55 protein-coding genes and 1 other RNA gene (1 of these 56 only partly in view) are annotated in these 55,833 nt (G+C 69.7%); 33 read left to right on the plus strand and 23 right to left on the minus strand.

The annotated features are described in order from the left end of the window. Positions 1–111 precede the first annotated feature (111 nt). The 3 genes from VKV26_14535 to VKV26_14545 form a co-directional block, all read right to left on the minus strand. Positions 112–1,452, minus strand: coding sequence for an HTTM domain-containing protein (locus VKV26_14535; GenBank protein ID HLZ71116.1), 1,341 nt, complete (start codon positions 1,450–1,452; stop codon positions 112–114). Beyond that, the gene (locus tag VKV26_14540; GenBank protein ID HLZ71117.1) at positions 1,449–2,042 is read right to left on the minus strand and encodes a hypothetical protein; all 594 of its coding nucleotides are present in this window, start codon (positions 2,040–2,042) and stop codon (positions 1,449–1,451) included. Before VKV26_14540 ends, VKV26_14535 begins: the two co-directional genes overlap by 4 nt. A 167-nt stretch (positions 2,043–2,209) precedes the next feature. Then, a complete protein-coding gene (locus VKV26_14545) occupies positions 2,210–3,727 on the minus strand; it encodes a UDP-N-acetylmuramoyl-L-alanyl-D-glutamate--2,6-diaminopimelate ligase (protein HLZ71118.1) in 1,518 nt (505 codons plus the stop codon). 336 nt (positions 3,728–4,063) lie between these two features. Between VKV26_14545 and VKV26_14550 the strand changes: the two genes are divergently transcribed. Then, on the plus strand, positions 4,064–4,855 hold the full coding sequence (locus VKV26_14550) for a CAP domain-containing protein (GenBank protein ID HLZ71119.1): 792 nt from the start codon (positions 4,064–4,066) through the stop codon (positions 4,853–4,855). A 61-nt stretch (positions 4,856–4,916) separates the two neighbouring features. Here the strand turns inward: VKV26_14550 and rnpB are convergent. Continuing rightward, positions 4,917–5,324: RNase P RNA component class A (gene rnpB, locus VKV26_14555), an RNA gene on the minus strand. Positions 5,325–5,473: 149 nt separating this feature from the next. Here rnpB and VKV26_14560 point away from each other — a divergent pair. Both VKV26_14560 and rph read left to right on the plus strand, forming a co-directional pair. Then, on the plus strand, positions 5,474–7,735 hold the full coding sequence (locus VKV26_14560) for a ComEC/Rec2 family competence protein (protein ID HLZ71120.1): 2,262 nt from the start codon (positions 5,474–5,476) through the stop codon (positions 7,733–7,735). Positions 7,736–7,803: 68 nt separating this feature from the next. Beyond that, positions 7,804–8,541 carry a ribonuclease PH gene (rph, locus tag VKV26_14565; protein ID HLZ71121.1) on the plus strand — a complete coding sequence of 246 codons (738 nt, stop codon included), beginning with the start codon at positions 7,804–7,806 and terminating at the stop codon, positions 8,539–8,541. On the opposite strand, the gene VKV26_14570 is transcribed toward rph, so the two are convergent. Further along, positions 8,532–8,858, minus strand: coding sequence for an HIT domain-containing protein (locus VKV26_14570; GenBank protein ID HLZ71122.1), 327 nt, complete (start codon positions 8,856–8,858; stop codon positions 8,532–8,534). The two genes, rph and VKV26_14570, sit on opposite strands and share 10 nt — an antisense overlap. A gap of 280 nt (positions 8,859–9,138) precedes the next feature. Here VKV26_14570 and glpK point away from each other — a divergent pair, with 280 nt between their 5' ends. The 4 genes from glpK (at position 9,139) to VKV26_14590 (ending at position 13,840) form a co-directional block, all read left to right on the plus strand. Further along, positions 9,139–10,635, plus strand: coding sequence for a glycerol kinase GlpK (gene glpK, locus VKV26_14575; protein HLZ71123.1), 1,497 nt, complete (start codon positions 9,139–9,141; stop codon positions 10,633–10,635). Next, a complete protein-coding gene (locus VKV26_14580) occupies positions 10,635–12,332 on the plus strand; it encodes a glycerol-3-phosphate dehydrogenase/oxidase (GenBank protein ID HLZ71124.1) in 1,698 nt (565 codons plus the stop codon). Before glpK ends, VKV26_14580 begins: the two co-directional genes overlap by 1 nt. A gap of 138 nt (positions 12,333–12,470) precedes the next feature. Continuing rightward, a complete protein-coding gene (locus VKV26_14585; GenBank protein ID HLZ71125.1) occupies positions 12,471–13,262 on the plus strand; it encodes a polymer-forming cytoskeletal protein in 792 nt (263 codons plus the stop codon). Between the two features lie 116 nt (positions 13,263–13,378). Then, complete coding sequence (locus VKV26_14590) at positions 13,379–13,840, plus strand: polymer-forming cytoskeletal protein (protein HLZ71126.1); 462 nt, start codon at positions 13,379–13,381, stop codon at positions 13,838–13,840. Positions 13,841–13,877: 37 nt separating this feature from the next. Here the strand turns inward: VKV26_14590 and VKV26_14595 are convergent, their stop codons facing one another. Beyond that, entirely contained in the window at positions 13,878–14,261 is a 384-nt protein-coding gene (locus VKV26_14595) for a hypothetical protein (GenBank protein HLZ71127.1), read from the minus strand. 64 nt (positions 14,262–14,325) lie between these two features. Beyond that, the gene (locus VKV26_14600; GenBank protein HLZ71128.1) at positions 14,326–14,835 is read right to left on the minus strand and encodes a flavin reductase family protein; all 510 of its coding nucleotides are present in this window, start codon (positions 14,833–14,835) and stop codon (positions 14,326–14,328) included. A 223-nt stretch (positions 14,836–15,058) separates the two neighbouring features. On the opposite strand from VKV26_14600, the gene VKV26_14605 reads away from it, so the two are divergent. From VKV26_14605 to VKV26_14615, 3 genes are all read left to right on the plus strand, one after another. Continuing rightward, positions 15,059–16,030, plus strand: a complete 972-nt coding sequence (locus VKV26_14605) for a PEP/pyruvate-binding domain-containing protein (GenBank protein HLZ71129.1) — start codon at positions 15,059–15,061, stop codon at positions 16,028–16,030. A 53-nt stretch (positions 16,031–16,083) separates the two neighbouring features. Then, on the plus strand, positions 16,084–16,593 hold the full coding sequence (locus tag VKV26_14610; protein HLZ71130.1) for a methylated-DNA--[protein]-cysteine S-methyltransferase: 510 nt from the start codon (positions 16,084–16,086) through the stop codon (positions 16,591–16,593). A gap of 75 nt (positions 16,594–16,668) precedes the next feature. Continuing rightward, positions 16,669–17,142 (plus strand): Lrp/AsnC family transcriptional regulator, encoded by a 474-nt coding sequence (locus tag VKV26_14615; protein ID HLZ71131.1) that lies wholly within the window; start codon positions 16,669–16,671, stop codon positions 17,140–17,142. Between the two features lie 15 nt (positions 17,143–17,157). Here the strand turns inward: VKV26_14615 and VKV26_14620 are convergent, their stop codons facing one another. Then, positions 17,158–18,168, minus strand: coding sequence for an AIR synthase related protein (locus VKV26_14620; GenBank protein HLZ71132.1), 1,011 nt, complete (start codon positions 18,166–18,168; stop codon positions 17,158–17,160). Positions 18,169–18,275: 107 nt separating this feature from the next. Between VKV26_14620 and VKV26_14625 the strand changes: the two genes are divergently transcribed. After that, the gene (locus VKV26_14625) at positions 18,276–18,803 is read left to right on the plus strand and encodes a hypothetical protein (GenBank protein ID HLZ71133.1); all 528 of its coding nucleotides are present in this window, start codon (positions 18,276–18,278) and stop codon (positions 18,801–18,803) included. Between the two features lie 8 nt (positions 18,804–18,811). On the opposite strand, the gene nagA is transcribed toward VKV26_14625, so the two are convergent. The 4 genes from nagA to VKV26_14645 form a co-directional block, all read right to left on the minus strand. Beyond that, positions 18,812–19,969 carry an N-acetylglucosamine-6-phosphate deacetylase gene (gene nagA / locus VKV26_14630; GenBank protein ID HLZ71134.1) on the minus strand — a complete coding sequence of 386 codons (1,158 nt, stop codon included), beginning with the start codon at positions 19,967–19,969 and terminating at the stop codon, positions 18,812–18,814. 39 nt (positions 19,970–20,008) lie between these two features. Continuing rightward, positions 20,009–21,349 (minus strand): FAD-binding oxidoreductase, encoded by a 1,341-nt coding sequence (locus VKV26_14635; protein ID HLZ71135.1) that lies wholly within the window; start codon positions 21,347–21,349, stop codon positions 20,009–20,011. Positions 21,350–21,358: 9 nt separating this feature from the next. After that, positions 21,359–22,804 (minus strand): FAD-linked oxidase C-terminal domain-containing protein, encoded by a 1,446-nt coding sequence (locus tag VKV26_14640; GenBank protein ID HLZ71136.1) that lies wholly within the window; start codon positions 22,802–22,804, stop codon positions 21,359–21,361. Positions 22,805–22,902: 98 nt separating this feature from the next. After that, the gene (locus VKV26_14645) at positions 22,903–23,259 is read right to left on the minus strand and encodes a GNAT family N-acetyltransferase (protein HLZ71137.1); all 357 of its coding nucleotides are present in this window, start codon (positions 23,257–23,259) and stop codon (positions 22,903–22,905) included. An 83-nt stretch (positions 23,260–23,342) separates the two neighbouring features. On the opposite strand from VKV26_14645, the gene ilvA reads away from it, so the two are divergent. From ilvA to VKV26_14660, 3 genes are all read left to right on the plus strand, one after another. Then, complete coding sequence (ilvA, locus tag VKV26_14650) at positions 23,343–24,587, plus strand: threonine ammonia-lyase (protein HLZ71138.1); 1,245 nt, start codon at positions 23,343–23,345, stop codon at positions 24,585–24,587. Between the two features lie 138 nt (positions 24,588–24,725). Continuing rightward, positions 24,726–25,532 (plus strand): enoyl-CoA hydratase-related protein, encoded by an 807-nt coding sequence (locus tag VKV26_14655; protein ID HLZ71139.1) that lies wholly within the window; start codon positions 24,726–24,728, stop codon positions 25,530–25,532. An 89-nt stretch (positions 25,533–25,621) separates the two neighbouring features. Then, entirely contained in the window at positions 25,622–26,803 is a 1,182-nt protein-coding gene (locus VKV26_14660; GenBank protein ID HLZ71140.1) for an acyl-CoA dehydrogenase family protein, read from the plus strand. A gap of 51 nt (positions 26,804–26,854) precedes the next feature. On the opposite strand, the gene VKV26_14665 is transcribed toward VKV26_14660, so the two are convergent. Further along, positions 26,855–27,568 carry a TetR/AcrR family transcriptional regulator C-terminal domain-containing protein gene (locus tag VKV26_14665; GenBank protein ID HLZ71141.1) on the minus strand — a complete coding sequence of 238 codons (714 nt, stop codon included), beginning with the start codon at positions 27,566–27,568 and terminating at the stop codon, positions 26,855–26,857. Positions 27,569–27,723: 155 nt separating this feature from the next. Between VKV26_14665 and VKV26_14670 the strand changes: the two genes are divergently transcribed. Genes VKV26_14670 through VKV26_14680 form a run of 3 tightly spaced genes read left to right on the plus strand, consistent with a single transcriptional unit; the run spans position 27,724 to position 29,675 of the window. Beyond that, a complete protein-coding gene (locus VKV26_14670; protein ID HLZ71142.1) occupies positions 27,724–27,918 on the plus strand; it encodes a hypothetical protein in 195 nt (64 codons plus the stop codon). A gap of 51 nt (positions 27,919–27,969) precedes the next feature. Next, complete coding sequence (locus VKV26_14675) at positions 27,970–28,899, plus strand: ABC transporter ATP-binding protein (protein HLZ71143.1); 930 nt, start codon at positions 27,970–27,972, stop codon at positions 28,897–28,899. Then, positions 28,896–29,675 carry an ABC transporter permease gene (locus tag VKV26_14680; protein HLZ71144.1) on the plus strand — a complete coding sequence of 260 codons (780 nt, stop codon included), beginning with the start codon at positions 28,896–28,898 and terminating at the stop codon, positions 29,673–29,675. Before VKV26_14675 ends, VKV26_14680 begins: the two co-directional genes overlap by 4 nt. A gap of 6 nt (positions 29,676–29,681) precedes the next feature. Here the strand turns inward: VKV26_14680 and cofC are convergent, their stop codons facing one another. Together cofC and cofD are read right to left on the minus strand one after the other, a co-directional pair. Further along, positions 29,682–30,377: a 2-phospho-L-lactate guanylyltransferase gene (gene cofC / locus VKV26_14685; GenBank protein ID HLZ71145.1), complete on the minus strand. Its 696-nt coding sequence runs from the start codon at positions 30,375–30,377 to the stop codon at positions 29,682–29,684. Continuing rightward, positions 30,377–31,303 carry a 2-phospho-L-lactate transferase gene (gene cofD, locus VKV26_14690; protein HLZ71146.1) on the minus strand — a complete coding sequence of 309 codons (927 nt, stop codon included), beginning with the start codon at positions 31,301–31,303 and terminating at the stop codon, positions 30,377–30,379. The genes cofC and cofD overlap by 1 nt, the downstream gene beginning before the upstream one ends. Positions 31,304–31,530: 227 nt before the next feature. Here cofD and VKV26_14695 point away from each other — a divergent pair, with 227 nt between their 5' ends. From VKV26_14695 to pheT, 6 genes are all read left to right on the plus strand, one after another. Then, entirely contained in the window at positions 31,531–32,298 is a 768-nt protein-coding gene (locus tag VKV26_14695) for a PHP-associated domain-containing protein (GenBank protein ID HLZ71147.1), read from the plus strand. 41 nt (positions 32,299–32,339) lie between these two features. Beyond that, positions 32,340–33,125 carry an enoyl-CoA hydratase-related protein gene (locus VKV26_14700; protein HLZ71148.1) on the plus strand — a complete coding sequence of 262 codons (786 nt, stop codon included), beginning with the start codon at positions 32,340–32,342 and terminating at the stop codon, positions 33,123–33,125. 12 nt (positions 33,126–33,137) lie between these two features. Continuing rightward, positions 33,138–33,752 (plus strand): flavin reductase family protein, encoded by a 615-nt coding sequence (locus VKV26_14705; protein HLZ71149.1) that lies wholly within the window; start codon positions 33,138–33,140, stop codon positions 33,750–33,752. Between the two features lie 64 nt (positions 33,753–33,816). Further along, on the plus strand, positions 33,817–34,257 hold the full coding sequence (locus VKV26_14710; protein HLZ71150.1) for a hypothetical protein: 441 nt from the start codon (positions 33,817–33,819) through the stop codon (positions 34,255–34,257). Between the two features lie 144 nt (positions 34,258–34,401). Next, entirely contained in the window at positions 34,402–35,451 is a 1,050-nt protein-coding gene (gene pheS / locus VKV26_14715; GenBank protein ID HLZ71151.1) for a phenylalanine--tRNA ligase subunit alpha, read from the plus strand. A 107-nt stretch (positions 35,452–35,558) separates the two neighbouring features. Next, positions 35,559–37,964, plus strand: a complete 2,406-nt coding sequence (gene pheT, locus VKV26_14720) for a phenylalanine--tRNA ligase subunit beta (protein HLZ71152.1) — start codon at positions 35,559–35,561, stop codon at positions 37,962–37,964. Between the two features lie 96 nt (positions 37,965–38,060). Here pheT and VKV26_14725 read toward each other — a convergent pair whose 3' ends face one another. The 5 genes from VKV26_14725 to VKV26_14745 all read right to left on the minus strand — a co-directional run bounded on the left by VKV26_14725 (position 38,061) and on the right by VKV26_14745 (position 43,018). Next, positions 38,061–38,993: an SDR family NAD(P)-dependent oxidoreductase gene (locus tag VKV26_14725; GenBank protein ID HLZ71153.1), complete on the minus strand. Its 933-nt coding sequence runs from the start codon at positions 38,991–38,993 to the stop codon at positions 38,061–38,063. Between the two features lie 143 nt (positions 38,994–39,136). Further along, complete coding sequence (locus VKV26_14730; protein HLZ71154.1) at positions 39,137–39,550, minus strand: Zn-ribbon domain-containing OB-fold protein; 414 nt, start codon at positions 39,548–39,550, stop codon at positions 39,137–39,139. Between the two features lie 5 nt (positions 39,551–39,555). Continuing rightward, positions 39,556–40,662, minus strand: coding sequence for a thiolase family protein (locus tag VKV26_14735; GenBank protein ID HLZ71155.1), 1,107 nt, complete (start codon positions 40,660–40,662; stop codon positions 39,556–39,558). Then, positions 40,659–41,828, minus strand: a complete 1,170-nt coding sequence (locus VKV26_14740) for a CoA transferase (protein ID HLZ71156.1) — start codon at positions 41,826–41,828, stop codon at positions 40,659–40,661. Before VKV26_14740 ends, VKV26_14735 begins: the two co-directional genes overlap by 4 nt. Further along, complete coding sequence (locus tag VKV26_14745) at positions 41,825–43,018, minus strand: CoA transferase (GenBank protein ID HLZ71157.1); 1,194 nt, start codon at positions 43,016–43,018, stop codon at positions 41,825–41,827. Before VKV26_14745 ends, VKV26_14740 begins: the two co-directional genes overlap by 4 nt. Before the next feature lie 170 nt (positions 43,019–43,188). Between VKV26_14745 and VKV26_14750 the strand changes: the two genes are divergently transcribed. The 10 genes from VKV26_14750 to VKV26_14795 all read left to right on the plus strand — a co-directional run bounded on the left by VKV26_14750 (position 43,189) and on the right by VKV26_14795 (position 53,661). Further along, positions 43,189–45,726 (plus strand): CoA transferase, encoded by a 2,538-nt coding sequence (locus tag VKV26_14750; GenBank protein HLZ71158.1) that lies wholly within the window; start codon positions 43,189–43,191, stop codon positions 45,724–45,726. 94 nt (positions 45,727–45,820) lie between these two features. Continuing rightward, positions 45,821–47,053, plus strand: coding sequence for an acyl-CoA dehydrogenase family protein (locus VKV26_14755; GenBank protein HLZ71159.1), 1,233 nt, complete (start codon positions 45,821–45,823; stop codon positions 47,051–47,053). A 289-nt stretch (positions 47,054–47,342) separates the two neighbouring features. Then, entirely contained in the window at positions 47,343–48,467 is a 1,125-nt protein-coding gene (locus VKV26_14760; GenBank protein ID HLZ71160.1) for an acyl-CoA dehydrogenase family protein, read from the plus strand. 114 nt (positions 48,468–48,581) lie between these two features. Beyond that, positions 48,582–48,977: a VOC family protein gene (locus VKV26_14765; protein HLZ71161.1), complete on the plus strand. Its 396-nt coding sequence runs from the start codon at positions 48,582–48,584 to the stop codon at positions 48,975–48,977. Between the two features lie 37 nt (positions 48,978–49,014). Beyond that, entirely contained in the window at positions 49,015–49,548 is a 534-nt protein-coding gene (locus tag VKV26_14770) for a nitroreductase family protein (GenBank protein HLZ71162.1), read from the plus strand. 65 nt (positions 49,549–49,613) lie between these two features. After that, the gene (locus VKV26_14775; protein ID HLZ71163.1) at positions 49,614–50,390 is read left to right on the plus strand and encodes a dienelactone hydrolase family protein; all 777 of its coding nucleotides are present in this window, start codon (positions 49,614–49,616) and stop codon (positions 50,388–50,390) included. Between the two features lie 94 nt (positions 50,391–50,484). After that, positions 50,485–50,754: a DUF6295 family protein gene (locus VKV26_14780; protein ID HLZ71164.1), complete on the plus strand. Its 270-nt coding sequence runs from the start codon at positions 50,485–50,487 to the stop codon at positions 50,752–50,754. Positions 50,755–50,786: 32 nt separating this feature from the next. Then, a complete protein-coding gene (locus VKV26_14785) occupies positions 50,787–51,785 on the plus strand; it encodes an MBL fold metallo-hydrolase (protein HLZ71165.1) in 999 nt (332 codons plus the stop codon). Between the two features lie 83 nt (positions 51,786–51,868). Next, the gene (locus VKV26_14790; GenBank protein HLZ71166.1) at positions 51,869–52,357 is read left to right on the plus strand and encodes a MarR family transcriptional regulator; all 489 of its coding nucleotides are present in this window, start codon (positions 51,869–51,871) and stop codon (positions 52,355–52,357) included. Then, the gene (locus VKV26_14795; protein ID HLZ71167.1) at positions 52,354–53,661 is read left to right on the plus strand and encodes an MFS transporter; all 1,308 of its coding nucleotides are present in this window, start codon (positions 52,354–52,356) and stop codon (positions 53,659–53,661) included. The genes VKV26_14790 and VKV26_14795 overlap by 4 nt, the downstream gene beginning before the upstream one ends. A 21-nt stretch (positions 53,662–53,682) precedes the next feature. On the opposite strand, the gene VKV26_14800 is transcribed toward VKV26_14795, so the two are convergent. The 3 genes from VKV26_14800 to VKV26_14810 all read right to left on the minus strand — a co-directional run. Further along, complete coding sequence (locus VKV26_14800) at positions 53,683–53,964, minus strand: hypothetical protein (GenBank protein HLZ71168.1); 282 nt, start codon at positions 53,962–53,964, stop codon at positions 53,683–53,685. Positions 53,965–54,025: 61 nt separating this feature from the next. After that, entirely contained in the window at positions 54,026–55,147 is a 1,122-nt protein-coding gene (locus tag VKV26_14805; GenBank protein ID HLZ71169.1) for an LLM class flavin-dependent oxidoreductase, read from the minus strand. A gap of 94 nt (positions 55,148–55,241) precedes the next feature. After that, positions 55,242–55,833, minus strand: partial view of a type III pantothenate kinase gene (locus tag VKV26_14810; GenBank protein HLZ71170.1) — the 3' portion only. Its footprint extends 176 nt past the window's final position; 592 of the gene's 768 nt are visible here — the last part of the coding sequence; the start codon falls outside the window, past its right edge — the gene reads right to left on this strand; it ends in the stop codon at positions 55,242–55,244.

Here is a 55,833-nt window from a genome sequence, read left to right on the forward strand (position 1 = left end):
CGAACGGGTCCGAAGCCCCTACAACTGTGACTATCCATCCGCATCACCTCCTTTCTGCGCCGCCAGCGTAGCACGCGCCCGATCGGCGCGTCAACGCGCCAACGGCGCCAATTATGGCGAGCCCGCCACGGTTTCATCACCCGCCACCGGCGAGACCGCGGCCCGCTGCATCTCGGCGTCGATCGCCGGCTGCCCCTCATCAGTGCTGCGCCCCTCCCGGCAGCCCAGCCATCCGACGCCCAGCAGCTGGGGCGCGAGTGGGGCAAACGGCGCGAGCAGGCGCAACGCCGGCAACCGCCTCCGCAGCCAGCGCCCCGCCTCATCGCCGCTCAGCCGAGTCTCGCCGGGTCTGAGCACCGCGGCCGGCGCCTCGCTCGGTCTCTCGGGCTCGAACGTAAGCTGGCCAAACAGATCGAAGGACCGCAGCACGCGTGCGCCGCGCCGGACGCGGGGATCGCCCGCATCGATCGCCAGCCGGGCGCGCGGCATCAGTCGGATCGGCCAGCGGCTACACATACGCTGCCACCAGCCTTCCACGTCGGTGAACAGCACATAGCCGATCAGCATCGCCGCGCTGAACTGCGGAATGTTCATGCTGTACTCGATGCCCAGGTGCAAAAGCAGACCGTTCAGCAGCACGAACGGCCGCAACGGCGGGATCCAGACGAGAAACGCCATTGCCGTTTCCACGGCCAGCGTCCAGTAGGTCGCCAGATTCACCAGCAGCAGCGAGTGCGCGAGGAACGGCACAGGAAAGTGGTGGAACTCCTCAAGGCGCGTGGTGTAGTACAGCGCCGTGCCGTTGACCCATGCCTGCCCCTTCAGCTTCAGCAACACCGTCGAGGCGTAGACCAGGGCTATCTGAAGCTGTAAGATGCGCTGTGCCCAGGGCGGCGTCAGCGGCGGCCGCTCCGGGGCACGGCCGCGCGCCAGGGCGCGCAGGCGATCAACGGAGAACGCGGCGCCGCACGGCGCCAGGATCAAATAGAAGCCGCTGACCCGCAGCACCACATCCGCCCCATTGAGCGCCAGGGGATTGGCCCGCCCGATCGAGATCAGGCCGATGAACACGGCCGCCGCGCTCCAACGTGAGTAGAGGCCGATCGCCAGGCAGACGGCCGCGAATCCGAGCGCGACGAAGAACAGGCGCACCGCCAGCGGATCGGTCAGCCAGAACAGCACGCTCGGATGCGGCTCGCGGCCCCACCACAGGTCCCCGAGCCACAACTGGTGGTGGGCCACTGCCGGCGCGAGCATCGCCTTGCTGCCAAAGAAGTCGTCCACGCTAGGGAGGAAGAGCAGCACGAAGATCAGTACGCAGAGGCCGTAGAGCGCCCGGTAGAGACCAATGGTCACGGTCGAGATCGGCTCGAACCAGAAGCAGCACCAGGCGCGCCAGGGCGCCAGTAACGGCGCAATGAACCGGCGGACGTCGACGGGCCAGCGGCTCATTGCAGGTCGCTTCTGCTGATCGGCTGCTGGAAGAACTGGTAGCTGCTCCAGGCGTGTGGCGGGTCGTGACTGATGTCGCCGTTCGCGGGGGGCGGCGGCACCTCCCACCAACTGCGGATCAGCGTCACCAGCACCGGCGGATTCGCCGGATTCCCGACATTCTGCCGCGCCACCCAGCGCGCCAGATCCGGCCAAATCGCGGCGTAGGCGTCGAGGTGCGCGTACTCTTCGTACTTGCGGAAACGCTCCAGGCGGTAGCGCGTCACGAAGTCTAGCTGATCCATGCGGGGGAACGACCAGTCGCGCTTCGAGCCGTCGCTGTAGCGAATTTGCGCGTGGATGTAGAGGTTGAGATTCGCCGGCTCCGGCGCGAACATGCCCCAGCTCTGCCAGATGCCGGCGAAGTTGATGTAGCGATCGCTGACTCCCTGCACGGCACTGCGCGCCTGTGACGCCGGCAGCAGCCACACCAGCACCGCGGCGATGTGCAGCAGGATCAGCACGGACAGCGCGGCCCGGCGCGGCGCGCCGTAATGCGACGCCTGTCGTGGCTCGTCGATCCCAAGCGCTGTCGCGTCGCGTCGTGCCATCGCCGTCGCCTTGCGCCATTCAGGGTACTACGCCAGGTGTCGCACCGACCGCACCTGTGATCAGCGGCGGCAACGCCGGCGCTCAGCACCGCAAGAAACCGTTGGCTCGACGAACCGTGTGTCCGTGGCCGCCGCCAACCGATCGGCGCCTTTGCCCCTCGCCGTGCTCAGGCGCCTCCTGAGCCGGTCAGCAGGCTGCGGGCGACGGACGCCTCGTCCCAGGGTAACGAGCCCTGCGGTGTCTGGATCGAGTGTTCGTGGCCTTTGCCCGTAAGCAGCACGAGGTCGCCGGAGCGGGCCAGCGAGAAGGCCCGCGCGATGGCGGCCCGGCGGTCGATCTGCCGCTCAAACTGACGCCCTTCACATGCGCCCGCGGCGATCATCGCCTCGGCGATCTCACCGACAATCGCTGCCGGATCTTCGCCACGCGGGTCCTCGGAGGTCAGCACCGCGTAATCGGCGGACCGCGCGGCCACGGCGCCCATGCCCGTCCGCCGTTCGCCGCCGCGCTCGCCCGCGCAGCCGAAAACGGCGATCAGCCGGCCATGGGTGAGCGGCCGCAAGGTCTCCAGCACCTTCTGAAACGAGGCGGCCGTGTGCGCGTAGTCAATGATCACGGTGAACGGCTGGCCGGCGTCGAGGCGCTGCATGCGGCCGGGGACGCCGGCGAAGCTCTCCAGCCCACCGGCGATGACCGCGGGAGCGATTCCCAGCCCGATCGCCACCGCCGCGGCCGCCAGCGCGTTTGCAACGTTGAAGCGTCCGGGCAACCCCAGCCGCGTGCGTACGGTCCCCGCGGGGGTCTGAAGCAGCAGCGCGCTGCCGTCGGGTTGCAGGTCAATCTCGCGGGCACGTACGTCCGCCGCGGCGTCGATGCCGTATGTCAGGCGGCTGGCGCGGGTGGCGGCGGCCATGCGCGCTGAGGCCGGGTCGTCGGCGTTCAGCACGGCGAGCTTGGGCACGCCCTTGTCGATCGAAAGATCCAGCATAGCGAAGAGCCGCGCCTTGGCCGCGGCGTACGCGTCGACGGTGCCGTGGAAATCGAGGTGATCCGGGCTGAGGTTGGTGAAGACCGCGACGTCGTACTCGCAGTGGTCGAGCTTGTGCAGCTCCAGGCCGTGGCTGGTCGACTCCAGCACCGCGTGGCTCGCCCCGGCCTGCACCATCCGCCGCAACAGCTGCTGCACTTCCAGCGCCTCCGGTGTGGTCTGGCGTGAATCGTTCTCCTCCCAGGCCGCGCCGATCTTGAAGGCCGCCGTCGAAAAGAGGCCGCTGCGGTGGCCCGCGGCCTCCAGAACCGTGCTTATGAGATAGCTGGTTGTGGTCTTGCCGTCTGTGCCGGTGACGCCGATCGTGACCAACTCGCGCGCCGGGTAGCCGAACCAGGTCGCGGCGAGCGTCGCCAATGCGGCCCGCGGATCGTCCACTCCGATCAGCCGCCGGCCATACGCGGCGGCGACCGGTTCAAGCTGTTCCCGTTTCTCTGTTTCCGCCACCGCGGCCGCGGCGCCACGGCGGAACGCGTCCCCGAGGTACGCGGCCCCATCGACGTGATACCCGGCTATCGCCACGAACAGAGCGCCGCTGGTGACGCGGCGCGAGTCGTAGCAGAGGCCCGTGATCGCCGCGTCCGCCCCGGCGAGCGGCGGCAACCCGAGCGCATGGATCAGCGCGGAAAGCAGCACGTCCGGCCCCGATCCCGTGGACTCTGCGACGGCGCGCCGCGTCCGTCCCCTGCATTGTGCATGCGTCCGCTTCCGGACGACAAACCTGGCGCGCTCCCCGCGCACGGCGCCGGCGGCGCTGCTACCGGGCGCTTATGTCGCCAAATCGCCACATCTGCGCGTTCTCGCGCAAGCTTCATGTGATAGTATCCCCGGCGAGGCGTTATGTTCGAGCGACGTATCGCGCCCGCGGAGCGACCGCGCAGCCGGACCGAAGCGCGATATTCTCCGACAGGCCACGCTACTCGGTTCGCGGGGACGTTCGCCGCGGCTCTCACGCTGGCGCTGGCGCTGCTGGTGGGCGCCGGCTTTACCGCCGTGCGAGCGCCCCACGCGATGGCCGCGGGCGGCTGCGCACTCTCGCGGCCATCGCTGGCGCAGGACTTCGAAGAGGCCGATCTGCTGCGGCGCCTGAACGAGTACCGAACGCGCAACGGCCTCGGCGCGCTGGCGCTCTCCCCCGCATTGATGGCCGCGGCCGCCTGGAAAAGCACGGATCTTGGCGCGAACGCCTACTTCTCCCACGACGATCTGTTCCGCTCCTGGCTGCAACGGCTGCGCGACTGCGGCTACACGGCCAGCGTCAACGTCGCCGAAAACCTCGCCGCCGGCAACGCGGACGCGGCCTCGACCTTCGCGCAGTGGCAGAGTTCGAGCGGTCACAACGTCAACATGCTCAATCCGTCCATGCGCGTTGTCGGCATCGCCCGCGCCTTCTCAGCCAGCTCGCCCTACGGCTGGTACTGGACCGCGGACTTCGCCGCCGTCGCCGACGGTGACGTTGCGGCCGCATCGCCTCCGCCGGCGGCGCCTGCCGGCGGCCACGGCGCCGTGACCGCGGACGGCGCCGCGACGACGAGCAGCTCCGGCGCCGCGCCTGCTCTCAACGCAACCGTCGTCGTGAGCGGGACGGGCGACTGCCTGCGCGTGCACGACGCGCCCACGATCGGCGCGAACGTCGTTGGCTGCCTGCCCGACGGCACCGCGATGATCGTCTCCGCCGGGCCAATCTCGGCCGACGGTTACACCTGGTGGAAGCTTGGCGCGCTCGGCTGGGCGGCCGGCCAATATCTCGCCGCGGGCCAGTAGCAGCGTTCCCGCTGCCGACGAGGCGGTGTGATGGCCGGCAGTGCAGCGGCGGCGGACGCGGCGTTCAGGGCGGCCTGTAAGCCGGGTTCTGTCTGCTCGGCAGCGCCGAGGAGACGGCCATCTCTCTAGGCCGCGCGTCGCCGTGCGGCTCGTCGCCGGCGAACATCCGTAGATGCCAGCCGGCTGCAGCAACGTACCCGGGGACTGGCCGGGCGCCCTGCTCCCGGTCCGCGGACCGGGGTTGCGTCCCCTGTTCGTCTTGCTCCGGATGGGGTTTGCACGGCCGGCGCGTTACCGCGCCGCCGGTGGGCTCTTACCCCGCCATTTCACCCTTACCGGCCGTGGCCGGCGGTATGTTTCTGTTGCGCTGTCCGTCGGGTTGCCCCGCCCGGGTGTTACCCGGCATCCTCGCCCGGAGGAGCCCGGACTTTCCTCCCCGTTTGCACGGAGCGGCCGTCCGGCCGCCCTGAACGCCTACCCAGTGTACCTCGTCGGCCGGCGTCATTCAGTCGTGCCGGCGCTTGACGATTGTTCGCCTTCGTCCTATGACAATCGCATGAAGGATGCGTGGCGAATTCGTTCCGCTGTCGGCCCGGCCGTCGCCGCGGATGCCCGGCCGTGACCCTGCTGAGCGCTGCGCTCGCCTTTCTGGCCGTTGACCTGCTGGCGGTGGCCGGAGGGCCGCCGTGGCTCGCCGTGCTGATTGCAGCGCCTGCCGCCTGGCTGCTGCCGGCACGACAGCGGCGCGGGCGGCTTGGCCATCTGGCGCTGGCCCTTGGGGTCGTCGCCTTCGCCATTTGGTATCTGCCTCCCCGGGTCGCGCCGGCCAGGGTCGGCGCCGTGGCGAGCCTCGCCGGCCGGCAGGTGCGGCTGCTGGTGCGCGCCGAGGGCGACGGTGATCCCCACCCCGCGTACGACGCCGTCACCGCCCAGGTGCTCGCACGAGCTGATGGCGGCGGCTCGCTCGACGGGCGGCTGCGGCTGTTGCTGCCCCCGCAGTCGGACGTGCGCGACGACGACGAGTGGCTCGTCGCCGGTGTGATCGAAGCCGTCCCAGCAGACGGCGGCTACGGCGCCTGGCTGCGCGACAACGGCTTCGACGGCTCCCTGGCGCCGCGGCTGGCGCAGTTGCAGCGGCGAGCAGCTACACCCCCCTGGATCCGTTTCTGGCGCCGGCTGCGGCTGCAATCGCTGCGGGGCTTGCGGGCGTCGTTGCCGCCGCGAGAGGCCGCGCTGGCGGAGACGCTCGTGTTCGGCGGGCGCCACGTGCTGCCCGCTGCGCTTCAGGCCGACCTTGCCGCCACGGGCACGACCCATCTGGCAACGGTGTCGGCCTTTAATTTGGTGCTCCTCTACGGGCTCGTGCTCGCGTCGCTCGCGCCCGTGCTGGGTCGCCGGCCGGCGCTGCTTCTGGCCCTTGCCGTGGCGAGCTGGTACGCACTCTCCGTCGGCATGCGTCCGCCGGTGCTGCGCGGCGAGATCCTGCTGCTCGGCCTGGCGCTCGCCGGGCTCTCCGGGCGGCCGCGCAGCAGCCTGATCGCGCTGGTGGACGCGGCCGTGTTGCTGCTCATCCCGCGGCCCGACCTGCTGCGCGACGCCGCCTACCAACTCACGTTCGCCGCGGCCGCCGCGCTCACCGTGCTGGCGCCCGCGCTGGTCCTCGGCCTGCAGCCTGCCCTGCCGGAGTACGAAGCGCGGAGTGCGCGCCGCGCCGCCGCGGCGGCTCTGGCGAGCGGCTCCGCCATTGCGCTCGCCACGCTGCCGTTGGTCGCCGTCCGCTTCGGCACCGTGTCGCCTTATGCGGCGCTGGCCAACGCCCTGATCAACCCGCTGCTGCCCGCGATGACGCTGCTGGCGCTGATCGCGGGCCTTGCCGTCTCGCTCGCCGGGTGGCTGGCGCCGCTGGCTGCGCCGCTCTGGCTGCTGCTGCTGTTCACCGAGCGGATCGCGCACCTCTTTGCGTCGCTCCCGCTGTCTGGCTCGCACGCGGCATTCTCAAGCGCGCTGTTCTCGGCCGGCTGTGTGCTTGCCGTCCTTGCCCTTTCGGCCTGGCTGCGCCGCGCCGCTGGCGCCGGACGGGGCGGGGTCCGAGGAACCGGGCGGACGCCCGTGCGCAACTTCGTACGCGCCTCGTGGGCGTACGCGGGCGGCGCCGCGGTAGCGGCAGCGCTGGTGCTGCCCGGTCTGACCTTGCCATCCGCCGGCGCGGCCCCCGCGTCCGGCGCAAGCGTGGCCGTGCTTCCGGTCGGCGGCGCGACGGTTCTGCTGGTAACCGGGGAAAACCGCATGCGACTGCTGCTGAGCGACAGCGATGCCCCGGATGCGCTCGCCTACGCGCTCGAGGATGCGCTGCCGGCCGGCGTCACGATCACGGCCGCCATTCCGCTCGATCGGAGGCCGCAAACGGCCCAGGCGCTGCATGCGGTTGCCGGAGACCGTATGCTCTGCCCGACCGCGTCCGAGAGCGCCGTCTGCGCGGGGCGACCGCCTGCGGCCGGTGACGGCCCGTTCGAGATCGCGCTTGGGCCAGACGCCACGCTGAGTGTCGCGGCGGATTCTGCATTTGAACCGATCGTGCTGCTGCGGGTCGCCGGGCAGACGATCCTGCTGGCGGGCGAGCCAGCAGCCGCGACCGGCAGCGAGCGCACTCATGTCGACGTCGCGCTTTTGCCGGGCTGGAGCCGCGGCACGTCGCATCGGTGGCTTGCATCACTCTCGCCGGGTGCGGTGGTGCTGCTGGGAAACTGGCCCGCCGAAGCCGTGCGCTCGCTGCAGGCGTTGCTCCCATCGGCGATGGTACGCCGGGCCGGCGTGGGCGGTTCGCTGTTGCGCTTCGCCCCGGCTTCGTCGCGGACCCACCCGGCGAGCTCGAGCCGCTGAGTCCGTGCCCGCAGCGGGTGATACGATGCTTCGCGGCGAACCAGCGCCCCGAACGAGGAGCATCGTGCATGGCTCGCGTTGATGGCCGGCAGCCGAACGACCTGCGGCCGGTCTCGATCGTCCCCGGATATCTGAAGTTTGCTGAAGGCTCGGTTCTGGTCGAAACCGGGCAGACGCGTGTGCTCGTCGCGGTTTCGATCGAAGACCGTGTGCCGCCGTTCCTGCGTGGCAGCGGCCGTGGCTGGGTTACGGCTGAGTACGCGATGCTGCCCCGCTCCACGCAGACCCGCTCGAACCGCGAGTCCGTGGCGGGCAAGATCGGCGGCCGCACGCACGAGATCCAGCGGCTGATTGGCCGGTCGCTGCGCGCCGTCACCGACATGAAGCTGCTGGGCGAGCGCACCCTGACGGTCGATTGCGACGTGTTGCAGGCCGACGGCGGCACACGCACCGCGGCGATCACCGGCGCCTGGGTCGCGCTCTGGCTGGCCGGCAGCCGGGCGCGCGAGCAGTACCGGCTGGCCGGCAATCCCGTAACCGGCAAGGTGGCGGCCACCAGCGTCGGCATCGTCGGCGGCCTGCCCTTGCTGGATCTGTGCTACGAGGAAGACTCGCGCGCGGATGTCGATTGCAACGTCGTCATGACCGGCGATGGCCACTTTGTCGAGGTGCAGGGCACGGCCGAGGGCGCCACCTTCGGCCGCGGCGCCCTTGACGAGCTGCTGGACCTGGCCGAGGCGGGCATCCGCCGCCTCTTTGAGCTGCAACAGGCGGCGCTGCGCGGCGCCCGCCCGCCTCAGGCGTAATGACCGAGGTAGGTGCCGCCGATCACATGAATGTGGCCGTGCTCCTGGCTCTGCATGGCGTCGAAGCCGAAGTTCGAGAGCAGGCGAAAGCCGCTGGGACAGTGCTGCTCCCCCATCTTCGCCGCGATCGGTCCCACCTTGCCGATCATCGACGACCACAGCTCCGACTGGCTGAGATGCTGCTTCGGCACGGCGAGCAACATCACCGGCACCCAGCGCAACACGTTGCGGAAGACCAGCACGTCGTCGTCTTCGTAGAGGATGTCGGCCGGCTCCTGCCGTTGGATGATGCGGCAGAAGATGCACCAGCGGGCCACGCACGGCTCCTGCTGCCGGCAGCCCTGGGGATGCACGGCGGGCGGCCGCAGCCGCCCCGCCAGATTGTAGAAACGGCCGCACGCGCGGTCAACGCGGTGCCGGTCTGGTGGTCGAACCACACATGCACCGAGCGGCGACGGCCAGATCGGTGGCGCTGCATGCTCTCGGCTCAGGCGTCCGAGTGCCACCCATCGTACGGGCAGCGTTCAGCGGCTGCCGTGCGGCGTGTATGATCGCGACATGGCGCCTCGTGGAAATGCGCGTGCGGCTGGAGGAGCGGTGCCGGGCAGCTACGTGCTTTCGCTCGACCAGGGCACATCCTCCTCGCGCGCCCTGGTTGTCGATTCGCTGGGGTCGGTTGTCGCGGCCGTCGCGCGCGAGTTTCCGCAGATCTACCCGCGGCCCGGCTGGGTTGAGCACGATCCGGAGGCGATCTGGACCTCGCAGATCGAAGCCGCCCACGTCGCCATCGCCAGCGCCGGGATCAGCGTCGCCCAGATTGGGGCGATTGGCATCGCCAACCAGCGCGAGACGACGATCGTCTGGGAGCGAACCAGCGGCCGTCCACTGATGAACGCGATCGTCTGGCAGTGCCGCCGCACCGCCGATGCCTGTGCCGAGCTGCGCGCCGCCGGCGTCGAGCCGTTGCTGCGCGAGCGCACCGGCCTGCTGCTTGACGCTTACTTTTCCGGCACGAAGATCGCCTGGATTCTTGACAACGTTCCCGGCGCCCGGCGCCGCGCCGAGGCGGGCGAGTTGGCCTTCGGCACGGTCGACTCCTGGCTCCTGCACCGGTTAACGGGTGGGCGTGTGCACGCAACCGATCGCACCAACGCCTCGCGCACGCTGCTCTACAACCTGGCCGCCGACCGCTGGGACTCGGAGCTTTGCCGGCTGCTGCGCGTGCCCGAAGCGATGTTGCCGGAGGTGCGGCCATCGGCGGCATGGTTTGGCGAATCCGAGCCCTCGCTCTTCGGCCGCGCCCTGCCCATCGGCGGCATGGCCGGCGATCAGCAGGCCGCCCTCTTTGGGCAGGCGTGCAATGCCGCCGGCGCCACTAAGAACACCTACGGCACGGGCTGCTTCGTCTTGCAGTACACCGGCGGCGCCGTGCCCGCCCTCTCGCCCGGACTGATCGCTACCGCCGCCGCGGGCGCGACGACGGCGCCCGCGTTCGCGCTGGAGGGCAGTATCTTCATCGCCGGCGCGGCCGTGCAGTGGCTGCGCGACGGCCTGGCCCTGATCAAATCGGCCGCGGAGATCGAAGCACTGGCGGCCAGCGTTGCTGACACGGGGGGCGTGCACTTTGTGCCGGCCTTCGTGGGGCTCGGCGCCCCGTATTGGGACTCAAAGGCCCGCGGTCTGATTTCCGGCATCACGCGCGGCACCACGGCGGCCCACCTCGCCCGCGCCACGCTGGAGGCGATCGCCTTCCAAACCCGCGACGTGCTCGAGTTGTTCGAGCAGGGTCAACAGAGGCGGATTCCCGAGCTGCGCGTCGACGGCGGCGCCGCGGAGAACGACCTCCTGCTGCAGATTCAGGCGGATCTGCTCGGCCGACCGGTGGTGCGCCCCGTGGTGCGCGAGACGACGGCGCTCGGCGCGGCGTACCTCGCCGGCATCAGCGCCGGCATCTGGCGCGACGCCAGCGCCACCGCCGCGCTCTGGCGCGTCGACCGGCGCTTCGAGCCGCGAATTTCCGAGCCAGAGCGCGAGCGCCGCTACGCCGAATGGCAGGGCGCGGTCGCCCGCACCCGCGCCGCGGAATCCGCTTGATGCTATCGACTGCCGCCGCTGGACAGCCGGTGTATCCGCTCGGCTCCCGCGCCGGCCTGACCGGCGGCGCCCGCCGCTTCGATCTGGCGGTGATCGGCGGCGGCATCAACGGGGCGGGCATCGCCCGCGCGGCGGCGCTCGCCGGCCTCAGCGTGTGCCTGCTGGAGAAGTACGACTTTGGTTGGGGCACAACCTGGCGCTCGACCAAGCTGATCCACGGCGGCCTGCGCTACCTCGAACACGCCGAGTTCGGTCTCGTCTTCGAATCGCTGCGCGATCAGGCGTTATTGCTGCGCGACTATCCGGAGATGGTGCGGCCGCTGTCGCTGCTGTTGCCGGTCTACCGCGGCGCCAGGCACGGCGCGGCCGCGATCGGCCTCGGCCTCGTGCTCTACGACCTGCTGGCGCGCGGGCGGCAGCTCCCTGGTCACCACCGCTTCAACGCGCGTACTGCCGTCAGCCTGGAACCGGGCCTCCGTGCCGAAGGGCTGCGCGCCGTTTTCCAGTACTCAGACTCGCAGGTCGCCTACCCGGAGCGGCTGTGCATCCAGACCCTGATCGAAGCCGCGTCTGCCGGGGCGATCTGCCTCAACCGCGCGGAGGTGCGCGCGGTGCTGCGTGTCGGCGATCGTGCCGCCGGCGTGCGCGTCCACGACGCGCTGCTTCACCGCGACTTCGAGATCCAGAGCCGCGTCGTCGTCAACGCCGCGGGACCCTGGATTGACCACCTGCTCGGTACGCTCGACCGCCCGCCGCGGCGCCAGCTCGGCGGCACGCGCGGAGCGCACCTGGTTGTGGACTACGACGGCCAGGGACCGACGCACGCCCTCTACGCCGAGGCGCGCTCCGATCGCCGCCCCTTCTTCATCATCCCGTGGCGCGGTCGGCACCTGATCGGTACTACGGACACGCGCTTCGACGGCGCGCCCGAGACGGCCCGCGCCACGCGCGCCGATGTCGAGTATCTCCTGAGCGAGGCCAACGCGCTGCTGCCGCGCACGCCCATCGGCATCGACGCCGTGCAGTACGCCTACGCCGGCGTACGTCCGCTGCCGGCAAGCGACGGCGTCGCCGAAGGAGCGATTACCCGCCGCCATTTGATCCGCGAGCACGGCGAAGCCGGCTATCGCGGCCTCTTCTCGGTCATCGGCGGCAAGCTCAGCACCTACCGCAGCCTCGCGGACGATGTCTTGCGACGCATCGCGCGTTGCGCGCAGCCGCCCGCGCCGCCGGCTCCGACGCACGGTGCGAATTACCGTGCCGGCGGCGACGCAGCAGCGTGGGAAGCGACGCGTTGGCTGCTCGACCTGGTCGGACCGGCGACCGGCGATCACCTGCGCTCGCTGTACGGTCCGCGGCTGCCGCGACTGGCGCGGCTGGTCTCGGCCGAGCCGCGTATGCTGAAGCCGCTCTGCCCGCACGGCCCGGACATCCTCGGCCAGGCCTTGCTCGCCGCGAGGGAGGAAGGAGCTCAAAGTGTCGCCGATGTGCTGTTGCGCCGCGTGGGCGCCGGCTGGAACGCCTGCCTGGGCCGCGATGGTGTGGCGCCCGTCGCGGCGCTTCTCGCGGCGGAGTTGAAGTGGACACCCAGGCGGGCGGACCAGGCTGCCGGCGAGTACATCGCCGAGGCACGCGCGACCTTCCTGACGCCCGGCGGCAATCCACCTGCCCCATCTGCCCCGCCTGAAGCCGGCTAACACCGGACGGTTTGTGCTTTGCTCAGGGTATCTTGCACCGATCTTATGACGCGCGCTGTACGTGGCTCGGTTGACTTTACCGCCGCTCGCGCTACGATCCAAAGAATTGAGCGGTGCGGGCGGCCCCGGAGGGATGTGGTGTTCAGAAAACGTAAGGACGGCGGCGACCAGGGCTACGACCGCATCTCGAGGCTTGTCGAAGAGCGCCAACGCGAACTCGCTGAAGGCTCCAGCGAGGGCGAAGATCTCGAAGAGGACACGATCATCCTGCACGGCTCCGGCACACAGCCTTCGGCGGCGCCCGCCGAGGAAGAGCGGCCGGTCAGTCTTTTCAACGTTCGCGGTGGTACGCGGCCGGAGCCTGGCACGGCTGACTCGGCGCCCGCCGCCTCGGCGGCGCAGCACGCCGAGCCTGCCAGCTCCGCGCCGCTGATCGTCGAATCCGCGGAACGCGATCGCGAACCCGAACCGCCGACCTCGGAGCGCGAGCCGGCGCCGGACGAGGACGCGACCTTTCCGCTCTCTGCTGCCGGCTGGCAGCACGAACGCGCCGGCGCCGAGCTGTCGCCGATGGCCGTGCCCGATGTGCGGCCGTCCGGCGGAGAGGGTACGCTCGTGGCCGCGAACGCGGTCTGGGAGGGCAAGCTGCGCTCCGCCGGAGATGTGCGGGTGGAAGGCATCGTCGAAGGCGAGATCGACACCGCCGCGACGCTCGTCGTCGCGCCTGGGGCGCGGGTGCAGGGCACCATTCACGCGCGAGATGTAATGATCGCCGGCGAGGTCGAGGGCGATGTGATGTGCGAGCAGCGCCTGGAGGTGCTGCCCGGCGGCAGTGCGCGCGGCGAGATCAACAGCGGCACGCTGGTCGTGGACGAAGGCGCCTACATCGACAGCCGCTTCCAGATGCGACGCGAGGCAGAGGTACGCTGATGGGGTGCGGGGGCGTGAGCCGGATTCGCTTCTGGTCGGCGGCGGCGCGGTCGGCGGGCGCCGTCCGAGCGTACCGTTGCGGCTTCCTCGCCGGCCGGAGCGGAAGGAGCTGAATCATGGCCTCTGACCGGGGCGCCGCGTCGCGGCAGACACGCACCACCGGCAGCTTGATCGACCGCGATTCGCAGTTTAACGGCGTCTTTCGCAGCTCGGGCAACGTCACGGTCGTGGGCGAGTTCGAAGGCGAGATGCACTGCGACGGCACGATCACGATCGCTGATGGCTCCCTGGTGAACGGCACGCTCACCGCCGCCACCATTTCAGTGGCCGGACGGCTCTCAGGCGAGGTTCGCTGTCACGGGCGGTTCGAGATCCTTGCCAGCGGCCGAGTGAGCGCCCGCGTGGTTTCCGGCGCAATCATCGTGCGCGAGGGCGCCTTCTACGAAGGCGAGATGCGCATGCAGGACGCCGCCAGCGCCGCCGAGGCAGCGCCGGCGGCCGATGCGCCCGCACCGGCCGCGCACGGGCGCAACGGCCGCCCCACCGCGGCCGCCGAACACGCCGCCGAAAACGCTTGAACTGTCGCCGAGGCGCCCGCAATCCGGCCGGGCAGATTCAGCGCGGCGTCAGTTTCAGTTCGGCCGTTTCGACGCCGATGCTCAACTCTGCCTCGGCCGTCTCCCAGGGTAGCCCGTTCTCCACCTCTGGATTGCGCACAAAACGGCAATGCGCCGTCGTGATCGCGGCGCCCGTCGTCTCGTCAACTACCTCGTGGAAGTCGCCGCCGGCGATGTCCGCGTCCCACGTCGCTCCCGCCAGCTCGAGCGAGAGGTCGCCCTCGCGCAACGCTTCGCCCTGCTCGCGCGGCAGGGTCAGAGTCAACGAAAAGGACCAGGCGCCGGCGCCCGCCTCGTCCGCACCTGCAATCGTGTAGGCTCGCGTGCCGTTGAGGAAGCTCTGCCGCTCGACGACGTCGCCGTCGAACACGTAATCGTTCATCTTCCCGGTCACAGCTCAGGGGCCACGAACTGGCAGGCGCTCGCCACGGGGCCAGACCGCCGCATCAATACTCCAGGTCCCGCACGGCGCGGTAGCCGCGGTTGAAGTAGACCAGCGGCATAGCGCTTTCGTCCGAGCCCGCTGCCCGCACTTCGCCGACGACGATGCTGTGGTCACCGCCGTCGTAGATCTTGTGCACCGTGCAGTCCAGGTACGCAAGGCAGGGCGAGAAGATCGGACTGCCGGTCGGACCGTCGAACGTAGCCACGCCGTCGATCCGTTCCGCCGGCTCCCGGCCAGAGCGCGAGAACGCCTCACCCAGCGCCCGCTGATCGTCGCGTAGGACGTTCACGGCGAAGGCACCCCCCTCGTCCAGCAGCTCGTGCAGCCGGGCGTTACGCGCGATGCAGACGATGATCAGCAGTGGATCGACCGAAAGCGACGAGAACGAACTCGCGGTCATGCAGTAGACCAGGCCTTCGGTGCGCGTGGTGACGACGGTGACGCCGGAGGCCCACAGCCCGAGGGCGCGCTTAAACTGCGCGAGATCGACCGTCTGTACGCTCTCGGTCACCGTGTACCCTCCTGGCGCGGCTCGTCCCCGCAGGCGTGCCCGGGCAGGGCCACGTTGGCGTCAGTATAGGCGACTTACCGGGCCGCGGGAACCGCGAACAGGGCCGAACGCAGGCCGGCGCCGGCACGCGCCGCATCGTGTCCGCCGTTTGCCCCGTCCCCGGCGGTCGGCTACACTGCCAACCGTCCAGGCACCAGGGCGAATCGCGCCGGGAGGGGATTCGTTGGAGTCGGTCATCCACTGGCTGCACGACTGTCCCGATCCGTCGGGCGCCGGCGTAGGCGGTAAGGGCGCGAGCCTGGCGCGGCTCAGCGCCGCCGGCTTTCCCGTGCCTCCCGGCTTCGTGATCGGCGCCGCCGCCTACCGCGCCTGGATCGAGCACAACGCCCTGCAGCCGCGGATCGAAACGCTGGTGGCCACCCCCGACCTGCGCCTGCCCAGGGTCGCGCGCGCGGCCTGCGTGCCGCTGCTCGAAGCGGTCGCGGACGCGACCCTGCCCCCGGAGCTGGTCGAGGCCGCCGGTGCCGCCTACGCCCGTCTGCGCGAGCAACGCGGTGCTGCGCTGGTCGTCGCCGTCCGCTCATCGGCCCTCTCCGAAGACGGCGCCGCCTCGTCCTCCGCGGGCTTGTATGAGACATTTCTGAACCTGCGCGATGAGCAAAGCATGCTCGAGGGCGTAGCGAACTGCTACCGCTCGCTCTGGGCGCAACGGGCCGTGCAGTATCGCGCCTTCAAGCAGATCGACTCGGCGCACGAGGCGATGGGTGTGGTCGTCATGGAGATGGTACCGGCGCGCGTATCCGGCGTGGCCTTTACCGTCAACCCGGTGACCCGCGATGCCGGCGAAATCATGATCAACGCCAGTTGGGGGCTGGGCGAAGCGATCGTCTCCGGCAGAGTCACGCCGGATGCGTACATCGTGCGCAAGCACGACCTGGCGATCACGGGCCGTGAGATCTTCGATAAGGAGATCATGGTGCTCGCAGACCCAGCCGGGCAGTCTGGCACCGTCAGCGTAGCGCCTCCGGCGGCGAAACGCCTGTCCAGCGCCCTCAGCGATGCCGAACTCGAACGGCTCGCACGTCTCTGCCTGCGTGTCGAGCAGCACTATGGAGGCCCTCAGGACGTGGAATGGGCCTTTGACGACCAGCAGCTGTTCTTGCTGCAGTCGCGCCCGGTCACCGGCCTGGGATGAGCCGGCGCGGGCCTGGCGCCGCATACGTCGAGCCTCTGTGCGCGCCGGGCAGCGTGATCTACGTCTCGCGCACCGAGACGCCGTTCGGCCTCCTCTACCTCGCCTCCACGGACCGTCGCCTGATCGCCAGCGCCGGCCCCGACTGGGCCCGCACCTCGGCGCTTGCCTGGGGCGCGCTGCACTGGCCCGCCCAGGCGCTTGAGCCGGCCGGCGCGCTGCATCGACCCTTCCACAGGCAGGTCGCGGCCTACTTCCTCGGCAGGCTGCGCCGCTTCGAGCTCGAGCTGGCGCTCGACGGCGACACGCTGGTCGCCCGCGGCTGGCGCGCCGCGCTGGAGATTCCCTTCGCCTGCACGCTCACCTACGGCGAGCTGGCGCTTGATGCCGGCGCGCCGGGCGCCGCGCGGGCGATGGGCCGCTCAATGTCGCTCTGTCCGCTGCCGCTGTTTGTACCCTGCCACCGCGTGGTCGGCGCGGGCGGCAAGCCGTGCGGCAACCGCGAATCCTGGCAAAAGCGCGAGTCCCTGCTCGCCTTTGAGCGTGGCTGTAGCGCAGCTACCTGATCATGATTCCGCGTTATGCCATACTGTCCGATGCGGATTCGGGCGCACACATCGGCGGTGGGGTGGCAAAGCGGCATGGAACGAACGATCGACGAGCTGGACGAGCGCATCATCGAGGAGCTCCGCCATGACGGACGGCGCAGCCACGCCGAGCTCGCGCGCCGTCTCGGCGTCGCCGAGAGCACCGTGCGCAACCGCGTCTCCCGCCTGCTCAGCGACGGCTACATGCAGGTCGTGGCGCTCACCAACCTCGGCAGCCTCGGCTACAACGTCGAGGTGCTGATCAACGTCGAAGTGCAGGCCGGCGCCTTGACGCAGGTCGCCGAGGCGCTGGCGCAGATGGAGGAAGTGCGCTACGTGGGCCTCACCACCGGCACCTTCGACATGATGATCGGCGCCTCGTTCCACAACACCGACGAGCTGTTCGCCTTCATCTCCGAGAAGCTGAACAAGACGCCCGGCATCTGGCGCACACAGACCTCGCACGTGCTCAAGGTTTGGAAACGCAACTTCGACTGGTCCGTGCTCAGCCCCGGCCCGACGGCGTAGCCGGGTCCGCGGGGCTCAGCGCGGCTGCGCCTCGAACCAGCGCGCGATTTCGTCGCGATCGAAGGCCGGCAGCGATTGTGCGTCGCGCTCTGTCAGCGCAAGCAGCGGACCCGGCGGCGTGAACCCGCCGGCTTTCGCGGCGCTGATCCCATCGTGCCGCAACTGCCGCAGCGCGTCCCCCACGTCTTCCGCCGCCACCGCGGCCAGCAGGCAGCCGGACGACAGCAGGCCGAACGGATCGAGGCCGAGCGCCGCGCACAGGGTCCGCGTGATCGGCAAGAGCGGAACCTCACCCAGCCACACGCGTACGCCCAGATGCGAGGCTTCGGCCAGCTCGCGGATCGCCGTGGCGATGCCGCCTTCGGTCGCGTCGTGCAGCGCGTGCGGCCGGCAAGCGCTGCGCAGGCTGCGCGAAGCGGCGAGGACGCTGATGCCCGGATCATCGATCAGCGCAGCCGCTTCGGCGATCTGCTCCGCTGTCAGTCCCGCTGCAGAGAGCGCCGCCCCAGCCTCAGCCGCGAGCGCCGCGGTGCCCTCGACCGCGGCCGCACCGGCGACGATCAGCACGTCGCCCACCTTCGCCCCGCCGCTGCCGATCGCTCCCTCCGGCGGCGCCAGGCCGAGCATCGTACCGACCAGCACCGGCCGCACCACCGCATCGGTAACCTCGGTGTGACCGGTGACAATCTCTATGCCCAGCTCGAGGCAAGCCGTGCGAAGCTGCGAAAAGAGCGCATCGAGCTGCCGCTCGTTGGTTTCGGGTGGGAACAGCGCCGTCAGCGCCAGCCAGGAGGGCTCCGTGCCCATCGCCGCGATGTCGTTGGCGTTCACCTGCAGCGCGTACCAGGCGGAGCGCGCGGAAACGAAGGTGATCGGATCGGTGGTCACCACCAGCCGCGCATCGCCGATCGCGATCACCGCTGCATCTTCGCCCGGTCGCGGCCCCACGGCCACGCGCGCATCGACGTGCGGCAGCTGCGCGAGCAGCCGTTCGAGCACGTCCGGAGGCAACTTCCCGAGGCGCATCGCCGGCCGAACCTCGACATCGGGGCCGCGCGCTTGCCGGGGGGCGTGCACTGGCCCATGATCGTGGGCAACGCTATGCCCCGCCGGGCCGCGGGTCAAGGATGCGCATGTCAGTGCCGCTCCGCGTGCCGCTTGGTGCCGTGCTCGCCCTCGTCGGCGCGGCGGCGGCGATGGCCGGCACCTTCCTGCCTTGGGCACACATCACCGTGCTGCGCAACGCCCTCGTCGGCAGCTCGTTCACGCTCGATCCGACCGGCTGGAAGGGCGACGGCAACGCCGTCTTCATTCTGGGCATCCTCGCCGTCATCGTCGGCGGCCTGCTGCTCTGGCGCGACCGCGGGCGAACCGGCACGATCCTGCGCACGGCCCTCCTGCTCGGCGGCCTGGCCATCGTCGCCATCACCTTCTGGGACACGACCCACGTGGCCGACCGCTTCAGCTACGTCGGCCGCCGTTTGCAGGAGGAGCGCCGGCTCAACCGCGCGCCGCGGCTGCGCACCCGCATCTCGCCCGGCATCGTGATCTCGGCGGGAGGCGGCGTCTTGCTCGTCTTCGCCGCGGTCATCGATCGCTTCCTCGCGGAAGAAGAGATCGTCGTCGAGGAGGACGGTTCCGCATCCAAAAACGATACGTAGCACCCCAATCAGTGACCGTCGTAGACCAACGTCCCGCCGATCCATGTCCGTGCGACGCGCAGCTCCGGCGTCAGCGCCACCAGGTCCGCGCGGTACCCGGGCGCCACCCGTCCGCGGTCGTCGGCAACGCCGATCGCCTGCGCGGGGTTGAGCGAGGCCATCGCCGCTGCTTCGCGCAGATCGGCGCCGCCCAGCCGCACCGCGTTGCGCAGACAGACGTCCATGGTGGCGATACTGCCCGCCAGCGTGCCGTCCGCTGCCAGCGCTCGCCCGTCACGCACGGCCAGAGGCTGCCCGGCCAGCTCGAACTGCCCCGAAGCCGCACCGGCCGCCTCGATCCCGTCGGTCACGAGCACGATATTGGCTGCGCCACGCGCGGCGAGCAGCAGGCGCATGGCGCCGGCCGCGACGTGCACGCCGTCGGCGATCAGCTCGCAGCGCACGCCCGGTGCGGTAAGTGCAGCCGCTACCGGCCCCGGATTACGATGCATGAAGGGCCGCATGGCGTTGAAGCAGTGCGTGACATGGCGGGCGCCTAACTCGAAGCCGCGCAGCATCTCCTCGTAGGAGGCGTCCGTGTGGCCGAGGCTTGGCCGCACGTCGCTGCGGACAGCCTCCTCGATCACCTCCCTCGCCCCCGGCAGCTCCGGCGCGATCGTCAGCAAGCTCAGGTGTCCATCCGCGGCCTGAGCAAAGCGCGAAATCTGGCGCACGTCCGGCGGCAGCAGCCAGGAAGAAGCGAAGGCGCCGCGCCTGCGCGGGCTGAGATACGGCCCTTCGAGGTGAAAGCCCAGCAGTTGGGCGCCGGCGCCGATCTGGCCGGCCAGGTCGGCGCCCCGCCGCAGTGACCCCTCGATCGCCTCGGCCGTTGCGCCGATCGTGCCGGCGAGAAAGGCGGTTACTCCATGCCGCGGCGCCCAGCGTGCGTAGCCCAGAACCCGCTCCGGATGCGAGCCAATAAGGGAATGGCCGCCGCCGCCGTGCACGTGCACGTCAACAAAGCCGGGGACGAGCGTCAGACCGTGCAAATCGACCGGTTCGGCGGCCGGCGCCTCCACGTCTGCTCCAACGGCGACGATGCGGCCGCCGTCGATCAGTACCGCCGCGCGCGTCAGCCGGCGCTCGGGCGTCAGCACCTCGGCATTGCGCAGCAGCCGTGCCGTCATCGCGCCTCTATCGTGGCGATCTCCTGGCGCGGCAGAGGCCTACAGCCCGCCGACGAAGCGCCCTGGACTGAGCACCGCGTCCGGGTCATATGCCTGCTTCAGCCGGCGCATCAACGCAAGGTCCGGCGCAGCGAAGCCCCAGGCGTCGATCGTCCGCGCCAGCGCCGCCGGGGCGCGCTCGACGACCAGGTGCCCGCCGATCGCCGCCAACTCCGCCCGGGCAGCGGCGATCGCAGCGTGCGCCCCGGCCGCGGGCGCCTCGCGCCAGAATCCCCGCGCCGTGCCGCGCCCCGGCCTCGCCAGGATCGCCGGCATGTCCGCCTCGGGAAGTGTCAACGCTTCGAGGACGGCTACGGCGTGTGCGGTTTGCGCCGGTAGAACCGAAGCGCGCAGGATCACCGCCGCTGCCTGATCAGCGCTGCGCCCGTAGTCGCGGATGCCGTCGAACAGCCGGGCACGTTGCTCCGGCTCCAGCGCTGTGACCACGGGAGCGCCGGCCTGCGTGCAGAGCGTCATCGTGTCGCGCGTCTGCCGCTGCACCGCGTCAAAGGCCCCGAGAAAGAGGGCCGCCAGGAGCCACTGTCCGTGCTCCGGCTCGGCGCGCGACCCCGTGGCCAGGGCGGCGCCCGCCCGCGGCCCCAGCAGCTCCAGCGCCGCGGGAAAGAGCTGGCTCGCCAGTAGCTGCTGCGCCGCCGTGTGCGCCGCCGCCAGTGAATCGAACGTTGCCACCAGCGACCCCTGGCCGGCAAGACTGGGCCAGAGCTTGAACGTCACCTCGGTGATGATCCCCAGCGTGCCCAGCCCGCCGATGTGCAGCTTGGCAAGATCGTAGCCGGCGACGTTCTTCACGACTTTGCCGCCGGAGCGCGCCAGCCCCTGCCTCGGCAATGCCGTCTGCATGCCGATCACCAGGTCGCGGCCGGTGCCGTAGCGCAGCGCCCGCGGCCCGGCAGCGTCACACGCCAGGGCGCCGCCGATCGTGGCCCGCCGCGGCAGGGGAACATCCAACGGCAGCATCTGCCCGCGCTCGGCCAGCAGCGTCGCCACCGTATCCAGGGTGACTCCCGCCTGCACGGTCAGCGTCAAGTCGTCCGGCTGGTAGTCGACCACGGCGTTCAGCGCCGAAAGATCGACGAGCGCGTCCAGCCGCACTGGCGGGTTGCCCAGGTCGAGCATGGTGCCGCCGCCCAGAGCCGCCAGCGCCCAGCCGCGCTCGCCGGCGAGGCGCAGTACGTCTGCCACCTCCGCGGCGCTCGTGGGGCGTACGGAGATAGTCGGGCGCACGCCCGCCAGTTCGTAGCCGTCGAGCGCGCCGCCATCCAGCACCCGCGCTCCGGGAAGCGTCTCGCGCAGCGTCGCGGCGATCGCCGTGGCAGTCATGCTCGGCAGCTACACATAGTAGTCGGCGGCCAGCAGCTGCGCCCCGTGGCTGCCCAGGCCGACCTCGCCGCAGCCGGCGTGTGCTGGAAACGCCTTACAGGGGTTCAGCAGCGGCTCCGAACGAAAGGCCGACTTCAGCGTCTTCATCGCCGCCAGGTCGGCCGCGGAGAACGTAAGCGGCATGTACTCGCGCTTCTCCAGGCCGATGCCGTGCTCGCCGGAAAGCGAGCCGCCGGCGGATGCGCAGAGGCGCAGGATCTCGCCGCCCGCTTCCAGCACCTTTTCCGTGGCGCCGGGCACGCGCTCGTCGAAGAGGATGTTGGGGTGCAGGTTGCCGTCGCCCGCATGGAAGACGTTGGCGACGGTGAAGCCGTAGCGTTCGCCGATCGCATAGACCTCGTCCACGACGCGCATCAACTGCGTGCGCGGCACCACGCCGTCGAGAATGTAGTAGTTGGGGAAGAGCGAACCGAAGGCGCCGAAGGCGCCCTTGCGCCCCGCCCAGAGCTTCTCACGCTCGGCTTTCGTCGCGGCCTGGCGCACCTCGCGTGCGCCGAACTCGACGCACAGGTTCTCGATCTCGGCCGCCGCCGTGTCGACGAACTCGTTCAAGCCGTCCACTTCGATCAGGAGCACCGCCTCCGCGTCGAGCGGAAAGCCGCAGTGCAGCACCGGCTCGACCGCCTTGATGCAGACGCGGTCGATCATCTCCAGCGCCGCGGGCACGTAGCCGCGGCGGATCACCGCCGAAACCGTGCTGCTCGCCGCATTGACCGAATCGAAGATCGCCAGCAGCGTGCGCACCGACTCCTGTTCGCGCAGCAGCCGTACGCAGATCTTGGTCGCGATCGCCAGCGTGCCCTCTGAGCCGACGACGATGCCGGTGAGGTCATAGCCGGGCCGCTCGCGCCCCCAGCCGCCGACGCGCACGATCTCGCCGTCGGCCAGCACGAGCTCGAGGCCGAGCACGTGGTTCGTGGTCACGCCGTAGAGCAGGCAGTGCGGGCCGCCGGAGTTTTCGGCGACGTTGCCGCCGATCGTGCAGGCCTTCTGGCTGGACGGATCGGGCGCGTAGTAGAGCCCGTGCCTGGCGACCGCTTTGGACAACTCGAGGTTGACCAGCCCCGGCTCGACCACGGCGATGCGGTTTTCCAGGTCAAGCTCGAGGACGCGCTTCATGCGCGTCATGACGAGCACGATGCCGCCTTCGGTCGCCAGGGCGCCGCCGGAGAGGCCGGTGCCGGCGCCGCGCGGCACGATCGGCAGGCCGTCGCGCGCCGCGATCTTGACCACCTCCGAGACCTGCTCAGCCGAAGTGGGGAAGACCACGGCCGAGGGCCAGCCGCGGTCGATCGTGCCATCGTACTCGAAGGCGATCAGGTCGTCCGGCTCGGTGATCACGTTCGCCTTGCCAAGCATCTTCTGCAGGTCGTGGACGGTGCGACGGTCGATCACGCGAACGCTCCTCCCGGCGCCGGCGCGTGCTCCGGCCGGAACATCAGTGTATCGCGGTGTCGGCAGGGCGTCATCGCGGCCCGGGCAATGCTCACGGCCTATCGCTCCAGCCTTCGTCGGTACGCGGGTTCCACGATGTGCAGAAACTCGCGGTGCCGGCGGATGTATGCGCTGACGAAGGGGCAGAGCGGGATGACGGTGAGGCCTTGCGAGCGGGCATCCTCCAGCGCGGCTGCTGCGAGCAGGCTGGCGAGCCCGTGCCCTTCGAGCGGCGGCGGCACCTCGGTGTGGGTAAAGATGATCCGCTCGCCCTCGCGCCGGTACTCGACGAAGGCGGTCAAGCCGTCGCGCTGCACCTCGTAGCGCTTTTCTGTCGGGTTGTCGTGTACCGACGGCTTCTCGCCCGGCATCCTCGACCCCGCCCTGTCGTTCGTGAGCGCCGCGGCGACGTTCACCCGTACGCCGAGCGTACGCCATTCGACTCAGGATGGCACCATCGGCGGCGTATCATTCAAGCCGCGGGTAGTGGATGGAGCGGATGGCGCTTACGGTCGGCGAGATCCAGGCGGCTCAGCTGCGGCTGACCGGCGTGGTGCGCACCACGCCGCTGCTGGAGTCGCGCTGGTGGAGCGCGGTGGCGGGGGCGCCGATCTGGCTGAAGGCCGAGAACCTGCAACGCACGGGCTCGTTCAAGATCCGCGGCGCCTCCAACATGATTGGCCAGCTCTCGCCGGAGCAGCGGGCGCGCGGGGTGATCGCGGCGAGCGCGGGCAATCATGCCCAGGGTGTCGCCGTCGCGGCGCAGGCGGCGGGCATTCCAGCGCTGGTCGTGATGCCGGAGACGGCGCCGTTCGCGAAGGTCGAGGCGACCCGCGGCTACGGCGCCGAGATCGTTCAAGCCGGCGCGAGCTATCAGGAAGCCGCGGCGGCGATGGAGTTGATCGCCGCGGAGCGCGGCCTGACGGTGGTGCCCGCCTTCGACGACGAGCGCATCATCGCCGGGCAGGGGACGCTGGGGCTGGAGGTGGTCGAGCAGCTCCCCGATCTGGATCTCGTGATCGTGCCCGTGGGCGGGGGTGGGCTGGCCAGCGGCGTCGCCATCGCCGTGAAGAGCCTGCGGCCGCGGGCGCGCGTGATCGGCGTGCAGGCAGCAGCGGCCCCCGCGGCGGCGCGCTCGCTGCGCCGCGGCGCGGTCGAGTCGGTGAGTGCCACACTCACCGTCGCCGACGGCATTGCGGTGGCCCGCCCGGGTGCGATCACTTTCCCCCTGCTGCAACGGTACCTGGATGAGATCGTGGTGGTCGGCGAGGAGGCGATCTCCGAGGCGATTGTCGGGCTGATGGAGTACTCCAAGCTCGTCGTCGAGGGCGCCGGCGCGGTGGGCATCGCCGCTCTGCTGCGCGGCAAGATTCGCTGCGCCGGGCAAACGACGGTGGTTGTGCTCAGCGGGGGTAACCTCGACTTCAACCTGCTGGCACGGATAATCGAGCACGGCCTCGGCCAGTCGGGCCGCTACCTCAATCTGCGCGTGGCCATGGACGACCGGCCCGGTCGTCTGGCAAATGCTCTGGCGGTCCTGGCCGGGGCCGGCGCCAACGTGCTCGATGTGCAGCACCGCCGCACCGGCTCCGAGCTGACTTTCGGCCAGGTCGAAGTCGAGCTCCTGCTGGAAACGCGCAACCCTGCCCACGCCGAGGCCGTCTGCGCCGCGCTGCGCGACGCCGGCTACCGCGAAGACCCCGGTGAGCCGCGCCGCGGCCGCCGCTTCGTAATCTCCGCATGATCCGCACGAGGCGCTGAGCGCCGCGTCGCTTCGCCGGAATTGCCTCATTCGCCGATCCGCCGAACTCGACTGCTTCCCTACCGCCTTGCGTTGTGCCCGCGTAGAATGCTGCCAAACGGCAGAAGGGCGGTAGCAGCAGTGGCCTACACCGAGATCCTCTACGACACGGCCGAGGGCGTGGCGACGATCACGCTGAACAAGCCCGAAAAAATGAACGCGTTCAGCTCGAAGATGATCGAAGAGTGGACGGACGCGATCGACCGTTCGCGCCTCGACGACAGCGTGCGTGCCGTGATCGTCACCGGCGCCGGCCGCGGCTTCTGCTCCGGCATGGACGTGGCGGCCGAAGCCGGCGGTCGTGGCGTGCTGCGCACGGAGACCGGCCCGGCCGCCGCGCGCAACAGCCTGCGCTTCAACGTGCACCGCGTGGCGCGGGCGCTGCAGATCCTCGACAAGCCCTATATCGCCGCGGTGAATGGCCCGGCCGCCGGCGCGGGGATGGATATGGCCTCTATGGCTGATCTGCGCTTCTGCTCCGACACGGCGCGCTTCACCATGGCCTACGTGAAGATGGGCCTTATCCCCGGCGACGGCGGCGCTTACTTCCTGCCGCGCATCGTCGGACTGAGTAAGGCGCTCGAGCTGATCTGGACGGGCGACCTGTTCGGCGCCGAGGAGGCGCTGCGCATCGGCTACGTGAGCAAGGTCTTCCCCGCCGAGTCGTTGATGGAGGAGACACGCGCCTTTGCGCAGCGGCTCGCCGAGGGCCCGGCCGTCGCCATCCAGCTTGCCAAGCGGCTGGCCTACCGCAGCGCCGACGCCACGCTCGAGCAGGCGCTTGACCTGGCGCAGTCCGCGATGGTGATCACGCAGTCCACCGATGACGCCAAGGAAGGCCCGCGCGCCTTCATGGAGAAACGCAAGCCGAACTTCCAGGGACGCTAGGTTACAGGTTACCGGTGACGGGTGACAGGAGGGTTCATCGGCGGTCCCCACTGTGACCTCTTACCCGTCGCCTGAAGAGGCGCTCAGCGATGGATTTCTCCTTCTCGCCCGCGCAGAACCGCTTCCGGCAGGAGGTCCGCGACTTCCTGCGCGAGCATCTGCCGGCCGGCTTCAACGTGCGCAACGACCGCGAGGCGCTCTCGAACGAGGAGTTCGCCTTCAGCCAGCGGTTCGCGCAGAAGCTGGCGGCGAAGGGCTGGCTGACGATGTCCTGGCCGCAGGCCTACGGCGGCCGCGCTGCCGACCCGATGGACCAGCTGGTCTACAACGAGGAGATGGGCTACTCCGGCGCACCGCTGGGGTTCGGCTTCGGCACCAACCTCGTCGGCCCCACGCTGATGGTGCACGGCACGGAGGAGCAGCGGCGCGCCCACCTGCCGCCGATCGCCCGCGCCGAGGTCTTCTGGTGCCAGGGCTTCTCCGAGCCGGGCGCCGGCTCCGACCTGGCCGGCCTGCAGACGCGCGCCGTGCGCGACGGCGACGAGTACGTGGTCAACGGCCAGAAGATCTGGACCAGCGAAGGCCACCAGGCCGACTGGATGATCTTGCTCGCCCGCACCGATGTCGAGGCGCCGAAGCACAAGGGGATCTCCTATTTCCTGGTGGACATGAAGACGCCGGGCATCCAGGTGCGGCCGCTGGTCAACCTGATGAACAGCCACGCCTTCAACGAGGTGTTCTTCGACAACGTGCGGGTGCCGCGCCAGAACCTGGTGGGCGAGGAGAACCGCGGCTGGTACGTCGCCACCACGACGCTCGACTTCGAGCGCTCCGGCATCACGCGCGTGATGCTCTCGCTGCGCATCTTCGAGGACGTGGTGGCCTTCGTGCGCGAGGCGGCGAGCCGCGGCGAGGCATGGGCGCAGGCGCCAGGCGTGAAGCACCGGCTCGCCGACCTGCGCGTTGCGTTTGAGATCGCCCGCATGCTGGCGCGCCGCGTGGCCTGGCAGCAGTCGAAAGGAATCATCCCGAACTACGAGTCGTCGATGGCGAAGCTGTTCAGCTCGGAGCTGAACCAGCGCTTCTGTGAGGCGGCGATCAACCTGCTCGGCCCCGGCGGCCAGCTCGAGCCGGCCTCGAAGTGGGCGCCGCTGCAGGGGCGCATCGAGCGCGCCTACGAAGCCGCCCTCTCCTACAAGATCGCCGGCGGCACCAGCGAGATCCAGCGCAACGTGATCGCCACGCGGGGGCTCGGCCTGCCGCGGGGCTGAGCCGCCCAGCTCTTGCAGGCGTGCTCAGTGGTGGGCGGGCCTGGTTTTCGCCTACGACGGCGGCTCACCGGCCGGACCCACGGACTCGCGAAGGCCCCGAACCAGGGCCCGCAGGCCGAACTCGAACTGTGTCTCGGATGCGAGCGTACCGAGTTCGCTGAGCACGGCCTCGACGTGCGGGAACTGCCCGGGCTCCAGCCGGGCGAAGCCCTCGCGCCACTGCGCCGCGTAGACGACCGCAGGCTGGGCGTGAACACGCGCCACTTCCCAGATCGTGAAGCCCAATGTGTAAATCAGCACCGTATATACGGCTCGCAGCGCCGGCTCACCCTCAAAACCATCCGGCTGCAGCCGAGCGAGCAGCGCCTCGACGCCGCGGAAGATGCCCGGACCCACCACGGCGCGGCGTGCCATGACCTCCGCGACGCCGGGATGCGCAAGTAAGACGCGGCGCATGCCGCGTCCCCAGCCCGCCAGCGTGCCGAGCGCGTCGCGCGATTCCGCTGCTTCGATCCGTACGTCGGCGATGGCGCGCATCGCCACGGCGTCCAGCAGCTCCTGCTTGCTCTGCACGTAGCGGTAGAGCGTCATCACGCCGGCATCGAGCTGGCGCGCCAGCCGCGGCATCGAAAGCGCCGCCACGCCTTCGGCATCGACCACGGCAAGCGCCGCCTCGACGACCGCCTCGCGCGTGAGCGAGCCGCGCGGCCGCCGAACCCGCGCCTGCCGAGCGAACTTCAGGCCGGACGTGGAATTTTTCGACATTCTCCGCAAACCCCCTTGACGAACCTCGATCCCAGGTTTAGCGTAATCATTACGGTATGCCGTATGCAAGGTAAGCGCCGCGAGGTGTGAAGGCGAGCAGAGGCGAGGAGCGCCGGCACGCTGCCCGCCGACTCCGCCAGAAGGGAGGGAAAAGCATGACCGCTCGAGCCGACGCCAACCACCAAACGTTGGCCCAACCCGGACATTGCCGCGCGCACGGCGTGGTGCAGGCCACGAAGCAGGTGCCAAAAATCCGCTTCCCCTTCATTGTGTACGGCGCCCTGCGCCTGTGGGCGAGCCGGCGCCCCTTCACCTGTCCCGTCTGCGGAGAGACGGTCGGACGCGCCTAACGGGTGGGGGAATCCCGTCCGTCGGCGTGCTCCCTGAGCGGAGAGACGGCGATGTGCCAGACGGCTTCCGACGTGGTGATCAGTGTGCGCGGGCTGCGCATGACGTACGGGGACTTTGAGGCGGTGAGGGGAATCGACCTGGACGTTTGCCGCGGCGAGGTGTTCGCGGCGCTGGGGCCGAACGGCGCCGGCAAGACCACCACGATCGAGATTCTGGAAGGCTTCCGCCAGCGCACCGGCGGCACGGTGTCGGTCCTCGGGGCAGATCCGGCCACGGCGGACGGGGCATGGCGGGCGCGCATCGGCGTCGTCCTCCAGGAATCGCAGCCCGAACCCGAGCTCAGCGTGCGCGAATGTCTGGCACTCTACGCCGGCTACTATCCCCGGCCGCGCCCGATCGACGAGACGCTCGAGCTGGTCGGGCTGGCGGAGAAGCGCGGCGCCTTGTGCGGCCGCCTCTCCGGCGGCCAGCGCCGGCGGCTGGATGTGGCGCTCGCGCTGATCGGCGATCCCGAGCTGATCTTCCTGGACGAGCCCACCACCGGCTTCGACCCGGCCGCCCGCCGCGCCGCCTGGGAGGTGATCGATGGGCTGCGTCAACTCGGCAAGACGATCATCCTCACCACGCACTACATGGACGAGGCGCAGGCGCTCGCCGACCGCATCACCGTGATCGCCGCCGGCCGCGTGGTAGCCGAAGGCACGCCCGAGACCCTGGGCGGGCGCGATGCCGCCGCCTCGATCATCGCCTTCACCCTACCCGCGGGTGTGGCCGTAAGCGATCTGCCCGCGGCGCTCACCTCCGGGGCCAAGGCGATCTCCGCGGAGCGGGTGGAGCTGTGCACGCCCCGTCCCTTGCCACAGCTCGGCCTGCTCGCGGCCTGGGCTGCCGAGCGCCGGCTTGATCTTCCCGACCTCACCGTCAGCCGCCCCACCCTGGAGGACATCTATCTGCAGCTCACCGCAGGAGGTGCAGCGTGAAGCGGTCGTTCGCCGGGCTGATCGCGCACGAGACGCGCTACGACGGGCTGGTCTTCCTGCGCAACCGCCAGAGCCAGTTCTTCACGCTGGCGCTGCCCGTGCTCTTTCTCGTCATCCTCGGCTCGGTGTTCAGCGGCGGCAGCGTTGACGTTGGCGGAGCACGGCTCAAGACCTCGGTCTACTACGTGCCCGGCATCATGACGCTCGGCATCATCGCCGCCTCGTTCATCAACCTGGTGATCTCGGTGACCGCCGCGCGCGAGAGCGGCATCTACAAGCGGCGTCGAGCCACGCCCGTCCCGGCAAGCGTGATCATCACGGGGCGTGCCCTGATTGCCGTGCTCGCGGCGCTGGCGATAGCGGCCGTGTTGCTGGCGATCGGCTGGCCCGCCTACGGCGCCAGCCTTCCCGGCCGGACCGCGCCGGCGTTCATCCTCGCCATCATCGTCGGGGCGTTGGCGTTCTGCTGTCTCGGCTACGCTCTGGCGAGCCTGATCGAGAATGCGGACGCGGCTCAGCCGCTGACACAGGCGATCGTGCTGCCGCTCTACTTCATCTCCGGCGTGTTCGTGCCGCTGTCGCAAATCCCCGCCTGGTTGCGAAACGTTGCCGCCGTGTTCCCGGTCCGGCACCTTGCCCGGGCGCTGCTCACGGCCTACAACCCGCACACCGGCGGGGCGGGCTTCGCCTGGCGAGACCTCGGCGTTGTGGCCCTCTGGGGCGCCGTCGGCCTTGCCGTCGCGCTGCGGCGTTTCAACTGGCTGCCGCGCGGCTGAGCGCCGTCAACCGCCGCCGGATCTACCTCCGCGGGACAAGCGCTCGCCATGGCCAAACGAAAGCAACAACTCGCGTACTGCGCCGCCGCGACCCGATGCCAGCAGCCGCTCGATGTCCGCCGGCGTGTCCAGGTCGTCCTGCAAAAAGGACACCACACGCCGCTCACCGGGAACTCCGGCCTCGCGGGCCGCGGCTTCGTGCGCGGTGGCGCTGTTTCGCCCGTAATGAAACGGGATGGCAGCCGGCGGCAATAACAGGAGCGCATTGGTGCCGTCGTCGCGCGCGGGACAGAGCCGCACGAGTGGCCCGTCGCCCGCGCCCGCGCTGAAGGCGTCGATCGCGCGCGCGTCGATGCCGGCGATGTCCGCGTGCAGCACCAGCAGTCCGGCCGGCGGCTCGGGTCGCGCCAGCAGCTCACGCCGCGCCGCTTCCAGGGCATCGTTGAGCCCGCGCGTGCCGGATGGCTCCGCGAGGCTGCGGGCGCCCAGAGAGCCTGCGAGGCCGGCTGCGTCCGCGTCCGAGCTGATCAGATAGACATAGCGCACCGCGGTCGCCGTGGTCAGTGCCTTCAGCGCATCGGTCAGCAGCAGGCGGGCCAACGCCTCGCGCTCCGGCGGCGTGAGCAGCTCCGAGAGCCGGCCCTTGGCCTGGTCGAAGCGCTTAAACGGCAGCAACGCGTCGATTACCGGCGAGCCGTCCATTAGCGCGTCACGGCGTCCAGCGCTGTTAGCGCCAGGGCGGCCTTCTCGTAGCTGCCGCGCATGATCGTATCCGTCACGATCGGCCGCAGGCCCAGGGCCGCTACCCGAGGTGTGAGCGCCGCATCGGCGTTGTCCAGCACGAATGCGCCGGCAACGTCTCGATAGATCTCCGCCACCTGCGCGGCACTGTTCTCGTAGCCGAGCGATTGCAGCATCTTCGCCGCCGGACCTTTGATCGTCTCGCCCGCCACGATCGGGCTGACGGCCACGCACTGCTCACGCCGTGCCCGCAATGCATCGCGCACGCCCGGCAGGGCCAGGATTGGGCCGATGCTGACGAAGGGATTGCTTGGCGCCAGCAGGATCACGGCTGCCGTGCGCAGCGCCTCCAGCACACCGGGCGCGGGCTGCGCCACCTCGATGCCGGCGAACTCGATCTTCAATACCTCGTCTTCGGTGCGCCGGCGCACGAAGTAGTCCTGGAAGGCCAACCGGCCCGCCGGCGTCAGCACCTCCGTGCGCACGCGCTGGTCCGACATCGGCAGCAGGCGCAGTTCAAGGCCGTAAGCTGCGGCAATCTCGGCAGTGACCTCGCTGAGTGTGGCGCCCTGCGCCAGCCGCGTGCTGCGGTGCAGCGCCGTGGCCAGGTCGCGGTCGCCGAGATTGAACCATGGCTCGTGGCCGAAGCGCGCGAGGCCGGCGACGACGTTGGCGCTGTCGTGGAGCAAACCGAAGCCGCGCGCCGGATCGATCTCGCCGGCGAGCGTATAGATCACGATGTCCACATCCGGCGAGACGTGCAGGCCGAAGAACTCCAGGTCGTCGCCGGTGTTCGAGATCACGGTGATCTCGCGCTGCGGCACGTGGCAGAGCACGCCCTGCAAGAACCGCGCGGCCCCAACACCGCCTGCCAGTACCGCAATCACCCGCGGCGCTCCGTGCGCCCGCCGCCTCCAAATCGCCTCGGCCGGGACGCGAGACGAGCATAGGTGCAGGGCGGAAAACAGGTCAAACAGCACCGCGGCACGACGAGCCGTAAACCCTTCGGTCGTTTGACCCTCCGCTTGCGGCTTCCGTATGCTGAACCCGGCTAAGGCGACGATTGCGCGCCGCATCCGCGTCCGCGATCGGAATGCGGCCAGAGAGCGGAGTTGTGGCTGCGAATCCCATGCCGGCGCCCCCCGGTTTCATGAAGCTCGATCTGCATATCCACACCCCCTTCTCCGCCTGCTACATCGACCACATGAAGCCGGAAGCGCAGCGGAGCACGCGGCCCGAGGAGATCGTGCAGGCCGCGATCGCTGCCGGCCTCGACGGCATCGCCGTCGTCGATCACAACGGCGTGGAGATGGTGCAGGCGATCCGCGAGGCCGCGTGCGGCAGCGCGCTGACGGTCCTGCCCGGGACAGAGCTCTCCACCCGCGGCGGCCACCTGCTCGCGATTTTCGAGGAGGACTGCAACCTCGACCGCATCCGCGAGCTGCTGCTGGCGGTCAACTTCCCGCCTGAGATCTGGGGCGACGGCTTCACACGCTCGGATGTCTGGATGGACAAGGCGATCGAAGAGGTGGTCGTGCGCGGCGGCCTCGCCATTCCCGCGCACGTCGATCGCGAGCCGCGCGGCTTCCTTGCCTCCGACGAGCTGCCCTCGGACAAGCTGCGCATCTACAACCATCCCGGCCTCGCCGCGCTGGAGATCACGGACCCCACGCGCAAGGAGCGTTGGACTAACGGCAAAGACCTGCGCTATACGCTGCCGCGCGCCTGCATCCAGAGCTCGGATGCCCACGCGCCCGAGGAGGTCGGGCGCCGGCCAACCTTCATGCAGATGGAGACGGTCACGCTGGACGGCATTCGCGCGGCGATCGCCGACTACCACACAGCCATCGTCTTTCCGCCCGCGGTCAGCGCGGCGGCCTGAGAGCGGCGCCCACCGCTGAGTTACAGGAGGGGGTAACCGTCATGGCCGTGCTCTATGAGCGACAGGAGAATATCGCCCTCATCACCCTGGACCGGCCTGGCAGCCTCAACGCGATCAACCCCGATCTGACGCGCGAGCTCGGCGAAGCCTGGCAGCGCTTCGAGCAGGAAGAGGACGCCCACGTCGCCATCCTCACCGGCGCGGGCCGCGCCTTCTGCGCCGGGCTGGACATGAAGGAGGCGGCAGAACGCCTGCGTCGCGGCGAGGCCAGCACACCGCCCGGCGCCTCGATGCGCATGCCAAACCCGCGCACGATCCTGAAGCCCACGATCGCCGCCGTGAACGGCGCGGCCGCGGGCGGCGGCGTCTCCTTCGCGCTGAGCTGCGACCTTGTGCTGGCGAGCGAGTCGGCGCAGTTCGTGCTGCCCTTCGCCGCCCGAGGCCGCGGCGGCGCGCCGGTGGCGCTCGACCTGGCGCGCAAGACCAGCATCAATGCCGCCCTCTACGCCGCGCTCACCGCCGGACGCATCGACGCGCCGACGGCGCTGCGCCTCGGCATCTGCCACGAAGTGCTGCCGCACGACGATCTGCTGCCGCGGGCGCTGGAGCTAGCCGAGAAGATCGCCGGCTTCTCGCTGGTCTCGCTCAAGAGCATCAAGAGTGCGCTCTACAGGGCGCTGGACGTCGGCTTCGCGCAGGCGATGCGCGAGGCCTCCGGCGACTGGGACAGCGCCGTGCGCGACTCGAAGGACATGCGCGAGGGCACAATCGCCTTCGACGAGAAGCGCCGGCCGCAGTACGAGTCCGCGACCGGCCCGGCAAGTTGAACGGTCGTTGCCGTGACGCCGCCGACACCGCCCTACCAGCCGCTGCTCAGCCAGCTCTGGACGCCGATCGTGGCGATCACGTCGTCGTGCCAGGGGCAGGACGGCGCCCAGATCGCCGTCTCCGCGCACGGCGCCTCGATCGTGCCCGACCGCCCGCGTATGCTCGTGCAACTCTACAAGCGCAACCTCACGCACGACCTGGTGCGCGACTCCGGCGTCTTCGCGCTGCACCTGCTGTCGCGGGGCCAGGAAGAGCTGGTCCACCGGCTCGGCTTCTCCTCCGGCCGACGCGATGCACACAAGCTCGACGGGCTGGTGAGCCGGCGCGGCGTGACCGGCAGTCCGCTGCTCGACGGCGCGCTTGGTTATGTCGAGTGCCGCGTGATCAATGCGATGGACGGCGGCGATATGACCTGCTTCCTCGGCGATGTCGTGGCCGGCGAGCTTACGGCTGACGGCGCCGAGATCCCCGCGCGCGTGCTCTGGTGGTATGCGCTGCGACGCGAAATGCCCGAGACCTGGCAGCGCGAGTGGGACACGAAGATGGAGGCCGAGCTCGCCTTCAGCGCGCCGATCTTCGACGCGATCGCTCGATCGCCGTGGCGCCCACCGCGGCGTTCGACCTGATGCTTCGCATATGCTATTATATGTGTGCAGGATTGTAGGCTAGTTCGAAAGCGAGACCCAGGCCGTGGTTCAGGACAAGACTTTTCGCAGAACGAATCAGCGCTGGCGCGCGCCGGAGTTCGACCGATTGCTGCGCGCCGTGCGTCTTGAAGACGTGACCCCTCCGGCAGAGCGCTTCGCCGGCATCGCGCTCACGCTCGAGCGCAGCCGGCACAGTGTGCGGACGATGTGGTTGGAGCTGCGCGACGCGGGGCTGCGCGGCAAGGCCGCTGGGTCGCCGGCGGTCGCCGCGTACGTGCGCCGGCGTTTCCCCGCCGTCGCGCTGCCCGAGACCGAGTCGCTCGATGCGGCGATCGCCGCGTACCGAGAGGCGCGACGCCAGGCCGACGCGCTGCTGGAACGCGTCTTCGCGCTCGCCGGAAGGGACGCCGAGGCGCTGGCGGCGCTGCGCCAGGCATTGCAAGGCTCCGCTGCCGCGCCGCCGGAGATACGGCCGGCGGCGTAGGCCGGATGCATGGCCGGCCCGATTGTGCCGTTGGGCATTCGATTCATACAATGCATCCAGAACAGTGAACGACACGGACAGATGGCCGGGGCGATCGCTCCGGCCGTTCGCAATCCGCGCAGCGTCACTCCGCGGGAGCGGGCGATGGTGATCGAGCAAGGTGGTATCGCCGCCGTCGTGGCGGAGGCGCGGGAAAAGCTCGCGGCCTGCCGCGACGAGCCGGAGCTTGAGCGCTGGCACACCGAGTTTCTCGGCCGCAAGGCGGGCAAGCTCAACGCGCTGACGCGCTCCGTCGGCACGCTTCCGCCCGATCAGCGCCGTGCGGCGGGGATCGCCGCAAACGCGGCGAACCGCGAGCTGGAGCAGGCGTATGAAGCCCGCGCCGAGAACTTCCGCCGCGCCCGCCTCGAAACATCGATCGCCGAGGGCAAGCTCGACGTGACGTTGCCGGGACGCCGGCCGCAGATCGGCCGGCTGCATCCCGTGACGCAGACGCTGCGCGACCTGCTCGCCGCCCTCACCGACCTGGGCTTCCAGGTTGCCGAGGGGCCGGAAATCGAGACGGATTACTACAACTTTGAGATGCTGCGCATTCCGCAGGACCACCCGGCGCGCGACATGTGGGACACGCTGTGGCTCGACCCGCTGACCGAAGGCCGCCGGCCGTTGCTGCTGCGCACCCACACCTCGCCCAACCAGATCCGCGTGATGGAGCAGCGCCAGCCGCCGATCCGCATCGCCGTGCCGGGCAAGTGCTATCGCTTTGAAGCGGTAGACGCGAGCCACGAGTGGCAGCTCACCCAGATCGAAGGGTTGGCCGTGGACGAGGGCATCACGCTGGCCGATCTGAAGGGCACGCTGGGCGAGCTGGCGCGGCGCATGTTCGGCTCCGAGCGCCAGGTCATGCTGCGCCACGCCTACTTCCCCTTCGTCGAGCCGGGGGTGGAGATGGCCGTCGATTGCTTCGTCTGCGGCGGCACGGGCTGCGGCCTCTGCAAGGGCACCGGCTGGATCGAGATCCTGGGCGCGGGCATGGTGCACCCTGAGGTCTTGTCAGGTGTCGGCTACGACCCGGTGCGCTACACCGGCTTCGCGTGGGGGCTCGGTGTCGAGCGCGTGGCCATGCTGCGGTACGGCATCGACGACATCCGCCACTTCTACGGCAACGATCTGCGCTTTCTGGAGCAGTTTTAGATCGCAGCCAACCGCATCTGGTCTCATTACCCGGTGCTGCGGGCTGGGGATTGAAACGGGGTAGCCGTGCGCGTGCCTACAATCAAACGTGAGGAGAACGAGCCTCTGTGCGCATCTCGCTTGAGTGGCTGAAGGAGTACGTCGATCTGACGCTGCCGCCCGAGCAACTTGCGCGGCGCATCACACTGGCGACGGCCGAGGTCGAGGAGATCATCGCGCCGCCGGCCTGGGAAGGCGTCTCCGTCGGCGCGGTCGAGACGTGCGAGCGCATCGCTGGCTCGGATCATCTCAGCTGCTGCACGGTGCGCGCGGCTGATGGCGTGCACCAGGTCGTCTGCGGGGCGCCGAACGTGGCCGCCGGGCAGAAGATCGCCTACGCCGCGATCGGCGCCGAGCTGTTCAGCCCGCGCGCCGGCAAGCCGCAGAAGCTGAAGCCCGCAGTCATCATGAAGATCGAATCGGACGGCATGATCTGCTCGGAGATGGAGCTCGGCCTCTCCGAGAACCACGAGGGCATCCTCGTGCTGTCCGACGAGGCGCCCGTCGGCACGCCGCTGCACGATTATCTCGGAGACACGGTGCTCGTGGCGGGAGCATGGGCGCACCGCGCGGACCTGCTCGCCATGCTCGGCATCGCCCGCGAGGTCGCGGCGCTCACCGGCCAAAGCGCGCGGGAGCCGGATTCCAGTTTCGAGGCGATGGGCGGCCCGATCGCGGGCACGCTTTCAGTCGAAATCGCCGACCCCGACCTTTGCAACCGTTACGTCGCCGCCGTGATCGAAGGCGTCACGCTGGGTCCTTCGCCGTTGTGGCTGCAGCGCAGGCTCGAGGCCGCGGGCGTGCGCGCGATCAGCAACGTGGTGGACATCACCAACTACGTGATGCTGGAGTTCGGCCAGCCGCTGCACGCCTTCGACTACGACACCGTGGAGGACAATCACGTGATCGTGCGCCGTGCCCGCGCGGGCGAACGCCTGACCACGCTCGACGGCGTCGATCGCGAGCTGACGCCCGACATGCTGCTGATCACCGATCCGGGCGGGCCGATCGGCCTCGCCGGCGTGATGGGCGGGGCGAACAGCGAAATCAGCGAGCGGACGAAGACGATCCTCCTCGAAGCGGCAAACTTCCACGGCATGAATATCCGCCGCACTTCGACGCGTTTGGGCCTGCGCAGCGAGGCGTCGTCGCGCTTCGAGAAGCAACTGCCGGCCGAGCTGGCGCTGAAGGCCGCGCGACGCGCCGTGCAACTGATGGTCGAGCTGTGCGGTGGCATGGCGCGTGAGGGCTTCATCGACGTGTACCCCGTGCCGCAGCCGCCGCTGCGCATCGAACTGAGCGCGGCGCGGCTGCGCCAGGTGCTCGGCATCGAGGTTTCGACCGCCGACGTGACGCGCACGCTGCGGGCGCTCGGCTTCGGCTGCGAGTGGCAGGCACCCGATCGCTACCTGGTGGACGTGCCCTACTGGCGCATGGACGTGCGCATCGCCGACGACGTGGTCGAGGAGGTGATCCGCATCCTCGGCTTCGACCGCCTGCCGAGCACGACGATCGCCGGCCGCATCCCCGAGCTGCTGCCGCAGCCGCGCCGCCTGCTGCGCGAGCGGGTGAAGGACGTCCTCGTCGCCGCCGGCGCGCAGGAGATCATCACCTATTCGGCCGTGAGCGAGGAGCTGCTGCGCAAGGTCACGCCTGCCGAGGACCTGGCGATCCTGCAGCCGCTGCGCATCGTCAACCCGCTCAGCGCCGAGCACGAGCTGATGCGCACCAGCCTGCGCGGCTCGCTGCTGGCAACGCTGGCCGACAACCTGCGCCTGCGCCGCCCGGCGCTCTCGCTGTTCGAAACCGCGGTCGTCTATCTGCCCGCAGAGGATCGCACGAAGCTGCCGGAGGAGCGCGAGACCCTTATCGGCGCGATCTGCGGTGAGCGGCTGGACCGCTGGGGGCACGCCGGGGGCGAGCCTCTCGATTTCTTCGATGCCAAGGGCCTAATCGAAGCGCTGGACGAACGGCTGCGCATCGGCCTGAGTTACCACGCGGCTGCGGACACGATCCTGATCGACGGCCGCGCCGCGGAAGTCCGCGCCGGCGAGCAGGCGGTGGGCGTCGTCGGCCAGGTGCATCCCGACGTGCTGGCGCGCTTCGGCATCGAGCGCGACGTCTTCCTCTATGAGCTGAATCTCGCCGCGCTGCTGCCACTGGTGATGGCGATCCCCGGCTACGCGCCGATTTCGCGCTTCCCCGCCGTTGTGCAGGATCTGGCGCTCGTCGTCAACGAGGATGTGCCGGCGGCCGATCTGCTCGCCGCCATTGCGCGGTCGAAAGCGGTCTCGCAGGTCACATTGTTCGACGAGTACCGCGGCGATCGCATCGGCGCAGGCAAGAAGTCGCTCGCCTTCTCCGTCAGCTACCAGGCGCCAGATCGGACGCTCACCGACGCCGATGCGGCCAGGGAGCAGGAGCGCATCCTGCGCAGCCTCGGCCACCAGTTCGGCGCGGAGCTGCGCCGGTAGCGTCGCACTGCGCGGCAAGCGCCGGCCGCGCTCGCCCGGTGCCGACGGGTTGAATTCGGCGGCCGCGAGCGGGCGCAATCCCATGCATAGCGGCGGCTACGCCGTGGCCGCGGCCTCCTTCGGCGCGAACTCGTTGCGCAGGCCCTGCGCGAGCGTCTGCGGCACGACCCGTGCGAGTTCATCTACGGTCCACATATCGCCGGGCGCGAAGATCGTGCGCTCGGGCACCGGCTCTGAGTAGAGCGATACCTGGTTGCCGCGCACCATGAAGGTGCGTCCGTTGATGTTCTGCGCCTCATCCGTGGCGAGATAGACAACCATCGGCGCCACCGCCTCGGGTTTCAGCTCGGCCAGCGTGTTGGAGCCGGCGCGGGTGACGCCCGCCGCGGCCGAGCGCCGCGCCGCCTCGGCCACCTCCGGACTGAGCGTGAGGCGTGTACCGGCGGTCGGGCGGATGGCGTTGCAGGTGGCGCCGTAGCGGCCGAGGTCACGCGCCACCGTGCGTGTCAGGCCGACGATCCCCTCTTTGGCCGCGCTGTAGTTCGCCTGGCCCATGTTGCCGAGGCCGGAGGTGGACGAGGTGTTGATGATGCGGCCCGATCGCTGCTGGCGGAAGATCACGCCGGCCGCCTTGATCGTGGTGAAGTGGCCCTTCAGATGCACGTCGACGACCGCGTCCCACTCTTCTTCGGACATGTTGAAGACCATGCGGTCGCGCAGGATGCCGGCGTTGTTGACGAGGATGTCGAGCCGCCCGAACGTGTCGAGCGCCGTCTTCACCATGCTCTCGCCGCCCTGCATCTCCGCGACGTTGGCGTAGTTGGCGACGGCGCGACCGCCGGCGGCCTTGATCTCGGCCACCACCTGGTCGGCGGGCCCGCCGTCGTGCCCCGTGCCGTCCACGTTGCCGCCCAGGTCGTTCACGACGACCGCGGCGCCCTCCGCCGCCAGCAGCATTGCCTCCGCGCGGCCGATCCCGCGCCCCGCGCCCGTGACAATCGCGACCTTGCCCGCAAGCCTGTTCCCCATGATCCGTTTCCTTTCCGCCCGTTGTCTGCGTAACCCTGGTGGAATCAGCGCACCGGCCCGCCGAACTGTCCGAGACGACACCGGCCGGGGGCTCGCTCCCCAACGATACGAACGCGGGCACGAGCGGGCAAGCGATGCGCGGCTCAGGCGCTCGCGGCCGGGCGGAAGCGGGGGATCGTGATCTCGTCCGTCGCCTGCTCGAAGGTCACCTCGACCGCCAGCCCTTCGCGAAGCGCGTCGTTCTCAATGCCGACGATGTTGGTGTAGAGTCGTGGACCTTCTTCCAGCTCCACCAGCGCGACGTTGTAGGGCAGCTCGTCCTTGAAACCTGCGTAGTAGAGCTGGTGAAAGACCGTCCACGACCAGATGCGCCCTCGGCCCGAGAGCAGTTCCCAGCTCGCTTCGGGCGAGAGGCAGCGCGTGCAGGTCGGGCCCGGTGGAAAGCGCAGGTGGCCGCAACCGGCGCAGCGCTGCATGCGCAGCTCATGCTGCTGTGCGGCCTCCCAGAACGGCCGGCTCCAGACATCGGGCTCAGGCAGCGGTTTCGCGTAGGTCATCGGCTTCACCGCGTGTAGATGATCGAGACGCTGCAGGGCGTGGCGCAGAGAAACTGCGCGACGTTGCAGCCGGCCACCTGGCGCGGCCCGCATTCGCCGCGCACCTGGCGCACCGCCTCGACGTTCAAGCCCCAGCCCTGCATGTAGCTCTCGGAGAGATGGCCGCCCGAAGTGTTGGCCGGCAGGGCGCCGCTCAGCCGCAGCCTGCCGTTTTCCACGAAGCGGCCGCCTTCGCCCTGCGCGCAGAAGCCGAAGCCCTCCAGAGAGAAAACCACGGTGGGCGTGAAGTTGTCGTAGATCTGCAGCACGTCGACGGCCTCGCGGCCGAGGCCAGCCATCGCATACACCCGCTCGGCGCACTGCTGCATCGCGCCGAACCAGAAGTCGTCCGGGCAGGTGCTGGCGGCGCGGTAGTCGTCGGCGCGGGCCATGCCGGCGATGTAGACCGGGGGCTTGCGCAGATCCCGCGCCCGCTCGGCGCTGGTCAGGATCAGCGCCACACCGCCGTCGTTGATCAGGCAGTAGTCGAACAGCCCCAGCGGCTCGGCGATGTAGCGGGCGTTGCGGTGATCTTCCAGCGAGATCGGCCGCTTCATCACGGCGTTGGGGTTGAGCAGCGCGTGTTCACGGAAGGTAACGGCGATCTGGCCGAGCTGCTCGGTGGTGCTGCCGTAGCGCAGCATGTGCTTACGCCACAGCAGCGCGTGCTGCGCGCCGGGAGAGGTCATCCCCCACGGCGCCCAGAAGCTCGGGTCGCCGCCGTAGTAGACGCGGCGCGAGCGGCCGTTGTTGCCGTAGACCAGCGCCACGGTGCTCGCCATGCCGCAGGCGATCGCCATCACCGCCGCCTCGATCGAGATGCCGCTCATCCGCCCTTCGGCGGGGAACTGGGCGCCCCAGCGCGGCGAGATGCCGGTCATTTCGCCGAAGCGGGCGTAGTGCGGCACGCGGTTGACGACGAGGCCGTCGATCTCGTTCGCGCGCAGGCCGGCGTCGTCCAGCGCGTTGCGAAGCGCCTCGGCGGCGAGGCCGTTGGCGTCGCTCTCGGGAAAGTTTCCGAAGCGGCTGCTGCCGACGCCGACCACGGCCACCCGCCGCGACAGCTCGCTCACGGCCGCGCCTCGCTCGACGCGATCTCGCGCAGGATCTCGGCGGTGTGCTCACCGAGACGTGGCGCAGGGCGGCGAATCGAGGCAGGCGTCTCCGAAAACTCCCAGGGCGGCGCGAGCACGCGCAGCGGCCCGATGCCGGGCTGCTCGATCTCCTGCACCATGCCCAGGTGCTGCACCTGCGGCAGCGCGACGAGCTGCGCGTAGTCGTTCATCGGGAAACAGGTGCCGCCGAGGCGCTCCACAATCGCGGTCACCTGCGCCGTGGTGAAGGCGGCGAAGGCCCGCTCCCAGAGATGCTTGACCTCGTGCGCGTGGCGGCCGGTGCCGCCCGCCGTGTCCCGCTCAAGCAGCGGGTAGAGCGGATCGTCCCGCACCCACTCCATGTCCAGCTCGCGCAGCAACGCGTCGAAGCGCTCGCGCTCCATGCGCGCCAGCGAGAAGAAGATCGCCCCGTCCTTGCAGCGGTAGCCTTGGTCCGGCGGCTTGACGTAGCTGTCGAGGTGGAAGCCCCACCACTCGTCGGGATTGGAGAGAGCGACCCAGAGCGTGGAGCGCATCGCCAGCATGCTGCCGAACAGCGAGACGTCGATGCGCTGTCCGAGGCCGCTCTGCTCGCGTTCGAGCAGCGCGGCGCAGATCGCCTGCACGGCATAGTTGGCGGCGTACATGCTGGCGACGTCCGTGCCCAGCCGCACCGGCTCCTCGCCGATATGCCCGAGCGAGGACGTGGCCTCGGAGAGCAATTGCGCCGGCAGCTCGCCCGCCGGCCGGTTCGCCCATGGCCCGCGGTCGCCGTAGCCGGATATTTGACAGCAGACCAGCCGCTGATTGAAGGCCGCCATCGCGTCATAGCCGAGTTCGGGAGCCGGCAGACGGTTCGCATCGATCACGGCCACATCCGCATTCGCGAGCAGCCCGCGCGCTGACTCGATCCCGCCCGGCTTGGCCAGATCGAGGACCACGCCGCGCTTGTTGCGGTTCAGGCTGAGGAAGACGGCGCTTGTATCGCCCCGCAGCGGCGGACCCCAGCCGCGGGCGCGGTCACCCGCCGGCGGCTCGATCTTGATGACATCTGCTCCGGCATCGCCCAACGCCATCGCGCAGTATGGCCCGGCCACGCCCTCGGCGAGCTCGACCACGCGATAGCCGTCCAGCGGCCCGCTCATGACGAGCCCGCCTGGGCGCCGGCCGGCGCGGCGTTGAGCTTGCGCTCCAGCTCGTCCAAGATCTCGCCGGTGTGCTCGCCGGGCATGGGCGTGCCGCGCCAGGCTGCCGGCGTGCGGGAGAAGTGCCAGGGCGGCCCGCCGGTCCAGACGCGCCCCCAGGCCGAGGTCTCGACCTCGAGCAAATACTCGTTCTCGACCGACTGGCGATGCTGGCGCAACTGCTCGAAACGCAGCGGATAGCCGCAGGGCACGCCGGCGTGGGCCAGCTTCATCATCCAGTAGAACTGCGGCTTTGCACGGAAAACCGGCTGCAGCAGCGCCGCCAGATCGTCGCGATGTCGCACACGCTCGGCGTTCGTGGCGAAGCGGGGGTCGGCGGCCAGCTCCGGCCGCTCGATCGCGGCGCAGAAGGCCCGCCACTCGTCCTCGCTCGTGACGGAGACGCCGAGCCACTGCTGATCTTCGCAGAGAAAGCACTGGTCGGGCGCGGTGGCGTATGCCGCGCTGCCAAGCGGCACGTGCAGTGCGCCCGTCGCCAGGTACTCGGCCAGCCGCGCCGTTTGCAGCGCCGCGGCCGCGCGAATCATCGGCACTTCGACCTTCTGACCACGGCCGGTGCGTCGTCGCGCCAGCAATGCCATGAGGATCGCCTGCGCCGCGTAGTTGCCGGTCGTCGCGTCCATCTGCGTGAAATGCCGGTAGATTTCGCGCTCGCCGCCGCGCGGACCGTTTGTGGACCAGAAGCCGCTGACGTACTGCATCTGCGTGTCGGCGCCGGGGCGCTCGGCCATCGGGCCGCTTTCGCCCCAGCCGGTGACCGAGCAGTAGACCAGGCGCGGATTGATCGCGCGCACCGTCTCATAGCCGAGACCAAGGCGATCTCCCACACCGGGGCGCATGTTGATCAGGAAGGCATCGCAGGTTTGCAGCAGTTCGTACGCGGTGGCGCGGTCGCGCGTGGCCTTGAGGTCGAGGAAGAGGCCGCGCTTGTTCATGTTCCAGGTGATGTAGCCGATCGAGGTGCCGTCGATCGTTGGCGGCACGCCGGCGCCAAGCGACGACCAGAGCACCCCCGGCTGCTCGATGTGGATCACGTCGGCGCCCATGCTGCCGAGCTGCATCGAGGCCCACGGCCCGACCATCCACATCGTCAGGTCGAAGATGCGCAGGCCGGCCAGCGGTCCGGGCATGGCCTCACCCCCGGCCCCTCTCCATGACAATCCATCGCGCGAAGCGCGAACTTCCGGAGAGAGGGTAGTTAGGGCCGGGACGGGCCCGGCGGCCTCAACGTAGGCAAGCGCTGCTGCACTGTCAACGCGCGCGGCGGCGTAGACTGGGCCGCGAGGCGCGGGAGGCGAGCATGAGGGAAGAGGGGCTGGTGCTAAGCGATCTCACGGTGCTGGAGCTGAGCGAGGGCATCGCCGGGCCGTACTGCGGCAAGTTGCTGGCTGCGCTGGGCGCGCGAGTGATCAAGATCGAGCCTCCAGGCGGCGACCGTGCCCGTTTGCTGGCCCCCTTCGCCGGCGACGAGCCGCACCCGGAGAAGAGCGGCCTCTTCCTCTACCTCAATATGGCGAAGGAGAGCATCGTCCTCGATCTGACTCGTGCTCCGGACCGGACCCAGTTTCGGCGACTCGCCGCCGAGGCCGACATCATCATCGAGGGCTTCATGCCGGGCACGCTCGCGGCTCTGGAACTCGACTTCGCCGCGCTTGCGGGAGAGAACCCGCGGATGATCCTCTGCTCGATCACGCGGTTCGGGCAGGACGGTCCGTACCGCGACTATTTGGCTACCGAAATCACCGCGCAGGCGCTGGGCGGCCTGCTGTACACGATCGGGTTGCCCGATCGCGAGCCGCTGAAGATCGGCGGCAGCCCCGCCCTGTGCAACGCAGGTGGCGCCGCCTTCAGTGCGATCATGGCGGCGTTGTGGCAGCGCGACCGCACCGGCGCAGGCCAGGCGATCGATATCTCGCTGCAGGAGGCGACGGCGATCACGCAAATTCACGCCAGCATCGAGGCCACCTGGCAGGGCACGAACCTGCAGCGACGGCCGAGCGTGTTGCTGGAGGCGAAGGACGGCTGGGCCTCGGTCGGGTTGGAGATGGGCGTCGCGGCCGAGACCTGGCCGCGCGTCTGCGCGATGCTGGGCCGGCCGGAGCTGGCCGCCGATCCGCGCTTCGCCAGCTCGGCGGCGCGGCGCGAGAACCGTGAAGCTGTAGCCGAGATCGTCGCGGACTTGGTTCGCGGCCAGCCGAAGGAAGCGATCTACCACGAGCTGCAGAGCCTGCGCTCGATCGCCGGCTACGTGGCGACCGCGGCCGACCTGCACGCCTCCGCCCAGCTCGCGGCCCGCGGCTTCTTCCAGCAAATCGAGCACCCCGTCGCCGGCAGCGCCCGCTATCCCGGCCTGCCCTTCCGCATCGGGGAGATGCCCGCGGTCACCGGCCGCGCCCCGCTGCTCGGCGAGCACGCGCAAGCGACAACGCAACGCGCCGACAAGGGCATGCCCGCGAAGCCACCTTCGACGCCCGACGCCCTGGGCCCTACGCCCTCGACGCCGCCCCTCGAAGGCGTCCGCATCCTCGATCTTACCCAGGTCGCGGTGGGGCCGTACGCGACGCTTTTGCTCGCCGGCCTCGGCGCCGAGGTGATCAAGGTCGAATCCAATCGCCGTCCGGACATCAGCCGCGGCCCGGTGCATCCCGAAGGCGAGACGCAGCTCAAGCAGTATCCGCACGGCGAGCCGGGCGAGCGGCCGTGGAACCGCGCCGCCTACTTCAACCAGCGCAACCGCGGCAAGCTCGGCATCACCCTCGACCTCTCGGACGAACGCGGCAAGGATCTCTGCAAGCGGCTGGCGGCCTGCTGCGACGCCGTCGCCGAAAACTTCCGCGCCTCGGTGATGGAGCGACAGGGACTCGGCTGGGACGAGCTGCGAGCGGTGAACCCACGCCTCGTCTATCTCAAGCTCAGCAGCCAGGGCGACAGCGGACCGGAGCGCGACTACGGTTCCCTGGGCTCGACGCTGGAGCAGACCGGCGGCCTCGTCTCCGTGACCGGCTACCGCGACGGGCCGCCGCTGATGACCAACGGCACCTACCCGGACCCGGTCGCCGGCGTGCTGGCCGTGGGCGCGCTGATCGCCGGCCTGCGCCGAGCGCGGCAGACCGGCGAGGGACAGTTCGTCGACTTCTCGCAGCGCGAGGCGACGATCGGCCTCTTCGGCGAGGCGATGATGGACTTCGCGCTCAACGGCCGGGTGCAAGGACCGATCGGCAATCGCCATCCGCAGTTCGCGCCGCAGGGCGTCTACCCGTGTTCAGGGAACAGGGGAGCTGGAAGCTCGGGCAGGGATGCCAGAGGCGCTTCGCCTGGTGACGGTCAACCGAGCGGGCCGGATGATTGGATTGCGATCTCGATAGAGGACGACGGGCAGTGGGCGCGGCTGCAGCAGGCGATGGGCAATCCCGCCTGGACGCGGGGCGAACGCTTGACGACCGCCGCGGGCCGCAGGGCCCTGCACGACGAGCTCGACTCCGCGATCTCCGCGTGGACGGCGGGCTACGACAAGCACGCACTGATGCACCTCCTGCAGCGGCACGGCGTGCCTGCCGGTGCGGTGCTCACCGGCGTGCAACTGCTGAACGACGCGCAGCTCAAGGCCCGCGGCTGGTGGGAGGAACTGATCCCGACTGAGGTTGGGGAGCCGCACCGCTTCGTCTCGGCGCCCTGGCGGCTCGCTGCCGCGCCGCGCCGGCCCAGCACGCCGGCGCCATGCCTTGGTGAACACAACGCCCGCGTCTACCGCGGTCTGCTCGGCCTCAGCGCCGACGAGTACGCGGACCTTCAAGCCGCCGGCGTGATCAGCATCGAGCCGCTGTGGCTGCGCGCCTGAAGCCGCGTTGACAGGCGCGCCGCCGGGGCGGTACACCTCGGATGGCAGATCGATCGTCCACGCCGAACGATTGCAAGCGAAGACGGAGCCGCGCATGGACTTCGAAGTGACCTACAGCGAGGAGCAGCTGCGCTTCCGCGCCGAGGTGCGCGCCTGGTTTGAGGCGAACGTGCCGCCCGGCCTCACGCGCGAGCCGAAGGACGCCGACGAGTCGCTGCAGCTCTACCTCCAGCGCCGCGAGCTGGGCCGCAAGCTCGGCGCCAAGGGCTGGCTCTTCCCCCACGCGCCGGCCGAGCACGGCGGCGGCGGCCTCGATGTGGACCACACCATCATCCTGGAAGAGGAAGCCGACCGGCTGGACCTCTCGCTGCCGCCCTTCTACGACACCGGCGGCACCCTCGGCGCGCCAAGCATCCTCGTCTGGGGCTCCGAGGACCAGAAGCAGCGCTTCCTGCCGCCGATCTACAAGGGCGAGGTGCGCGTCTGGCAGTTGCTCAGCGAACCAGGCGCGGGCTCGGATCTCGCCGGCGTGCGCACGCAGGCGGTGCGCGACGGCGACGAGTACGTGATCAACGGCCAGAAGATCTTCGTCGGCAGCGCCAATGGCACCGACTGGATGTGGACGATCTGCTGCACCGATCCCGGCGGCCAGCGCCACCAGAACCTGAGCTGGTTCATGATCGATGCCAACCTGCCCGGCATCACGGTGCAGCCGATGGACCTGATGGGCGGCGGCGGCGAGGGCGGCTCCGACATGGGCCACAAGAACACCGTCTTCTTCGACGACGTGCGCGTGCCGGCCTCGTGTCTGGTGGGCGGTGAGAACAACGGCTGGCGCGTCGCCAGCACGCACCTGGAGCTGGAGCACGGCGGCGGTGGCCGCATCGGCCGCAACCGATTGTGGGAGCGCCTGCTCGCTTACTGCCAGACCACCATGCGCGACGGCGCGCCGCTGACCGAAGACCGGGACGTGCGTGACCTGCTGGCCGAGATCTACATCAAGGGCGAGGTCACACGGCTCTTCGGCCTGCGCAACTTCTGGCTGACCTACGCGAAGCAGCCCAGGTCGTATGAGGGGCCGCAGCTCTCGCTGCACCGCAAGATGGCCGGCCTGTGGATGACCGGCGCGATTCTCGAGGCCGTCGGCCCCGCCGCGCTCACCGACGACGAGGTCTACGGCTCGCCCGGCGGCTTTCTGGAGTCGCAGCAACGCAACGGCATCGTCGCGGTGCATCCGGGCGGCACGGCCGACATCCAGCGCGTGAGTATGGCGCGGCGCATCGGCATTGGCCGCAGCACACGCGAGCTGGCGGGCAGCGTGTCGTGAGACCGTGGCTCTCGTCCCCTGGTTCATTCATCTTGCCCCAGTCCTGGGGGAAGGGGAGATCGATTGGCGGGAGCGCGGGGCGAAGGCCGGGTTAGGCGTCTCTCCTCTCCATCCCATGGAGGGGGGCCAGGGGTGAGGCCATGCGCCCGCCGGTGGCCGCCTGGAATCGCCCCGACCCCGAACCTTCGAACCGAAGCACCCCTCCCTCTCCCCTGGATTGGGAGAGTCAGAAGGAATCCTCGGCGGTGGGTGAGGGCCGGGCGGGCCGGCGCCAGTACAGGAGCCGACGATGGACCTTTCCCTGACGGAGAGCCAGCAGATGCTCAGGCAGGTGGCGCGCAACTTCATCGAGCGCGAGGCGCCGAAGGACGCGATCACCGCGCTGCAGGGCTCGGAGACCGGTTTCAGACCGGAGATCTGGGAGCAGGCGGCTGCGCTCGGCTGGCTCGGCCTGCTGATCCCGGCCGAGTACGGCGGCGCCGGCGGCTCGTTCACCGATGCGGCCGTGCTCTATGAGGAGCTGGGACGCGGGCCGGTGCCGGGGCCGTTCTTCAGCTCCGCGGTGCTTGGCGCCCTCACGGTGCTCGAGGCTGGCAACGAGGCGCAGAAGCGGGCCATCCTGCCCGCGGTCGCCGCGGGCCGCCAGGTGCTTACCGTGGCGATCACGGAGCCGAACAACTCGTGGGGGCCGCGCGGCGTGCAGCTCACGGCCCAGCGCCGCGACGGCGGCTACGTGCTGAACGGCGCCAAGCTGTTCGTCAGCGATGCGCTGGCAGCCACGCAGATCGTCGTCGCCGTGCGCACCGGGCCTCAAGAACGTGACATCAGCCTGTTGCTGGTAGATGCGAGCGCGCAGGGGGTGTCGTCGCGCGTGCTTTCCGGTTTCGTCGGCTGGCAGTGCGAGGTCGCGTTCCAGGATGTGCAGGCGCCCGCGTCTGCCCTGCTAGGCGGCGCGGAGAACGCCGGCTGGGCGGCGCTGGAGCGCGCGCTGGAAAAGGCGCTGCCCGTGCTCTGCGCCTACGAAGTCGGCGGCTCGCAGGCCGTCTTCGACATGTCGGTGGCGTACAGCCAGACGCGCGTGCAGTTCGGCGTGCCGATCGGCCGCTTCCAGCGCGTGCAGGACCACATCATCCGCCTGGTGAATCACCTCGATGCGGCGCGCTGGACGACGTACCACGCCCTCTGGAAGCTGGACACGGGCCGTCCCGCCGCGGCCGACGTGCATATGGCCAAGGCCGTGGCCAGCGAAGCCTACTTCGAGGCCTGCAACGCTGCGCACGAGGTGCACGCGGGCGTCGGCTCGGCGCGGGAGTACGGCCTCGTCGCGCACACGCAGATGTCGCGCACGTTGTTCCATTTCCTCGGCGATCCGAAGTGGCACAAGCGGCAGATGGCGGACGCGCTGCACTGGTGAAGCGGTGCAAACGGGTCGATAAGGCACGGTTTCAAATTCGGCGGTCAAGTGATATTGCGCACCTGTAAGCGGGAATCCGAGCCGGTTTTGAAACCATCTGCAAAGGAGGAAAGCATGTTCAGAGGCGTGGACCACGTGGTGATCGCGGTGAAAGACCTCGAAGCCGCGATCAAGCAGTACGAGACACTCTTCGGCATTGCGGCCACGGACCGCGGCGAGCCGCCCGGCGCGGGCTTCAAGAACGCCTACTTCCGCTTCGGCCCGTCGTACGTCGAGCTGGTCTCGCCCACCAACGATCAAGGACCGGTCGGCCGTCGCGTGGCTGCAAGCGGCGACGGCGTCTACCTGATGGCGCTGGCCGTGGATGATCTGCCGGCCACGCTGAGCGAGCTGCGCGGCAAAGGCGTGCGCCTGCTGGGCGATCCGGGGCCGGACAAGCCGCTGAGCGGCCAGGTCTTCATCCATCCCGGTTCGGCCAACGGCGTGTTGACCCAGCTCGTAGAGCGCTGACTGCCGGCCAGAAGGCTGAGAAACTCGGAGGAGCCAGATGACGACCGGCGAGCGCACCGCCGTCTTCGACACGATCCGCGGGAAGCGCGACACCCGCGCCTACGCCGGTCGGCCGATCCCCGAGGAGACCTTGCACCGGATCTTGCAGGCGGGGCGCATGGCGGGCAGCGCCAAGCACGCGGAGCCGTGCCGCTTCGTTCTCCTGCGCGACCGTGCGCGGCGCGAGGAAGTCGGCGCCTGCGGCAACTTCACAGCGCAACTTCCCGCGGCGGCGATCGCCGTGGCGATTGTGACCCTGCCGCCGAGCGGGCAGTGGGATGCCGAGCGCGCGATGTCGTTCGACGCCGGCCGTGCGGCGCAGAACATGATGCTGGCCGCCTGGGCGGAAGGGATCAGCTCTTGCCCGGTGACGATGCACCACCACGACGACGCGGCGCGCGTGCTGGGCCTGCCCGAAGGCCACCGCTGCACCTGGGTGCTGGCCTTCGGCTATCCGGCCGACGATGCCCCGCCGCGTGAGCAGCGGCAAAAGCTGTCTTTGTCCGAGTATATTCACGAAGGCCGCTGGTAGGTCTGCGCAGGGAGTGGCGCCGGTCGCCGGCACGAGCAGCGCAGTTCAGGAAGGGAAAGAACGCGATGTCGTACGAGGGCATGATCGCCGAAACGGTCACGATCCAGGGCCACAACGGTGACACGATCGAGGCCTATTACGCCCGGCCGCTGGGCGCCGGCCCGTTTCCGGGCGTCGTGCTGATTCACCACGCCCCTGGCTGGGACGAGTGGTGCAAAGAGGCGACGCGCAAGCTGGCCTACCACGGCTACGCGGCCATCGACCCGAACCTCTACCACCGCGCCGGCCCGGGCAGCCCCGACGATGTGGCGGCCAGGGTCCGCGCCGGCGGCGGCGTGCCCGACGACCAGGTGATGAGCGACGTGGCCGGCGCAATGGCCTTCCTGCGCGCCCAGCCCTACGCCAACGGCAAAGTCGGCATGATCGGCTTCTGCTCCGGCGGCCGCCACACCTACCTCGCCGCCTGCCGCCTGCCGGGCGTCGATGCCGCCGTCGATTGCTGGGGCGGCAACGTCGTGGTCGACGATCCGAACGCCTTGAACGCCATGCGCCCGGTCGCGCCGATCGACCTGACCGAGAAGATGACCGCGCCGCTGCTGGGCATCTTCGGCAACGACGACGCCAACCCGACGCCGGACCAGGTGAACCGCACGGAGACGGTGCTCAAGCAGCTCGGCAAGAACTACGAGTTCCACCGCTACGACGGCGCCGGCCACGGCTTCTTCGCCGTTGATCGGGCGGGTTACCGCTCCGAGCAGGCGACCGACGCCTGGCGCAAGGTCTTCGCCTTCTACGAGCGCCATCTGAGCGCACCGGCGCCCGTTGCTGCCGGCGTGCGCTAGATTTTGTTCGACCTGGGGCCGCGGCGGGGCGCGTGGCGGGATAGATCGTCCAGCCGCCGCCCGGAGCAACCAAGCATTGTATTGTGAGGGAGCAATGTGCACGTACATCACCGAGAAGACGAAGGTGGTCGGCAGCGCCAAAGGGCCGAAGGGCTGGATGCGCGTCGATGAGGCGAACGTCTACTTCGACCACCCCTTCCATGCGCCGCTGGACCATGCGCTGAACATCGACTTCGTGCCCGCCGCGGGCGCCCCGGGAGAGCGCGTAGCGGTGGAGCTCAGCGCCGAGTCGGCCCGCGGCCTCGTGAAGGCGATCCTCGCCGCGCTCGAGAGCGGCGTGGAGGCGCACGCGGCGGCGGACTGAACTCCCGAGTCTCCGCCCGGAAGGGGGGCAGGATGGCGCACCACTCGCGCGGCGACCTCGGCGGCAACCGCAACGCCTTCAGCCTGCCGGCCATGCTTGGCGGCCCGAGCGAAGCATCGTCGGATGTGCTCACGCTGCGCTGGCTCGGCACGGCAAACTTCGAGGTCAACGCCGGCGGACGCGTCTTCCTGCTCGACTGCCACTACGACCGCGGCCCGCGCATGCGTCCGATCGGCTTCGGCCCGCGAGACGTGGTGCGCGCCAGCGAGATCTTCATCGGCCACCCGCACTACGACCACATCTCCGACGCCGCGGCCGTCGCCCGGCGCACCGGCGCGAAGGTGATCGGGCACCCGATCGCCTCCGAGGTCGTAATCCGCGAGGGGTTGGACCCGCGGCAGACCGAAGGCTACCGCGGTCTGGGCGAGGGCGACGTGCTCGAGTTCGGCGAGTACCGGGTGCGCATCCTGCACGGGTTCCACCTGATGGCCCACGAAGATCTGCCCGACCCGCGGCCGAACGTGCAGGCGCTGGGCCAGGCGCGCCAGCAGTTTGAAGACGATCTCGGCCCGCTTTCGCCTAAGGAGCAGGCGCACCACGACGCCGTGCGCGCCCGCGGCAGCATGGACAAGGCCGTGCTCGAAGAGGCGACGATGTGCCTGATCTTCGAGTTCGGCGACTTCCGCCTGGTCTACCGTGACAGCGCCGGCCCAATCAGTGGTGAGGAGCAGAGCTTCTTTGAGAAGATCGGCGGCGTCGACGCGGCGATCGTTGGCTTCATCGGCCGGCCGCTGATGCGACGCCAGCTCGACGAGCGCACGCTGCCCCTGGTCGCGCTGTACCGGCCGAAGGTTCTGCTCGCGGCGCATCACGACGACCTCTACCCGATGTGGCTGGACATGGCCACGGAGCCGCTGAAGATGGCCGTCTCCCATCTGCTGCCGGAGACGACGACGGTGGCGCCGGTTTACCTTGAGCCGGTGCGCATTCACATGCCCAGCGGCCGCGTGCTGGCGCCGGGAGAAGGGTAGCCGCCACGAGCAGATTGAATTGATCCGTGCCGGCGGACTGATCCGCATTGACGGACTGTCCTGTATCGCCGTACAATTGATCCATGAGCAACGCGCGTTCTGAGATCGAGTTACGCTTCCGCCAGGCCTACTGGCAGGCCGTGCGCGACCTGGACGTCGTGCGGCTGCGGCAGTGGGAGCAGTGGCACGTCACCCTGCCGCAACTGCGCGTGCTCTACCAGGTGCGGCGCACGCCCGGCATCACCACCGGCGAGCTGGCCCGCGCCATTGGCGTCACCGTTTCCACGACCAGCGGCCTCGTTGGCAAGCTGGCCGATCGCGGCCTGATCGAGCGCGGCTCGGCGCCCGGCGATCGCCGCCAGATCCCCTTGCGGCTGACGACGGAGGGCGAAGCGCTCGTCGGCGAGCTGCGCGGACCGGCCGTCGCCTTCCTGGATGAAGTTATGCAGCAGCTCGGCGGCGAGATCGCCGGGGTTACCGTAGCACTCGAACGCCTGGCCGGCGCCTCGGCCACCGCCCGTGCAGCGCTGCCGGCCGCGCCCGATGCCGAGCCGGCGGAGGCCCAACGATGAGCGTGGGCGGCGAACGGCCGCCGCTGCGCGCCACCTGGGCCTCAATGCGGGTGCGCAACTATCGCCTCTACTTCTTCGGCCAGCTCGTCTCGCAGGTCGGCACCTGGATGCAGTCCACGGCGCTGGCCTGGTTCGTGCTCAGCCGCACGCACTCGGCGCTGGCGCTCGGCGCCGTCTCGACCTTCCAGTTTCTGCCGGTTTTGCTCCTTTCGCTGTTCGGCGGCGTGGTCGCCGACCGCTTCGCGCGCCAGCGCCTGCTGATCGGCACCCAGTCGATCATGGCGGTCCAGGCCGTGGTGCTGGCCGTGCTCACCTCGGCGCACCTGATCAACATTCCATTGATTTACCTGCTTGCCGCCGTGCAGGGCGCCGCCAACGCGATGGATATGCCCGCACGCCAGGCCTTCGTCATGGAGATGGTCGGGCCGAAGGACGTGCCCAACGCCGTCGCGCTGAACTCCTCGCAGTTGCAGATGACGCGGCTTGTCGGGCCGGCGCTCGGCGGCATCACGGTGGCGACGTTGGGCACCGCGCTCTGCTTCTACCTCAACTCCGTAAGCTTCATCGCCGTGCTCGCCGGTCTGCTGATGATGGACCCCAGCCGCTTCTACAAGGTCGAGCGGCCAAAGCGCGCGGCGGTGCTGAAGCAGGTCGGCGAAGGCTTGCACTACGCGGTGACCACGCCCGACATCTGTCTCGCGGTGATCACTATGGCGGTGATCGGCACCTTTGGCTTCAACTTCCAGGTGTTCACGCCGCTGATCGCCCAGTTCGTGTTGCACACCAGCGCCGTGGGCTACGGCCTCTTGACCTCCTGCATGGCGGCCGGCTCGGTGGTCGCCGCACTGTGCATCGCCTGGCTGGGCCGGGCGACGCGGCGCGTGCTGCTGATCGGCGCCGCCTGCTTCAGCATCGTCCTCCTGGCCATCGGGCTGTCGGGCACCTGGCTGCTGCTGGCGCCGCTGTTTGTGCTGCTGGGCATGAGCAGCAGCGTGTTTACGGCGACGAACAGCGCGAGATTGCAACTGATCACGCCGGCGCCCCTGCGCGGCCGCGTGATGAGTATCCAGACGTTACTGTTTGCCGGCAGCACGCCAATCGGCAGCTTCATCATCGGCAGCATGGCGCAGAGCGCCGGCGTGCAGCCTGCGCTGGCGACAATGGGCGGGCTGTGCATCGCCGGCGTCGCCGCGGCGCTGCTCTACCTGCGCCACACGCACACCCGCCTGATTCCTCCCGGCGAAGAACTGATCGTCGGGGCCGCCGCGCCCCGCGAGCTCGTGCCCGCCGCCGCCACACGCTAGCGGCCTCGCGATTCCGGCCCTTTAACCGCGTGGGGGGATGTCGATTCCGCCTCCGGGATCGACCGCCGCGTGCTGCAGCCCGGTAACGATGCCCAGCAAGGTGAACGAGCCCAGCAGCAACGCGCTGCCCTCCGGGATGGGTATCGGTGTGATATAGCCGGAGACGTCGGCGCCGAGCGCGCGCTGCAGTTCCGCCTTACGCTCCTCGGAGACGCGAGCACGTCGCAGGTCCTCGCTCGACAGCAGGTAGTAATTTCCGGCGGAATCGGCGAGCACCAGGCCTTGCGCTTCTGGTTGAGCCATCACAGCCTCCTGCGGAAAGCGGGCGCCGTGCGTGCCGAGGCGCAGCGGGTCTCGTTGCGCCTTAGTCTGCCGCGCTGGCAGCCGCGCCAATCGCGACCTGGCGCGCCAGCGCCGGCAGCACCTCTTCGGTGAACAGCACGAAGGACTGGTGGCTGAGCGGCGCGCAGAGCAGATAGTCGAGTCCGATCTCCTCGCGCAGCCGCAGGATCTCGTCCACCATCCTCGCCGGGCTGCCGTGGATGATCACCTGGTTCACGTAGCGGTCGATCGGATCGACGTTCGCGTCGACGGGCGGCGCGCCGGCCGGGCGCAGGTGGTTGGCCCGGTTCTGGGCGCGGCGGTTCGGGTTCACGTAGGCCGACACGGTCCACTGAGCGCCGCGGCGGGCCGTTTCGCGCGCCTCGTCGTCGGTCGGCGCGACGGCAATCAGCCGCGCCATGGGGATGCGGCGGCCGGCGAACGTGTGCCCGCCCGTGCTGAGCGCGGCCTTGTAGTTGTTGAACTTCGCGGCGATATCCCCGTGCGGTGAGTGCGGGTCCATCAGGATCGAGTAGCCCTGCGACCCGGCCCAATTCAGCGCGTCGGGCGAAGACGCGGCCAGCCAGACTGGCGGGTGCGGCTTTTGCAGCGGCTTCGGCAGCACCTCGATGTTCTCGACCGTGGTGAACTGCCCGGAGTAGCTGATCCGCTCCTCGCTCCAGGCGCGCACCACGATCTCCACGTTCTCGCGGAAGTGCGCGTAGCTGCTGTCGAGATCGAGACCGAAGACGCCGAATTCGGTGGGGTCGTTGCCGCGGCCGGCGCCCCAGTTCACCCGGCCACCGGAAAGCACGTCGAGGAGCGCTACCTCCTCGGCCAGGCGCAGCGGGTGGTACATCGGCGCCAGCGAGACGGCGGTGCCGATGCGCAGCTTCGCCGTGCGCGCCGCCACGAGCATGCCCATGAGATGCACCGAGGGGCAGACGGAATAGGTGTTGAAGTGGTGTTCCGCCAGCCAGACGGCTTCGTAGCCGCCGGAGTGCTCCATCATATCGATGCGGTCGAGGGCACGGGCGTAGACGGTTTGCAGCGGCACGGCGCGGTTCGGCCAGGAGAAGAATTGCAGTACGCCGAACTGCATGGGCGGCCGCTTGCCCTCGCTCGCCGGACCGGACACGCCGTTCGCTGGATCGATTGCTGCCACCAGATCGTCCTCCTGTCCCGTGGCAACGCCGGATCTCGCGTCACCCGGGCATGGTTTGTCGCCGCAGTCTGGCGGCTGTGTGGTCCGGGCCCAGTCAGGCCCGGTTGAGTTCGTGGACCAGGCGCAGTCCAAGCAGCGTCAGGTTGATGTTAACCGCGTCAAATACGTCGGTCTCGCGTGCGATCGTGGCGGCGTAGCCCCCCGTGCCGATCACACGGGCGCCGCCGCCCAGCTCACGCTGAAAGCGTTCGACGATCCCCTCAACCAGCCCGACGTAGCCGAACATGATGCCGGACTGCAACGAATGCACGTTGTTTTTGCCGATAGCGAGCTTGGGCTTCTCCAGCTCGACGTGGTGCAGCTTCGAGGCCCGCTGGAACAGCGCCTCGGCGGCGATGCCGATGCCGGGCGCGATCGCCCCGCCCATGTAGTCGCCGTCGCGCGAGATCGCATCGAAGACCGTGGCCGTGCCGCAGTCGACGATGATCAGCGGCGGCCCGTAGAGCTTGATCGCGGCGACGGCGTCGAGCACGCGGTCGGCGCCGACGTCGCGCGGGTTGTCGTAGAGGATGCGCAGCCCTGTGCGCACGCCACTGCCCACCACGAGCGGCGTGCAGCCGAAGTAGCGCCGCGTCAGCTCGCAGAAGGTCGGCGTCAGTTCCGGCACGGTGCTGCTTAGCACGCAC

This window comes from Dehalococcoidia bacterium (assembly GCA_035310145.1).
Classification (GTDB): domain Bacteria; phylum Chloroflexota; class Dehalococcoidia; order CAUJGQ01; family CAUJGQ01; genus CALFMN01.

Excerpts from the sequence above, each read along its gene's own strand:
- ilvA (HLZ71138.1), top strand. The coding sequence starts at position 23,343 with ATGGCGCTTACGGTCGGCGAGATCCAGGCGGCTCAGCTGCGGCTGACC.
- VKV26_14635 (HLZ71135.1), bottom strand. The coding sequence starts at position 21,349 with ATGACTGCCACGGCGATCGCCGCGACGCTGCGCGAGACGCTTCCCGGA.
- VKV26_14670 (HLZ71142.1), top strand. The coding sequence starts at position 27,724 with ATGACCGCTCGAGCCGACGCCAACCACCAAACGTTGGCCCAACCCGGA.
- VKV26_14660 (HLZ71140.1), top strand. The coding sequence starts at position 25,622 with ATGGATTTCTCCTTCTCGCCCGCGCAGAACCGCTTCCGGCAGGAGGTC.
- VKV26_14625 (HLZ71133.1), top strand. The coding sequence starts at position 18,276 with ATGTCAGTGCCGCTCCGCGTGCCGCTTGGTGCCGTGCTCGCCCTCGTC.
- VKV26_14665 (HLZ71141.1), bottom strand. The coding sequence starts at position 27,568 with ATGTCGAAAAATTCCACGTCCGGCCTGAAGTTCGCTCGGCAGGCGCGG.
- VKV26_14775 (HLZ71163.1), top strand. The coding sequence starts at position 49,614 with ATGTCGTACGAGGGCATGATCGCCGAAACGGTCACGATCCAGGGCCAC.
- VKV26_14740 (HLZ71156.1), bottom strand. The coding sequence starts at position 41,828 with ATGAGCGGGCCGCTGGACGGCTATCGCGTGGTCGAGCTCGCCGAGGGC.
- VKV26_14595 (HLZ71127.1), bottom strand. The coding sequence starts at position 14,261 with ATGAACGATTACGTGTTCGACGGCGACGTCGTCGAGCGGCAGAGCTTC.
- VKV26_14765 (HLZ71161.1), top strand. The coding sequence starts at position 48,582 with ATGTTCAGAGGCGTGGACCACGTGGTGATCGCGGTGAAAGACCTCGAA.
- VKV26_14800 (HLZ71168.1), bottom strand. The coding sequence starts at position 53,964 with ATGGCTCAACCAGAAGCGCAAGGCCTGGTGCTCGCCGATTCCGCCGGA.
- VKV26_14540 (HLZ71117.1), bottom strand. The coding sequence starts at position 2,042 with ATGGCACGACGCGACGCGACAGCGCTTGGGATCGACGAGCCACGACAG.
- VKV26_14725 (HLZ71153.1), bottom strand. The coding sequence starts at position 38,993 with ATGGGGAACAGGCTTGCGGGCAAGGTCGCGATTGTCACGGGCGCGGGG.
- VKV26_14795 (HLZ71167.1), top strand. The coding sequence starts at position 52,354 with ATGAGCGTGGGCGGCGAACGGCCGCCGCTGCGCGCCACCTGGGCCTCA.
- VKV26_14580 (HLZ71124.1), top strand. The coding sequence starts at position 10,635 with ATGCTATCGACTGCCGCCGCTGGACAGCCGGTGTATCCGCTCGGCTCC.
- VKV26_14535 (HLZ71116.1), bottom strand. The coding sequence starts at position 1,452 with ATGAGCCGCTGGCCCGTCGACGTCCGCCGGTTCATTGCGCCGTTACTG.
- nagA (HLZ71134.1), bottom strand. The coding sequence starts at position 19,969 with ATGACGGCACGGCTGCTGCGCAATGCCGAGGTGCTGACGCCCGAGCGC.
- VKV26_14790 (HLZ71166.1), top strand. The coding sequence starts at position 51,869 with ATGAGCAACGCGCGTTCTGAGATCGAGTTACGCTTCCGCCAGGCCTAC.
- VKV26_14615 (HLZ71131.1), top strand. The coding sequence starts at position 16,669 with ATGGAACGAACGATCGACGAGCTGGACGAGCGCATCATCGAGGAGCTC.
- VKV26_14785 (HLZ71165.1), top strand. The coding sequence starts at position 50,787 with ATGGCGCACCACTCGCGCGGCGACCTCGGCGGCAACCGCAACGCCTTC.
- VKV26_14745 (HLZ71157.1), bottom strand. The coding sequence starts at position 43,018 with ATGCCCGGACCGCTGGCCGGCCTGCGCATCTTCGACCTGACGATGTGG.
- pheS (HLZ71151.1), top strand. The coding sequence starts at position 34,402 with ATGGTGATCGAGCAAGGTGGTATCGCCGCCGTCGTGGCGGAGGCGCGG.
- VKV26_14770 (HLZ71162.1), top strand. The coding sequence starts at position 49,015 with ATGACGACCGGCGAGCGCACCGCCGTCTTCGACACGATCCGCGGGAAG.
- VKV26_14700 (HLZ71148.1), top strand. The coding sequence starts at position 32,340 with ATGGCCGTGCTCTATGAGCGACAGGAGAATATCGCCCTCATCACCCTG.
- VKV26_14590 (HLZ71126.1), top strand. The coding sequence starts at position 13,379 with ATGGCCTCTGACCGGGGCGCCGCGTCGCGGCAGACACGCACCACCGGC.
- VKV26_14730 (HLZ71154.1), bottom strand. The coding sequence starts at position 39,550 with ATGACCTACGCGAAACCGCTGCCTGAGCCCGATGTCTGGAGCCGGCCG.
- rph (HLZ71121.1), top strand. The coding sequence starts at position 7,804 with ATGGCTCGCGTTGATGGCCGGCAGCCGAACGACCTGCGGCCGGTCTCG.
- VKV26_14675 (HLZ71143.1), top strand. The coding sequence starts at position 27,970 with ATGTGCCAGACGGCTTCCGACGTGGTGATCAGTGTGCGCGGGCTGCGC.
- VKV26_14780 (HLZ71164.1), top strand. The coding sequence starts at position 50,485 with ATGTGCACGTACATCACCGAGAAGACGAAGGTGGTCGGCAGCGCCAAA.
- cofC (HLZ71145.1), bottom strand. The coding sequence starts at position 30,377 with ATGGACGGCTCGCCGGTAATCGACGCGTTGCTGCCGTTTAAGCGCTTC.
- VKV26_14760 (HLZ71160.1), top strand. The coding sequence starts at position 47,343 with ATGGACCTTTCCCTGACGGAGAGCCAGCAGATGCTCAGGCAGGTGGCG.
- VKV26_14750 (HLZ71158.1), top strand. The coding sequence starts at position 43,189 with ATGAGGGAAGAGGGGCTGGTGCTAAGCGATCTCACGGTGCTGGAGCTG.
- VKV26_14755 (HLZ71159.1), top strand. The coding sequence starts at position 45,821 with ATGGACTTCGAAGTGACCTACAGCGAGGAGCAGCTGCGCTTCCGCGCC.
- VKV26_14620 (HLZ71132.1), bottom strand. The coding sequence starts at position 18,168 with ATGCGCCTCGGGAAGTTGCCTCCGGACGTGCTCGAACGGCTGCTCGCG.